This is a genomic window from Paenibacillus sp. FSL K6-1330 (assembly GCF_037976825.1).
Taxonomy (GTDB): Bacteria; Bacillota; Bacilli; order Paenibacillales; family Paenibacillaceae; genus Paenibacillus_AQ.
In genome coordinates, this window is sequence record NZ_CP150269.1 from 4708059 (window position 1) to 4765729 (window position 57671).

At 44.9% G+C, this 57671-nt stretch carries 47 protein-coding genes and 1 pseudogene (1 of these 48 only partly in view); 14 read left to right on the top strand and 34 right to left on the bottom strand.

Annotation, left to right across the window (positions count from 1 at the left end):
• Positions 1-597, bottom strand: the 5' portion of a protein-coding gene (locus NYE54_RS21260) for an NAD(P)/FAD-dependent oxidoreductase (protein ID WP_339266043.1). The gene continues 336 nt to the left of window position 1, outside the view; only the first 597 of its 933 coding nucleotides appear in the window; it begins with the start codon at positions 595-597; the stop codon falls past the left edge of the window.
• A gap of 167 nt (positions 598-764) precedes the next feature.
• The gene (locus tag NYE54_RS21265) at positions 765-1994 is read right to left on the bottom strand and encodes a chromate transporter (RefSeq protein ID WP_339266044.1); all 1230 of its coding nucleotides are present in this window, start codon (positions 1992-1994) and stop codon (positions 765-767) included.
• 409 nt (positions 1995-2403) lie between these two features.
• On the opposite strand from NYE54_RS21265, the gene NYE54_RS21270 reads away from it, so the two are divergent.
• A complete protein-coding gene (locus NYE54_RS21270) occupies positions 2404-3141 on the top strand; it encodes a YheC/YheD family protein (RefSeq protein WP_339266046.1) in 738 nt (245 codons plus the stop codon).
• Positions 3142-3307: 166 nt separating this feature from the next.
• Here NYE54_RS21270 and NYE54_RS21275 read toward each other — a convergent pair whose 3' ends face one another.
• The 14 genes from NYE54_RS21275 to NYE54_RS21340 all read right to left on the bottom strand — a co-directional run bounded on the left by NYE54_RS21275 (position 3308) and on the right by NYE54_RS21340 (position 21262).
• The gene (locus NYE54_RS21275; protein ID WP_339266048.1) at positions 3308-4537 is read right to left on the bottom strand and encodes an MFS transporter; all 1230 of its coding nucleotides are present in this window, start codon (positions 4535-4537) and stop codon (positions 3308-3310) included.
• A 167-nt stretch (positions 4538-4704) separates the two neighbouring features.
• The gene (locus NYE54_RS21280) at positions 4705-6063 is read right to left on the bottom strand and encodes a helix-turn-helix transcriptional regulator (RefSeq protein ID WP_339266050.1); all 1359 of its coding nucleotides are present in this window, start codon (positions 6061-6063) and stop codon (positions 4705-4707) included.
• 41 nt (positions 6064-6104) lie between these two features.
• Entirely contained in the window at positions 6105-7484 is a 1380-nt protein-coding gene (locus NYE54_RS21285; RefSeq protein WP_339266052.1) for a helix-turn-helix transcriptional regulator, read from the bottom strand.
• A 501-nt stretch (positions 7485-7985) separates the two neighbouring features.
• Positions 7986-9374 carry a helix-turn-helix transcriptional regulator gene (locus NYE54_RS21290; RefSeq protein ID WP_339266053.1) on the bottom strand — a complete coding sequence of 463 codons (1389 nt, stop codon included), beginning with the start codon at positions 9372-9374 and terminating at the stop codon, positions 7986-7988.
• Positions 9375-9665: 291 nt separating this feature from the next.
• A complete protein-coding gene (locus tag NYE54_RS21295; protein WP_339266055.1) occupies positions 9666-11099 on the bottom strand; it encodes a VanZ family protein in 1434 nt (477 codons plus the stop codon).
• Positions 11100-11182: 83 nt separating this feature from the next.
• Complete coding sequence (locus tag NYE54_RS21300; protein ID WP_339266057.1) at positions 11183-13774, bottom strand: FtsX-like permease family protein; 2592 nt, start codon at positions 13772-13774, stop codon at positions 11183-11185.
• A complete protein-coding gene (locus NYE54_RS21305) occupies positions 13771-14454 on the bottom strand; it encodes an ABC transporter ATP-binding protein (RefSeq protein WP_339266059.1) in 684 nt (227 codons plus the stop codon). Before NYE54_RS21305 ends, NYE54_RS21300 begins: the two co-directional genes overlap by 4 nt.
• A gap of 24 nt (positions 14455-14478) precedes the next feature.
• The gene (locus NYE54_RS21310) at positions 14479-15417 is read right to left on the bottom strand and encodes a VanZ family protein (protein WP_339266061.1); all 939 of its coding nucleotides are present in this window, start codon (positions 15415-15417) and stop codon (positions 14479-14481) included.
• Positions 15418-15518: 101 nt separating this feature from the next.
• On the bottom strand, positions 15519-16520 hold the full coding sequence (locus tag NYE54_RS21315) for a HAMP domain-containing sensor histidine kinase (protein ID WP_339266063.1): 1002 nt from the start codon (positions 16518-16520) through the stop codon (positions 15519-15521).
• Positions 16521-17204 (bottom strand): response regulator transcription factor, encoded by a 684-nt coding sequence (locus NYE54_RS21320; RefSeq protein ID WP_339273597.1) that lies wholly within the window; start codon positions 17202-17204, stop codon positions 16521-16523.
• A gap of 321 nt (positions 17205-17525) precedes the next feature.
• Positions 17526-18320, bottom strand: coding sequence for an ABC transporter ATP-binding protein (locus NYE54_RS21325; protein WP_339266065.1), 795 nt, complete (start codon positions 18318-18320; stop codon positions 17526-17528).
• On the bottom strand, positions 18320-19240 hold the full coding sequence (locus NYE54_RS21330; protein WP_339266067.1) for an ABC transporter permease: 921 nt from the start codon (positions 19238-19240) through the stop codon (positions 18320-18322). Before NYE54_RS21330 ends, NYE54_RS21325 begins: the two co-directional genes overlap by 1 nt.
• A gap of 61 nt (positions 19241-19301) precedes the next feature.
• Positions 19302-20342: an ABC transporter substrate-binding protein gene (locus NYE54_RS21335; protein ID WP_339273599.1), complete on the bottom strand. Its 1041-nt coding sequence runs from the start codon at positions 20340-20342 to the stop codon at positions 19302-19304.
• Between the two features lie 281 nt (positions 20343-20623).
• Positions 20624-21262 (bottom strand): SGNH/GDSL hydrolase family protein, encoded by a 639-nt coding sequence (locus NYE54_RS21340; RefSeq protein ID WP_076322084.1) that lies wholly within the window; start codon positions 21260-21262, stop codon positions 20624-20626.
• Between the two features lie 201 nt (positions 21263-21463).
• Here NYE54_RS21340 and NYE54_RS21345 point away from each other — a divergent pair, with 201 nt between their 5' ends.
• Positions 21464-22369: a rhodanese-related sulfurtransferase gene (locus tag NYE54_RS21345; RefSeq protein ID WP_339266069.1), complete on the top strand. Its 906-nt coding sequence runs from the start codon at positions 21464-21466 to the stop codon at positions 22367-22369.
• Between the two features lie 102 nt (positions 22370-22471).
• Here NYE54_RS21345 and NYE54_RS21350 read toward each other — a convergent pair whose 3' ends face one another.
• From NYE54_RS21350 to NYE54_RS21360, 3 genes are all read right to left on the bottom strand, one after another.
• Positions 22472-22720, bottom strand: coding sequence for a DUF1450 domain-containing protein (locus NYE54_RS21350; protein WP_015736210.1), 249 nt, complete (start codon positions 22718-22720; stop codon positions 22472-22474).
• A 91-nt stretch (positions 22721-22811) separates the two neighbouring features.
• Positions 22812-23603 (bottom strand): SDR family NAD(P)-dependent oxidoreductase, encoded by a 792-nt coding sequence (locus NYE54_RS21355; RefSeq protein ID WP_339266071.1) that lies wholly within the window; start codon positions 23601-23603, stop codon positions 22812-22814.
• A gap of 72 nt (positions 23604-23675) precedes the next feature.
• On the bottom strand, positions 23676-24758 hold the full coding sequence (locus NYE54_RS21360) for a lactonase family protein (protein WP_339266072.1): 1083 nt from the start codon (positions 24756-24758) through the stop codon (positions 23676-23678).
• Positions 24759-24931: 173 nt separating this feature from the next.
• Between NYE54_RS21360 and NYE54_RS21365 the strand changes: the two genes are divergently transcribed.
• From NYE54_RS21365 to NYE54_RS21375, 3 genes and pseudogenes are all read left to right on the top strand, one after another.
• The gene (locus NYE54_RS21365) at positions 24932-25099 is read left to right on the top strand and encodes a hypothetical protein (RefSeq protein WP_165789659.1); all 168 of its coding nucleotides are present in this window, start codon (positions 24932-24934) and stop codon (positions 25097-25099) included.
• 471 nt (positions 25100-25570) lie between these two features.
• The gene (locus NYE54_RS21370; RefSeq protein ID WP_339266074.1) at positions 25571-26329 is read left to right on the top strand and encodes a hypothetical protein; all 759 of its coding nucleotides are present in this window, start codon (positions 25571-25573) and stop codon (positions 26327-26329) included.
• 207 nt (positions 26330-26536) lie between these two features.
• A pseudogene (locus tag NYE54_RS21375) lies at positions 26537-26812 on the top strand (transposase); the annotation flags it as partial.
• 223 nt (positions 26813-27035) lie between these two features.
• On the opposite strand, the gene odhB reads toward NYE54_RS21375, so the two are convergent.
• The 4 genes from odhB to NYE54_RS21395 form a co-directional block, all read right to left on the bottom strand.
• Positions 27036-28307 carry a 2-oxoglutarate dehydrogenase complex dihydrolipoyllysine-residue succinyltransferase gene (gene odhB / locus NYE54_RS21380; RefSeq protein ID WP_339266076.1) on the bottom strand — a complete coding sequence of 424 codons (1272 nt, stop codon included), beginning with the start codon at positions 28305-28307 and terminating at the stop codon, positions 27036-27038.
• Positions 28308-28312: 5 nt separating this feature from the next.
• The gene (locus tag NYE54_RS21385) at positions 28313-31189 is read right to left on the bottom strand and encodes a 2-oxoglutarate dehydrogenase E1 component (RefSeq protein ID WP_339266078.1); all 2877 of its coding nucleotides are present in this window, start codon (positions 31187-31189) and stop codon (positions 28313-28315) included.
• 243 nt (positions 31190-31432) lie between these two features.
• Positions 31433-32335: a DUF72 domain-containing protein gene (locus tag NYE54_RS21390; protein ID WP_339266079.1), complete on the bottom strand. Its 903-nt coding sequence runs from the start codon at positions 32333-32335 to the stop codon at positions 31433-31435.
• 117 nt (positions 32336-32452) lie between these two features.
• Positions 32453-32962 carry a metallophosphoesterase family protein gene (locus NYE54_RS21395; protein ID WP_339266080.1) on the bottom strand — a complete coding sequence of 170 codons (510 nt, stop codon included), beginning with the start codon at positions 32960-32962 and terminating at the stop codon, positions 32453-32455.
• A gap of 257 nt (positions 32963-33219) precedes the next feature.
• On the opposite strand from NYE54_RS21395, the gene NYE54_RS21400 reads away from it, so the two are divergent.
• Positions 33220-33855: a LysE family transporter gene (locus NYE54_RS21400; RefSeq protein ID WP_339266082.1), complete on the top strand. Its 636-nt coding sequence runs from the start codon at positions 33220-33222 to the stop codon at positions 33853-33855.
• On the opposite strand, the gene NYE54_RS21405 is transcribed toward NYE54_RS21400, so the two are convergent.
• Positions 33852-35228, bottom strand: a complete 1377-nt coding sequence (locus NYE54_RS21405; protein ID WP_339266084.1) for an amino acid permease — start codon at positions 35226-35228, stop codon at positions 33852-33854. The genes NYE54_RS21400 and NYE54_RS21405 overlap by 4 nt on opposite strands.
• 224 nt (positions 35229-35452) lie before the next feature.
• Here NYE54_RS21405 and NYE54_RS21410 point away from each other — a divergent pair, with 224 nt between their 5' ends.
• From NYE54_RS21410 to NYE54_RS21435, 6 genes are all read left to right on the top strand, one after another.
• Positions 35453-36559, top strand: coding sequence for an endospore germination permease (locus tag NYE54_RS21410; RefSeq protein ID WP_339266086.1), 1107 nt, complete (start codon positions 35453-35455; stop codon positions 36557-36559).
• A complete protein-coding gene (locus NYE54_RS21415) occupies positions 36556-37968 on the top strand; it encodes a spore germination protein (protein WP_339266088.1) in 1413 nt (470 codons plus the stop codon). Before NYE54_RS21410 ends, NYE54_RS21415 begins: the two co-directional genes overlap by 4 nt.
• Positions 37965-39104, top strand: a complete 1140-nt coding sequence (locus tag NYE54_RS21420) for a Ger(x)C family spore germination protein (protein WP_339266090.1) — start codon at positions 37965-37967, stop codon at positions 39102-39104. The genes NYE54_RS21415 and NYE54_RS21420 overlap by 4 nt, the downstream gene beginning before the upstream one ends.
• A 528-nt stretch (positions 39105-39632) precedes the next feature.
• Positions 39633-41735, top strand: coding sequence for a peptidase domain-containing ABC transporter (locus tag NYE54_RS21425; RefSeq protein WP_339266092.1), 2103 nt, complete (start codon positions 39633-39635; stop codon positions 41733-41735).
• Positions 41732-42136, top strand: coding sequence for a thioredoxin family protein (locus NYE54_RS21430; protein WP_339266094.1), 405 nt, complete (start codon positions 41732-41734; stop codon positions 42134-42136). The genes NYE54_RS21425 and NYE54_RS21430 overlap by 4 nt, the downstream gene beginning before the upstream one ends.
• A gap of 50 nt (positions 42137-42186) precedes the next feature.
• Entirely contained in the window at positions 42187-43470 is a 1284-nt protein-coding gene (locus tag NYE54_RS21435) for a glycosyltransferase (protein WP_339266095.1), read from the top strand.
• Positions 43471-44027: 557 nt separating this feature from the next.
• On the opposite strand, the gene nagE is transcribed toward NYE54_RS21435, so the two are convergent.
• The 4 genes from nagE to NYE54_RS21455 all read right to left on the bottom strand — a co-directional run bounded on the left by nagE (position 44028) and on the right by NYE54_RS21455 (position 50161).
• The gene (nagE, locus tag NYE54_RS21440) at positions 44028-45491 is read right to left on the bottom strand and encodes an N-acetylglucosamine-specific PTS transporter subunit IIBC (protein WP_339266097.1); all 1464 of its coding nucleotides are present in this window, start codon (positions 45489-45491) and stop codon (positions 44028-44030) included.
• A gap of 326 nt (positions 45492-45817) precedes the next feature.
• Positions 45818-46315: a PTS glucose transporter subunit IIA gene (locus NYE54_RS21445; RefSeq protein WP_339266099.1), complete on the bottom strand. Its 498-nt coding sequence runs from the start codon at positions 46313-46315 to the stop codon at positions 45818-45820.
• A gap of 1 nt (position 46316) precedes the next feature.
• A complete protein-coding gene (locus NYE54_RS21450; protein ID WP_339266100.1) occupies positions 46317-47204 on the bottom strand; it encodes a PRD domain-containing protein in 888 nt (295 codons plus the stop codon).
• Positions 47205-47476: 272 nt separating this feature from the next.
• Positions 47477-50161 carry a CHASE3 domain-containing protein gene (locus NYE54_RS21455; RefSeq protein WP_339266102.1) on the bottom strand — a complete coding sequence of 895 codons (2685 nt, stop codon included), beginning with the start codon at positions 50159-50161 and terminating at the stop codon, positions 47477-47479.
• 250 nt (positions 50162-50411) lie between these two features.
• Here NYE54_RS21455 and NYE54_RS21460 point away from each other — a divergent pair, with 250 nt between their 5' ends.
• Positions 50412-50978: a cupin domain-containing protein gene (locus NYE54_RS21460; protein ID WP_339266103.1), complete on the top strand. Its 567-nt coding sequence runs from the start codon at positions 50412-50414 to the stop codon at positions 50976-50978.
• A 68-nt stretch (positions 50979-51046) separates the two neighbouring features.
• Here NYE54_RS21460 and NYE54_RS21465 read toward each other — a convergent pair whose 3' ends face one another.
• Positions 51047-51424, bottom strand: coding sequence for a DivIVA domain-containing protein (locus NYE54_RS21465; protein ID WP_098746829.1), 378 nt, complete (start codon positions 51422-51424; stop codon positions 51047-51049).
• Between the two features lie 237 nt (positions 51425-51661).
• On the opposite strand from NYE54_RS21465, the gene NYE54_RS21470 reads away from it, so the two are divergent.
• Complete coding sequence (locus NYE54_RS21470) at positions 51662-52225, top strand: TraR/DksA C4-type zinc finger protein (protein ID WP_339266105.1); 564 nt, start codon at positions 51662-51664, stop codon at positions 52223-52225.
• Between the two features lie 66 nt (positions 52226-52291).
• On the opposite strand, the gene NYE54_RS21475 is transcribed toward NYE54_RS21470, so the two are convergent.
• From NYE54_RS21475 to NYE54_RS21495, 5 genes are all read right to left on the bottom strand, one after another.
• Positions 52292-52852 carry a helix-turn-helix domain-containing protein gene (locus NYE54_RS21475; RefSeq protein WP_076322102.1) on the bottom strand — a complete coding sequence of 187 codons (561 nt, stop codon included), beginning with the start codon at positions 52850-52852 and terminating at the stop codon, positions 52292-52294.
• 81 nt (positions 52853-52933) lie between these two features.
• A complete protein-coding gene (locus tag NYE54_RS21480; RefSeq protein ID WP_339266107.1) occupies positions 52934-54211 on the bottom strand; it encodes an MFS transporter in 1278 nt (425 codons plus the stop codon).
• A 197-nt stretch (positions 54212-54408) separates the two neighbouring features.
• Positions 54409-55413, bottom strand: a complete 1005-nt coding sequence (locus NYE54_RS21485; RefSeq protein WP_339266109.1) for a Gfo/Idh/MocA family oxidoreductase — start codon at positions 55411-55413, stop codon at positions 54409-54411.
• Between the two features lie 42 nt (positions 55414-55455).
• Positions 55456-55815 (bottom strand): helix-turn-helix transcriptional regulator, encoded by a 360-nt coding sequence (locus NYE54_RS21490; protein WP_071220214.1) that lies wholly within the window; start codon positions 55813-55815, stop codon positions 55456-55458.
• A gap of 304 nt (positions 55816-56119) precedes the next feature.
• A complete protein-coding gene (locus NYE54_RS21495; RefSeq protein ID WP_339266111.1) occupies positions 56120-57316 on the bottom strand; it encodes an acyltransferase in 1197 nt (398 codons plus the stop codon).
• Positions 57317-57671 lie beyond the last annotated feature (355 nt).

Here is a 57671-nt window from a genome sequence, read left to right on the forward strand (position 1 = left end):
TATATACGGAATCCCGAGCTCCGCCAATTGGGACATATGCTCGGAAGAAGCTGGCTCCCCCTCATGATTGATGTAGATGATATCCTTGGTCCGCTCCGATAGCAGCACGGCCATACTGGCACCGGGATCACCCGATCCCATCACGACGGTCTTTCGATCCTGAATTTCATAACCATCGCAATCGGGGCATACAAAAACGGATGTGCCCAGCGTGGGCATCAGGCCTGGCAGCTTGGGAAAGCGGTCCATCACGCCTGTTGCGAGCAGCAAGGTTTTGGCCCTGTACTGAACTCCATCTTTACCGGTTAACACAAAATATTGAGCTTCATCACGCCCCGCCTTCCGGATATCATCAGCAGCAAACTTTACATCGACAGATTCCGCCTGCTGACGTCCGCGTCGCCTGAGCTCTTCACCAGGGACCCCATCCGGCCATCCGAGGATGTTGCGGTAGCTCTTGCATATGGTGGACCGCCCCATTCCCCGGTCGATCACCAGGACATTGTAGGCAGAATACCGCCCCAGCTGTATAGCCGCCTGCAGACCTGCAATTCCGCCGCCGATGATAATGCAATCTTTCACTTCGGTATCCGACATGTAGCTTTATCCACTCATTTCTATATCGAATTAAGAACTGGAACTCCTTGAATCAAAATATCCTTCAAGAAAAGAGGTACACCCTAAATATTTAACCAATCTGCCGTGATTTACTCCTGAAAAGTCAAATAGACCCCGGTACAAAGGCCGAGGTCTAAATCAATGAATCACAGGAGTAGCTGTCCGGCTAATGCACCGGTGATTACAACCAGCCACGGAGGGCTCTTCCAGAACATCAGCATTCCGAACAGACCCGCTCCGATCACAAATTCAAGCGGACTATGAATGGAGGATGTCCATATCGGATGATACAAAGCGGCCAGCAGAATCCCGACCACTGCCGCATTCATGCCTGTCAGCATGCCTTGCAGTTTAGGGTTTCTACGGATGCTGTTCCAGAACGGCATTGCCCCTACGATGAGCAGAAATCCAGGCAAAAAGATAGCGAGTGTAGCAACAATACCTCCAGGAATCCCCTGGATCAAGACCCCGAGGTAAGCGGCAAAAGTAAACAACGGACCGGGTACAGCCTGTGTCGCTCCGTAACCCGTTAGGAAATCCTCTTTAGACATCCATCCGTTCAGCACCGTCTCACTCTCCAGCAGCGGGAGAACGACGTGCCCTCCGCCGAATACAAGCGATCCAGCTCGGTAGAAGCTGTCCACAATGGCTACCCAACCATTATCGGTCAGCCCTTTAAGGATCGGCAGACCCACTAATAATACTACAAACATGCCCAAACAAAAGAGTCCGGCTCTCCGTCCGATCGGCATCTTGATCTCGGGTGCAGCCTCCTCGTTTGCTTGACGCTTGAACAACCACAGTCCCGATATGCCGGCCAGCGCGATGACCGTCACTTGAGAAACGGGACTCTGCCACAGCAGAACGACTGCCATGGCTATTAACGCTATGGCCGACCGTATGGGACCTGAGGCCAGCTTTCCTGCCATCCCAAGTACCGCTTGCGCTACGATGGCCACTGCGACAATTTTCAGTCCTTGAATCCAACCTGCCGAGCCGGGATCGAAAGTTTGCATCAAATAGGCGAAGATCATGAGCATGAGCACGGATGGTAACGTGAAGCCGAGCCAGGCGACGATACCGCCCCATAATCCCGCTCGCATCATCCCAACACCAATACCTACTTGGCTGCTAGCCGGTCCGGGAAGAAATTGGGCGAGGGCCACCAGATCCGCATAGCTTTTTTCGTCAAGCCATTGTTTGCGCCGCACATAAGTCTGGTGGAAGTATCCAAGATGTGCGATCGGTCCGCCAAATGAAGTGAGTCCCAACTGTAGAGCGGTCCACCAGGTTTCGCCGAGGGCACGCCACCTGCCAGAGGGCTGCCTATTGCCGACTTGAGCTTGTACTTGTTCTTTCTCTGTCTCCGGATTCAAAATCCATCGCTCCCCATATGCTTGATTAATGAAATGAAACGGTTAATTCGTGCATCCCAAGGTATAAAGAACATCATCAAATTTCAGATTATAACAAATACTCATTATCAATCTACCCATTTATGTAAACGCTATGTAAAATCTATATAGGATCTTGAATGCTACGATCTGAAGATCGGCACATAACCATGTAAAAAGAGCGCCCCACTTGACCACATTGTCCAAGGATCGCTCTTTTCTATTTACTTATTTCCCTTGCTGTTTGATCCATTATTGAGAGCACCATGTTGTGACCTCTGATATCACTCATTATGATTTTTGTTAGCTATTGGAGACCAGTCTATACAGCAGGGATGTTTGATGAATATGCTCTTTATACCTGGGATTCAACAAGAGGGGGGGGATTTCAATGACAATTGGAAAAATGAAGGATCAGTGGGGAATGTTACAGAATCATATCTTGCGTCCCCATTTGCCTGAAACTCGATGGATGACAGGTTCAAGGATCTTACGGATGCTGAAAACATATTCATCCGTCTTCATAAAACCCAATCTCGGAAGTGGCGGCAACGGAATCATCCGTGTCAATGAATTGAGTAGGGGATATGAAGTTCGCTGCGGCCCACGTCGGAAGATTGTTGGAGTTCACTCTGTCTTAAAAGCAATTGATTCATTTCGGAATTCAAAGCGTCGGTATTTGGTGCAGAAAGGCCTGCGAATGGCGGAGTACCATGGGGAAATCTTTGATATCCGTGTATACCTGCAGAAGCCAGAGGACAAATGGATCATTTCGGGTATGGTCGCCCGTGTAGCTGCACCTCATAAATTTGTGACCAACTATCATCAAGGAGGGCATGCAGAACCATTGCAAGAGGTTCTCTTAAAGCTCTTTCAGAATAACCAAACCAAAGTGGACGCCTGTTCTCGTAAAATAAAACAACTATCCATTACCATTGCCGAGACGGTTAATAAATGGAAATCGACTCGTGAATTTGGGGTTGATCTTGCCATAGACAAGAATGGCTACATTTGGATCCTTGAAGCTAATCCATATCCCGGCCATAGGTTGTTTACTCAACTCTCCGATAACACAATGTACAGAACCATTATAGAAAACAAACGGCGCATGGCAAAAAAAATACCATGATTGCAGAAGCTTTTATTACAGATGGGGAATGTTGGAAGGAATCCCCAACCTCCCAGGAGTTGAAGAGCTTCCTGAACGACAGCAGTGGTGGATTCCGCGCTTCCGCTTTCAGCAAGCCCTATTTACTCACAGGTATTCATCGTTGTCATGATGACCTCTATCGGTATTAAGCCTCAGGCTTCGCCTCTTTCGGTACGGAGAGATAACCTGGTTTCGCTGCACCAAAGCCGAAGATGAACAACACCACAACAATGGCAGACAAAACCGCCAGGGGCACCTTCCACCCTCCTGTCGCATCATGCAGGAACCCGATCAGCATCGGACCGACGGCAGCCAATAAATAACCCAGTGACTGAGCCATTCCAGATAACGCGGCAGCTTCTTGAGCCGTTTTGGTACGCAGGGTGAAGAACATCAGGGATAAACTGAAATTGGCCCCGCCTGAAATACCTACCAGCATCACCCATAGCAGATTCAAGGAAGACATGCCGGAAAATAAGCCTGCATATCCGGTCAGCATGGATAATGCAGAGATCGTCACCAGCAAACGCTGATTGGGATTCCGGCCAGCCAGAACAGGAATAATGAAAGAAAACGGCAAGCTGACAAATTGGAGAATCGAGAGCATCCATCCCGCCGCACTATAATCCATGCCTTGGCTTCTCAGAATCTCGGGCAGCCATGAGACGTTCACGTAGAACGTAAACGATTGAAGTCCCATAAATAAAGTAATGTACCAAGCAAGCGGTGACCTCAACACACTCTGTTGTTTGGTAGAAGTCGAACTGACCTCAGCTGTTTTTCCGGAACTGCGGCGCTGGATGATCCACACGATCAGAGCTAAGACGGACAATGAACCCCAAATGAGCAGGGACCCTTGCCAACCAAGCCCTGCTTGGGTAGCCAGCGGAATGCTAATCCCGGATGCGATCGCGGCGAGCAGATTCATCGAGGCAGAGTACGTGCCCGTCATCAATCCGATATGCCGCGGGAAATCCCGCTTGACCAGACTTGGAAGCAGCACGTTCCCTACGGCTATGGCCATTCCAAGAAATGCGGTACCTATTAACAGTGTATACGGTGATGATATCGAGCGTATGCCGATTCCGAATGTCAGCACCACCATACTCAGCAAAAGGGTATTCTCCAGTCCCCATTTTTTGGCCATGGCTGGTGCCATCGGCGATAATAGAGCAAAAGCCAACAGCGGCAGCGTCGTCAGCATGCCCGCCAATGTACTCGAAATTCCTATATCCTCTCGAATGATCCCGATCAGCGGACCTACCGAAGTAATCGCCGCTCTCAAGTTGATAGCAATAAGGATGATACCTGCAAAAATCATCCATGTGCGCCCTGCGGAATTTGTGTTTTGATCTATTGATGTTCTTGATGTCATGACATGGACTCCTTACTTTCATGCGATATGTAAAAATAAACTTATCCGAGTTTATCACAAACCCGGGCATTAGGCCATAGCCTCGGGAGGCTATCATGGCAGCTTTAAGGTCTAGTGTGTCGCCTATTCAGCGTTGTACATTAGCCTGTAGACGCACAGATAGAGCCCTACACAAGCGGGCTCCAAGCATACACGGATAATTTTTGGACTTCGCGAATCAATTCATTATACCGTTTTTGTATTTCCTCGGATGCGTACTGACGGAACTGCTCGAAGATTCCCATGCACCGCAGCATCCCGTTATCGCTTTTGATTCTTATCGAGTACGCGAGGCTGTCCAGGATGTGGGATAACCCGCGATCATACTGTTTAGCATTCAAATAGTATATCCCTAACTCGGCGAGGAGTCGGGTGTATTGGTTTAATGTGACGTGCACATTAATGTTGCTGATTTGGTTTTTCTGAGGTTTGTAATCGAGATACTTTTTAAAACGTTCAAGTATATAATCTACATTGAGCCGGTGTCGATTTGCTGCGAGTATAATATGACATAGTGCCACAAAGATTTCATCTTCTCTTGATTCAATGTATTTTACGTAATCAGACAAAACATTATAGTCTCCGGCCAATATAGAGTGCAAGTATCGGTTGGCTACAGCCCATTCATTAAACTGCTTTATGACTCTACATTCATCTTCGGTAGGGTCAATAATCCAATCAGGACTTTCGTAAATGCCCGTATAGGACAAAGCTTGTTCATAATCTCCACGTTCACTATAACTATTTTCTCGAGCTAAGTATGAATACAAGATATAAAAAACTAATGGATGATTACCTGAGTACTCAATTTTTTGATTCTGATATCTAGTCATGGCTTTAGATCCCATTTTTACAGCTAAATCATCCACTTTATCCCACTGACCCAATGAACCGCTGACATTTATTAACTCTACATATGCTGCAAGTTGATACTCTTCATCCAACCGTTCAATGTACGGCTCAAATAACACAACGGCCTGCCAATTAGATTCTTGATTGTCACTTAATCTTTGTAAAAAAAGACGGTAGTGACAAAGGGCGAGCCTTTCAGAGTGTTGGAACTTTTCACTTTCAGCAACACATTCATACAAAGCTGCCGCTGCGTTGTATTTTTTTTCGTTATAAAATGATTCTGCCAATTCAAATAACATCGGTGCGTAAGTAATGTTTTCCATTGCCATTCGTGCAGCTAAATGTAAACAATCCAACTCTGCACAGCGTTCAAGAAAAGCACCTAGTCGCCTCCAGTCAGGGGTAGCATGAAATATACATTCAAAAATATATTTATCGTAAAAGTGACCTTCCTTAAATCCAATACAGGAGGTGATCTGATCCAGTTGATTCATTGACATTGGACGGTTTCCATTAAGTATGCCGCTTAAAGTTCCACTGTTTATTTTTGATATTTTCGCAAACTGATTTATTGTCAAACCATGTTCTTGCAAATATCTAGCTATTTCTCCGCGAATCGTGGCTGTCGTCTCCAAGTAACAACCCCCCAGAAAAATCTATTAAATAGCATTTTCCTTTACACTTGAGGGCTCCAAGCGTACACGGATAATTTTTGAACATCGTTAATCAAATCATTGTATCGTTTCTGTATTTCTTTGGAAGAATACTGACGAAACTGCTCAAAGATCCCCATGCACCGCAGCATCCCTCTGTCGCTTTTGATTCTTATCGAATACTCCAAACTATCTATAATAAATGTTAAACCACGATCAAATTTTTTGGAGTTCAAATAGTATATCCCTAGCTCGGTAAGGAGACGAGCATATCGGTTCATCGTAACTTGTTCACTTATCTTGCCGAGACGGCTTCGTTGTGGTTTATATGCCTGATACTCTTTAAACTTCTCCAGAATATGATCTATGTTAAAGCGATGTCGATTTGCTGCTACGACAATATTGCATAAGGCAGTAAAAATCTCATCTGTTCTGGCTTCAACATAGTTTACATATTCAGATATAACGTCAAAGTCTCCAGACATTAACCTGTATAAGTATCGATTCGCTTTTGCCCATTCTTTAAACTGATTGATTATTATTTTTTCCTGATCGGAAGGTGCCTTTATCCAATCCGGGTCTTCATACATAGACAGATAACTTAATGCTTCCTCAAAATTTCCTGCTTCACGACGGACATTCGCTTGTATTAGAAATGAATAGAGTATGTAAAAGATTATGGGCTTTTCCTGTCCATCACTCATAATCGCGATTTTACAATTGTTCTTATATTGTAATCTAGCTTTATGACCCATTTTTCTAGCCAGCACTTCAATTGTGTCCCACCGCTGAAAAGAAATATTCACATTAATAAGCTTTCTATAAGCGTCTAATTGATATTCATCATCTAATCTATCAATATAATGCTCAAAAGATACTGCCAGCTTTAGATTAGCTTCCACATTGTCACTTAACTCCATTACAAAAAGCCGATATTGGCATAATGCAAGCCTTTCAGAATGCTGGAACTTTTCACTTTCAGCCACGCATTCATACAATAATGCGGCCGCTTTATACTTCTCCCTGTTGAAGAATTCCTCCGCCATTTCAAAAAGCATTGGCGCGTAATTGATGTTCTCCATCGTCATTCGTGCTGCTTTATGCAAACAATCCAGTTTATCCAGCTCCGCACATCGCCCCAGAAAAGGTCCAAGCCTCCGCCAGTCGGGAGTAGTATGGAAAATACTCTCCGTTATATAAAGTCCATAGAATTGTCCCTCTTCCAGCCCCATGCCTTCGGTAATCCGGTCTAACTGGTGCATAGACATGGGACGATTACCATTTATGATATTACTAAGTGTTCCGCTATTGATACCCGATATCTTTGCAAACTGGTTAATCGTCATACGATGATTCTGCAAATATTTAACTATCTCTCCGCGAATCGTGGCTGTCGTCTCCAAGTAACAACACCCCCAGATGGAAAACCAAATATTAGTATTATAAATATTTAATTACATGCTATTATTTTACATTCAGAAGGTCAATAATTTAATTAATTATTCAAATAAAGATGGCTCCACTATGTCTGGAACCATCTTTTGATTAAATCTATGAAGAAAATAAATTAGGTCGTTCCCGCACCATGAGACGAAGACGTCATATTTGTTCCTGCCCCATGACTATAAACAGCTGCTTTGGGAGTAGTAATAGGATCAGCACTTATAATCCCTGACGGAACTTCGAACAGCAAAACAAGACTACAGATTGTAAATAGATACGCAAGTTTTTTCTTCATATTATTTTTTGCACCTCTCTAACCAATATTTTCTTGAAAGTTGTTCTTCATTGATGAAACATAGTGAAATTTCCCATATTCCCCCTTACAGTATCATAAATCGATCTACTTGACATTACCAAAAAAAGAAAACTTTCCATGAACAAAGTATCATAGCGATACAATATCATCGGTAACCAATAGATGTTCCTATTTTTTTATTATTTAAAATCTGTACATCTTTCACTAAATATTTATACTTTAGTTGAAGATCGTTTGTGGAATAAGGACGAAATTGTTCGAAAACCCCCATACATCTAAGCATCCCCTTATCACTATTTATCTTAATCGAGTTTTCTAAACTATCTAAAATAAACTCAAGTCCACTCTCATAGCGATTAGTGTTCAGATAATAAATACCAAGTTCAGCGAGTAATCTTGTATATCGATCTGCTGTAACCTGCTGAATTATCTTTCCAATATGATTTCGTTGTTCCTTATGAACAATATATTTTTTAAACTTATCCAGAATATAGTCCACATCTAACTGATATCGATTAGCTGCAATCATGATGCTACAAAGCCCTAAAAATATCTCATCTTCTCTATCAGTAATAAAATCTACATAATCAACTAGTAAATCATCATCTCCTGCCATTAACTTGTATAGATATTTGTTTGCCTCAGCCCACTCTTTAAACTGCTCAATGACTCTGATTTCCTCATAATCAGGATCATCAATCCAGGTAGGATCTTCATATAAGGTTACAAATTCTAATGCCTTTTCATAATCACCACACTCATAACAAACAGTTGCTCGAATTAAATGCGAATATAGAATATAAAATATAAGTGGTTTATTTCGTCCTTCTTTCTTTTTGAAAATTTTACCAATATGTTGGTATTGAATTGTCGCTTTAGTACCCATTTTTAAAGCTATTGCATCAACCTTATCCCAACGATGCAAAGATAGATTTAAATTTACTAATTCTTTAAGCGCATCCAACTGGTACATCTCATCCAACCGATCCACGTATGGCTCAAAATAAACAGCTGCCTGCAAATTTGCATCCTGATCATCACCCAATTCCAACGTAAACAACCGATACTGACAAAGGGCTAATCTTTCCGAATGCTGAAATCGTTCACTCTCAGCCACGCTTTTATAGATCAAAACAGCCGCCTCATGTTTTCCCTCTTTGAAAAAAAGCTCAGCCGTTTCAAAGAGTAAGGGTGAATAAGAGATATTATCCATCGTCATCCGGACAGCCTTGTCCAGACAATTCAGCTTCCCAAGTTCCGCGCATCGGTGAAGAAACGGACCTAGCCGACGCCAATCCGGCGTAGCATGAAATATGCATTCATCGATATACAGCTCGTAAAAACAACCCTCTTCCAGACCCATACCTAACGTAATCCGGTCCAATTGCTGCATGGAAATCGGGCGGTTGCCATTCAGGATGTTGCTGAGTGTGCCGCTATTGACCCCCGATATCTCAGCAAACCGATTAATCGTCATTTCGTTCTTATGTAGAAACTCTTCCATTTGTTCGCGAATCGTGGCTGTCATTTCCAAGCTAACACCACCCTTTAGGATCAGAACCCAAATATTAGTATATTTCTCTATACAGTAATCATATTGATTAATATTCCAGCGGTCAATACTTATTTACGTCATTTTTTTACAAAAAATAACCAATACAATTTAAAAATGCCAAATTCAACACTTTTCTTTATGATTTATATATCGTCAGTTTGATCACTACGATGAGAAAAAGCGCTCCGAAATTTTCGGAAGCGCTTTGTTGGACAACAATAAGGGCCCTGACTTCAACCAAGTCAGGGCCCTTACTTACTATATCCTCTCCTAGCTCCTTCTTGCCTGAATTAATGTGAACCAATTCGAATCCCCATTAAATACACCGTATACTGTGTATACAGGCTGATAGAAGTTTTTCGTGTCATATATGAACGATAGCTCAATTCCTGTTATATCCAGTTGGTCACCCTTTTTAATAACGAGTTGATCATCCGTTAATATTGCATTTCTTTTGATTTGTGGAAATTCACCATTTTTGATACGATCATACACCTCTGCAGGAGACAATATATCTACTTCCTTAATAAATTGATTCTCTTGGAGCCCATTATTTATCGAATAGATACTGCCATCTTGTTTAAGACCGAGTAACAGCTCGCCAGTCCAATAACTCTCGTGTAGACCCGCTTTATCCGGGAGGGACCATTGAAATTCCCCGTCCTCCAATGCTGTAAAATCAGCGTCTTGAGGGAGTAGGCCAAGATCGGCCATTATGGTTTTGGCCTTCTGTGATAGCAGTTCTTGGTCATTGAATGAAGTTCGCTCCGGTGTATCATTGTTCTCGGTTAACGACCAGTTTCCCTCTTCGGATTGATAGAATGTATATGGTGTTCCTGATTTATCTTCCAATAGAACCTCTCGATCGCCATCCCAATCCTTAACCTTCAACTCAGATAATCCTAACTTCTGCTGCAGCAGGGCTTCTACTCCATCCGGCTGAGTGATTTTCTTGTAGACGGGGGCCACTGCAGGTGCCGAGCTTAACTGAAGGGATGTTGTTACATGAACATCTTTCATATTCCATTTGGTAAACGAGTTTATGGCCAGGTTTCCGAACTCCTGCTGGATGTAGACGATATTCATGCCGACAAAAAGCAAACCCATTAGTAGGGGTATCACCAGGTTTCCCAGAAGACTTTTCATTCTGACTTTTTTGTTATGAACAATGGAAGCGGCAAGTCTGTATAACTGATATCCAAAAATACCACCGAGCGTGTTGTTCAAGATATCAGCAAGCTCAAACAGTCCTGCTCCTGAAAGCGTCTGATAGGTTTCAATAAAGAGCGTAGAACTTACAACGACAAGAAGAAGCCACTTGAATGCTTTAAATTTTCGGCTGATGAAAGGCAGCAATATTCCCATCGGGATAAACATGATGATATTAAATATACCGTTCTGAAGATCACGTAAGGAATATTTGTTCCATGCTTCAACATAATCGCTGAATGGATGGAGATTCATCTGCAAGAAATGAGAATTGCCGCGGCCCAACATCGTTAGCTCAAGTACAAATACAACATATCCGATGAACAAGGCGCCAAGAAAAAGCTTGTTCATTTGAATCCGTGGCTTTCCCTCTGATTTTTGTTTTCTATAATAAAGATAATAATATAACATGATTAGAACGAATTCGATCCCGATAATTACGATGACCGGCAGCATTAAAAAACGTAGATTCGTATAGATTGCATCGATCCCCAAGACGAGGCCCCCCCCTTATGACTTTATTATAATGATGGTTGACACTGTCTTTCCTTGCAGCTTCAAGTCAGAGCCGGTCACTTTTATATACTCTCCTGCTTTAACGCGTCGATGATGTCTTCCTTTTTTACTTTCGCGCTGGAATATAGCATGGCAGAACCGACAATGACAAATACGGCGGCAATGACAGACAGAATACTCATCCAGGGAAGGACGAATCCGTAGCTAAATTTGTTCGCAAAGGCCATATAGATCAAATACATCACGACGAAGCTGATAGGAAGTCCGAACAGCAGTGATTTGGCTCCATAAAAAACACTTTCGTAGTTCATCATTTTCGCAAAGCCTTTTGGCGTCATTCCAACGGATTTCAGCATCGCAAATTCCCGCTTTCGAAGAGCGATGCTCGTTGAGATTGTATTAAAAATATTCGCAATCGAAATCACTGAAATTAATACGATAAAGCCATAAGTAAAGACGGACATCAATAGTATCATCTGTTCTTCCTGTTTTCTGGATTGGTACACATTGTACACATACAGATTAGGCTCTTTCATTTCTTCGATTTCCTGCTGCGTTTTCAGCGGGTCCGCACTTTTCAGATAGAGAAAGGTTTGAACGAACTCCCCGCTCTTATCGTCTGCCAGTTGATTTAGGACTCGTTCCGAGACGACGATATTTAACCCGCCTGTTCCGATTGAGTTCATCCCCATCGGAGATCGATCCGTCAACGCCGCAATGTACACTTCACTTACATCCGTCACTTTTTCCGTTTCCTCATCGAACGTAGTCAAATCGAGACTTTGCCCAACATTCGCATGAATAGCCTTCGTATGGACATATTTTCCCGTATCCATATCTTTATAATCGATGGTATCGATCACGATGGCGGAGAGATGTTCCGGATCCGTCAGTAGCTCGTAATCTGCGCCGACTGCTTTGGCATAAGCCCGCAGGTTCGAATCGTTTAATGCATTGATTTTAATATCGTAAGGATATTTTCCGTCCTTCAGCATACTCTTATCCTTCTTGACCGCCTCCTGCAATTCATCGGCGATGGACGCTTCCTCGATCCAAGCGTTCCTGTACAACTCATGAATCACGCTGTATTCCGATACATCCGAAAGGGATGCAATGGACTGAACCAACCGATCGTCTATTCTTTTTTCATTGCCGTAAGATAGTTCTATATCATAGTTGACGCCTTCCTGCGACATGGCCAAGGATTGTTTCAGATTACCGGTAAAAAATGATACCGTTAAAAACAAAGCGATGCTGATCACGAGCGAAAATACGGTAGCATGGTATCTCCGCTTGTTCCTTTTTAAGTTCTTCAATCCGATCTCCGCTTCGATTCCGAAGAGCTTTCGAATCCATTTCGGCGTTTCCACGCTTTTGCCCGAAAGCTTCACATCGGTAGTTTGACGAATCGCATCCATGGCTGAAATCCGGGATGCTTTGACGGCCGGGAGATACGTCGAAATGAAGATCGTCAACATGGAGACAGCGCAGGCAATCAAAATCGATAACGGCGTGACGATCACCGTTAGCTTTTCAGTAATTCCTAAAGCCCCTTGAATGATAGCGTTAATGAACTGAAAGGTAATACCGATCCCGGCAAGACCGCATAGGATTCCAACCGGAATGCTGATCAAGCCAATAATGACACCCTCAAAAAACACCGAATTTCTCTTCTGCCTTTTCGTAGCCCCCACGCTTGCAAGCATCCCTAAATGGCGGGAACGTTCCGAGACGGAAATTGCAAAAGCATTATAGATCAGCGAAACTGAGCCGATCATAATGACCGCCATCAGGATCACCGATAAGGAGACCATCGTGCTGTACGAGGCTTCGCTTTTGGAAACGCCATAATAATGAAGCAAATCGTGATGATATTGGACCGTTTCGATCTGGTTGTTCTCTGCCAGGTTTTCTGCATGTGCGAACAAGGACTGATTGACTTTTTGCAAGACTACCGCCGCATTGACTCGATCGTTTGCCCCGATGATGTTTTCATCGACATAGCTAATGGTCGTATACCCCGGGGCCCACGCCGGTTCCCATACGGGAGGTTTGATGAAGCCTACGATCGTGTAATCCCTTGTCATCGTATTATGCAGCGTTTCGTTCTTTTTGTTATCTACGATGCGCAGCGATTCGGTTTGGCCCAGCGGTTGATCATTCCCTTCCTCGAATCGTTCGCCGACGCGCAGAGTGAGACGATCCCCGATTTCATATTTCACCTTGGCGTTTGTCGCAGCGGCTTCAGAAATCACAACTTCCTTGTCGGTTTGCGGCAGACGCCCCTTGCTCACTTCAATCGGAAATTGCGCTAAACCTTGTGCATCATAAGCCTTGATGAACCAATATGGCTTATTTGGATTTTGTCCCCCTTCTAATGGGGCATAACCAAGATCGTTTGTGATCGCAAGGGTCTTGGTTGCGTCATCGTTTTTTATCGCTGCAAGCTGTTCCTTGTTTACATCTTGATATAGGACATGCCATTCCCCTTCATCTGCGATGGTTTGCCTTTTCATTAAATCCAAGTAAGAAAAACCAAGCGTTGCAACAGCCGTCACCATGGCAACTGACATGATGACACCTATGATGGTTACAAGCGTTCTTCTCTTGTTTTCCCGCAAATGTCTGACGGTGAGTTTATTGACAATATTCAAGGGCGAATCACCTCGTCTTTGGCAATCCTTCCGTCTTCAATCGAAATGACTCTGTCAGCTTGCAAAGCGATTCGTTCGTCATGCGTGATCACGATCAATGTCTGGTGATAGGTTTTATTCAACATTTGCAATAAGTCGATGATCTCGCTGCTATTCTTGCTGTCCAGATTCCCGGTCGGCTCGTCCGCCAGCATAATGGCAGGATTACTAATGAGTGCTCTGCCGATCGATACCCTTTGCTGCTGTCCGCCTGATAATTGATTAGGCAGATGGTTTAAGCGATGTTGCAGATTCAAAGTCTTCACGAGACCATCCAACTGCTGCTTATCTACCTTTTGGTTATCAAGCAAGAGCGGGAGCGTAATATTCTCTTCCACCGTCAAGACGGGAATCAGATTGAAAAACTGGTAGATCAGGCCGATTTGTCTGCGCCTGAAGATGGCCAGCTGTGTTTCGTCCAAGTTATACATGTCCGTATCCTCTACGAGGACTTTGCCGCTCGTCGGCAAATCCACACCGCCCAGCATATGCAGCAGCGTGGATTTCCCCGATCCTGACGGGCCAATGATGGCGACAAATTCACCTTTTCGGACCGAAAAGGAAACATCGTCAAGCGCCTTTACCGCCGATTCGCCCTTTCCGTATATTTTAGACAGATGATCTATTTTTAAAATTTCCATTGTCATATCTCCCTCCCTTCATGCTCAATTCCAGCTATATACCATCTCTTTATATCCAACATCCCACAGGGTTACATTTCCCTCAATGGTTATCGTAAGCTCATTGGCCTGAGGGAGATAAATGGAGCTCATATCCGGCTCATGGCGTCCGGCTTCTACAGATACAGTCAGTAACTCATGTCCATCGGCGGTAACCCTAATGCTGCCTCGAGAATCCTCCTGATCGGGAATTCCATAATTCAAAAAGAGGTACACCTCCTTCTTATTGCCTAACGTGTACCTGTACGTTTCCTTGTTTTTGCCTTCAATGCTGTACATATTATATTGGGGTTCCACGTCTTGACCGCCTATCTTAAGACGGTTCGGTTTCGTTCCCGTTGATGGATTGCCGTTACTGTCCTTCCATTCGTTTATCGCCACAAAGGGGCCCATCTCTTTGGTGAACACTTGATCAACCACCCCGAAGATGCCCCACACCCCGAGCATCAAAACAACGCTGGAAATACCCGCAGCAGCAATATTTCTCCAGATGTTTTTCGAGCGAAAGCCAAGTTTGTACGCCCCGAATCCGATGGCTGCGCCCGTTGAGTTCTGTATGACATCGTTCACGTCGAAGCTGCCGAGGAAAGTTAGCGCCTGAATCGTCTCCAGCAGAAGGATGGATAGGATGAACAATGTCATGAAGCGAACAAAGCTAGTCCGATATAACAACGGAATCAATATGCCAAAAGGGATAAAGGCTGCGATGTTTCCGAAACCCACAAAATCCATCAATGTAGGATGTAGAAGATCTGATAGACTTGGCACCCTGAAAAAACTGTCAGGTAAAAACATAAAGGTGTACTCGGAGATTTGATCTACCTTACCTACTCTGCCGAAAGCGAAAAACAAAAAATAAAGAATAAACAGGGTGTAGAATATCGTGATAGCAAAAATAATTTTACGTTGTTGTTTCAAATGCATGGTCGTACCTCCATCGTTCATCTGTTGAATATCATTGTATCTCTCTAAAATGACTTTTCAGTGACGATGGAGGTGACAATTCAGTCACTTACGGAGTGCCGCTAAATCACGTGCTTATAAAATTTAATCCGAAACTGCGTACCCTTGTCGCTGCTGCTCGTCACATCGATCACTCCGTTCTGACTTGCAATAATGCTGTAAGCCATCGCAAGACCAATGCCGATGCTCCCCTCGCTCGCATTTTTCCCTTTATAAAAACGTTTGAAAATATAAGGCAAATCTTCTTTTGGAATTCCTTTTCCGTTATCAGCGATGATAATTTCCGTAAATAGCGCATTTTCGGAAAAAGAAATGGCTATGAGTCCGCCTTCATGCGTGTGCTCAACGCCATTTTTCAAAATATTGATAATCGCTTCGGCCGTCCATTTGAAATCACCGACAAACGAAACGCTGTCATCGCCCTTGATGGAAACCGTTTGGTCCTTGATTTCCATCGGAATCAACACCGGTTCTAATGCCTTTTGTATAAGCTTATGAACGAATACTTGATCTCTTTTGAACTGGATTGTCTTTTCCTCGATTCTCGATAGCTTTAACAAAGAAGAAACAAGCCAATCGATTCGTTCAAGCTGAATACGGATATTGCGGGTGAACTCCGTTCTTTTCGTTGGAGGCAGGTCGGGTTTGCTTAGCAAATCTGCCATCACCGTCATGGAGGTAAGCGGCGTTTTAAGCTGATGCGAGATATCGGAAATGGCATCCGTCAGCCCCGTTTTGTCTCGCTGAAGAAGCGATCGCTGCTCCGATAGCATGAGTGTCACTTTATAAATATCATTTTTTAAAATGCTAAGCTCGCCTTCTTGATTATCACGAGCGTCAAGTGAATAATTGCCTCTGCTTATTTCACGCAAATAGACGGACAGCTGTTCAAGTTCGCGGTATCTCCATTTCGTGAATAACAGACTGCTTCCAATAAGTAATAAAGACATGATGAAAACGAGCGTCGCAGCTACAGACGAAATGAAAGCAGCGGCAACGCCCCCCACTAAACTGATGGAACCCATGATCAACAATAATATCTGAATCTCTCGATTTCGCAGCATCTAATCACCGACCTTATATCCTAAACCGCGTACCGTTTTGATCATCGTGGGGTGCTGCGGATCATCCTCCAGCTTTTCCCTTAGTCTTTTGATGTATACCGTTAGCGTATTGTCGTTCACGAAGTCGCCTGCCACGTCCCAAATCTGCTCCAAAAGCTGATTTCTTGACAGAACTTGTCCAATATGGTTACCAAAAATCAACAATAAGCGATACTCCAGAGCGGTCAATGAAATTTCAGCGCCGTTTTTATACACTTTTCCTTCCAGCGTATTCAAACGAACCTGGTCAATGTTAATGATCCCTTGGGTCTGAGACGACTTATGGTATCTCCGCAAGACGGACTTGATCCGCGAGAGAAGCTCGCGAATACGAAATGGTTTTGTAATATAATCATCCGCTCCCATGTCAAGCCCCATCACGACATTGACCTCATCGTCGATCGCCGTTAAGAAAATGACCGGAATATCTCGTTGCTCTTTCACCATTTTGCATAATTCATAACCGCTTCCATCCGGGAGCGATAAATCAAATAAGCATAAAGCGAATTGATCTATATCTTCAGCGAGCTCTTTTTTTGCAGAAACGACATCATGGCATAGAACGGTAGAAAAGCGATCTTGCTGCAGCGAATACTCCAGCCCGGACGCAATCGTTTTATCATCTTCCACTAACAATATTTTCATCTGTAGATCTTCTTTACGAACGACCATGGAAGAATAAGCCTCCTACATTCAAATGTCCGCTAGTTTAAGACTAGCGGTCGTCAGGCATTTTTAAAGCACACTCTTGATCTTTTTCCGGATTAAAGATGTGGCTCACCCAACATTAACACGTTATCAGGAATCCATGCAAAAAGCGATGGAATTGAAAACAGTCCTATCATTAAGCGACCTCAGTAGTTAACTGGCAGGAAGAAATTAGCGTATAGAAAAACGCTAAGCCTGTCAAGATTGAAGGCTTAGCGTTATATTCATTATCATGTTTCCCGTCTCAACGCAAGATGCTTACCCAAGAACCAAACGATCGTCCGACAACTTATGGCCGCTAATCTGCTCAAATTCCCCGAGCAGCTGCGCCACCGTCAGGGATTTCTTGCGCTCTTGGTCTACATCCAGAATGATGCGTCCCTTATCCATCATAATGAGGCGATTGCCAAGACGGATGGCTTGCTCCATGTTATGCGTGACCATGAGCGTGGTAAGCTTCATGTCGCGCACGATGTCATCGGTTATTCGGGTGATCAGCTCCGCACGCGCCGGATCGAGCGCTGCCGTATGCTCATCCAGCAGCAGGATTTGCGGCTGCGTAAAGGTTGCCATCAGCAAGCTTAGTGCTTGACGCTCCCCTCCCGACAGCATCCCGACTTTGGCTCGGAGCCGATCCTCGAGTCCAATGCCAAGCCGCTCTAAGTGCTTGCGGAAGCCCGCCCGCTTGGAGGCTGTAACGCCTATGCTGAGCCTGCGGGACTGGCCCCTACGATATGCCATCGCGAGATTCTCTTCAATGGTCATATGCGGCGCAGTGCCCGCCATCGGATCCTGGAATACCCGGCCGATCCAGCGACTGCGACGAAATTCCGGCAGATGGCCGATCGAAGTGCCGTCAATGCACACTTCGCCTGCATCCGGTCTCATTACCCCGGAAATGATATTCATCAGCGTGGATTTGCCTGCACCATTACTTCCGATAACCGTTACGAAATCCCCCGGATTCAAGTGAAGATTGACATCCATCAAGGCAATCTTCTCATCCACCGTTCCCGGATTAAACAGCTTGGACACATGGTTCATCTCCAGCATCAGAGCGCACCTCCTTTGGTCTTCCCTTGCGTAGCTAACAGTTCGGTTGAGCGCCTCCGTGCCTGTGAACGCTGCTTCATCGCCCGGTTGATGGTCGGAACCACGAGAGCGATAATGACGATGATCGCGGTGATCAGTTTTAAATCTGAAGCTTCAAGCCATGGAATCTCATAGGCAGCGGCAACAACAATCCGATAAATAATCGAACCGCAGACTACAGCCAGCGTCGTCCGGAATACCGAACCGGCCCCAAGCACGGCCTCGCCAATGATAACGGACGCCAAACCGATCACAATCATACCGATACCGGAGCTAATGTCGGCAAAACTGGATTGCTGGGCAACCACTGCGCCGGATAAGGCCACCAGACCGTTTGAAATGCTGAGCCCCAGAATGGTTGTGGTGTCCGTGTTCGCACCAAAGCTGCGGATCATCCGCTTGTTGTCCCCTGTCGCGCGCAGCGCTAGACCAAGATCCGTACGGAAGAATGCATCGAGCAGCAGCTTGCCGATGATCACAATCACTAACATAATATAAATCGGATCAATCGATCCGAAGATATTCGCTTCCTGGCTCAACGAAATATTAGGCTTACCCATAATCCTCATATTGATCGAATACAGGGCAATCATCATAATAATGCCTGAAAGCAAACCGTTGATCTTACCCTTGGTATGCAGCAGGCCTGTACAGATACCGGCTAACATACCTCCGGCAAACGCAGCCAGCGTAGCAAGCCATGGATTCACACCGTTGGTAATCAGAATCGCTGCAATCGCTGCGCCTGTCGTAAAACTTCCATCCACTGTTAAATCCGGAAAATCCAAAATTCGGAACGTGATATATACCCCGAGTGCCATCAGCGCATACAGCAGCCCCAATTCAATCGGACCATCCAGCCTCATCACGAAATCCAGCATGTCATTGACCTCCTTAAGGATTAAGAAGTAAGGCGCGGGCTGTTATCTCCGCGCCTTACAGTTACTCGATGATGTTGTTATCCGGGTCTTTGACTTCCTGTTTCATGGCGTCGGTCACTTCAATACCATAGTCAGCCGCAACCTTCGTGTTCAAGATCAGATCCAGCTTATCCGGCTTCGTCACTTCCATGTCCGCCGGATTTTTGCCGTTTTTCAGGATCTCTACAGCCATCTGTCCAACCTGATAGCCGTGGTCGTAATACTTAAATCCGACGGTTGCAAAAGCCCCCTTCTCCACCGTATCGCGGTCGCTGGAGAAGAACGGAATTTTATTCTTTTGTGCCGTTTGGATAATCGCGTCAACGCCGCTGACCACAACGTTATCCAACGTGATATAGTAAGCATCTACCTTGCCGACTAACGATTCCGCGGCCTGTTTCACTTCGGATGTGTTCGTTACAGCCGCCTTAACCAGCTCGATGCCATGCTCGGCGAGCGCCTCTTCAGCCGTCTTTGCCATAACCACTGCATTGGCTTCCCCTTCATTAATGACAAGGCCGATCTTCTTCACATTCGGGAAGTTGGTGCTGATGAAATCCATCAGCTGTTTAGCTGCCTCCGGGTTGGTATCCGATGCACCGGTGACGTTGCCACCTGGCTTCTGCAAGTCGCTTACCAGCTTTGCGTCAACCGGATCGGTCACCGCTGCGAACAGTACCGGCTTTTCCTTTACGTTCTCTGCCACTGCCTGCGCGGACGGGGTGGCGATAGCGACCACCAGATCCGATTTCGTATCCTTCAGCTTCTGGCCGATCGACAGGTTGTTCGCTTGATCGCCTTGCGCATTGTTGTAATCGATTTTAAGCGTGTTGTCTTCCTCGGAAATTCCGGCTTCCTTCAAAGCCGCCAGAATGCCTTCCCGCGTTGCATCCAAGGATGGATGCTCTACGATCTGCGAAATAGCGATGCTATAGGTTTTCTTCTCCGCTTCTCCGCCGCTGCCCGTTTGAGTCGTACCGCCGCCTTCCGGCTTGTCCCCGCATCCTACCGCTGTAACCAGCAGTGCGGAGAGTGTAAGTGATAACCACATTTTTCTCTTCATCATGATTCCCCTCTCATTTGTTAACCGCTTCAATAATTTTCTACATAAAGCGACAACGCTTCCCCGCTTTCATAGACGAAAGCATTAAAGTCAAAAAATAAGTCGTTCCTATTGAACAACGGTCTATTATGAACATTTTATATGTACCCAATTGTTTTCGTCAATCAAGATTTTATAAAGCATGTAATGGTTTACATAAAGAACATCCCCGGACGTTACAAGCTTCCGGGGATGTCAACTAAACGAAATATTATTTATATAGTAGAAAAAATCCGGAGCGTCTACAAAATGGACCGGCCCTGCATCGTCGCTAGCCACGCTTCTGCCATGAGCGCATGACCTGCGGGGGAAGGATGAACACCGTCAGATGCCCAATAACTCATCTCTATCTTGGAGCTGGCTGCAGCAAAAATGCCGTCGAGCGGAACGTACAGCGTCTCAAATTCTCGCGATAATTCGCGAACGGCCTGAATTTTGGGATCCAGATCCTCCCGCCATTCCTTCTTGGCTTCCGTAACAGGCAGCAAGAACGGCTCCATGAGAATAAAATTCGCGCCGGTTAACTCGCGGGTTTGGATAAGCAGCTCACGATACCCCTCATAGTAGGCTTCCACGGACGTTGCTTCACCACGGTTATACTTCCTGCCGGTCTCATTAATACCGACCAGGATGGATACCCATGTCGGATCCAGGTCAATACAGTCTTCCTCCCAGCGCCCCCGCAGATCGACAACCCGATTACCGCTGATTCCGCGGTTTACAAAACGCAGCCTTTTCAAAGGCAGCTCCATACCAAGCCGGGCAGCAGCCATCAGCGCATATCCATGCCCCAAACTGTCCGACTCCTCGTAATTTCGCCCGCAATCGGTAATACTGTCGCCTTGAAACAATACGAGTGCATTTTGCTCGATATGTACCATGCTGTTCAACGCCTCCAATAATTGAAAGTGTTCTCAAGCTCACCCCTTCATCATAACCGCTTTCCTGCAATCGTGAAACCCCTTAAATTCACATATCATGGGAAACTTTCTATACATTTAAGTTGACTATGTGGAGTGAATTCACTACAATTCTATAGGTACACGTATGGCTGAATATATAAAAGAACAGGTGATTAAATCATGTCAGAGCAACAGAAGTATCAGATCCTTCTCTATTATAAATTTGTTCAAATCCCGGACCCTGAAGCGTTCAAAGACGAGCATCTGCAATACTGCAAAGATCTTGGACTCAAAGGACGTATCCTGGTTGCCTCCGAAGGCATCAATGGTACGGTATCCGGTACGATTGAACAGACTGAACAATATATGCAGGATATGCACGCCAACCCGCTCTTTGCGGACATGGTGTTTAAGATTGACCCTTCCGAAGGGCACGCATTCAAGAAGATGTTTGTCCGTCACCGCGAGGAACTCGTTACCTTCCGGGTGGAGGATGAGCTCGACCCTAATGAGATCAGCGGAACCCGCTTAGCGCCTCAAGAATTCTATGAATACTTGCAGCGTGATGATGTAATCGTCATCGACGGACGGAATGACTACGAATACGATATTGGTCATTTCCGCAATGCGATACGTCCAGAGGTTCAATCCTTCCGTGAGTTTCCGGATTGGATTCGCGAGAACCTGAGCGAGCATAAGGACAAAACCATCCTGACTTACTGCACAGGGGGCATTCGATGCGAGAAGCTGACCGGCTTCATGCTTAAGGAAGGCTTTAAGGACGTTGCCCAGCTGGAGGGCGGCATTGTCACCTACGGTAAAGACCCTGAAGTAAAAGGCCGTCTGTTCGACGGGAAATGTTATGTATTTGATGAGCGTATTGCTGTACCGATCAATCAAACGGACGAGGATGTCATCGTTGGTAAATGCCACCATTGCGGAAAGCCCGAAGATCGGTATATCAACTGCGATAATGACGCTTGCCACCTGCAGCATGTATGCTGCGAAGAGTGCGAGGAGCTTCATCATGGCTGCTGCTCTGCAGAGTGTGAAGAGATTGTTGCTGCAAGCCACAATGCTTCCTGAGCGAAACCCAGCCATAAATAGTTATAACTAAAGGAAAGGGCAAGGTGCGATTCACTCGCACCTTGCCCTTTTACTATACGATCTCGTCTGCATTCAGACGTATTAAATATCATGGAAAACAGCCAGTTCAGCTTCGATAGCAGCTTTGATCTTCTCGACGCATTCTTCCGTCGTTGCCGCGAATACACGTTTACCATTCACCAGTGCATATGGCCGCAGCTTGCACAGACCGCAAAGATTCATGCAATCGGCCCGCAGGACAGCGATTTCGGGATACAATTCCTCAAGATGCTCAAGTTCCAAAGCACTCATCAAGTTGCTGTCGCATATTTCCACAACAACAATCCCCATCCCCATCTTCATCACCACTATTCCATTTGACAATACGTTCATTCATTATGAGGAAAATGCCCGGTTTTGTCAAATCGGTCTTTGTTGAAGGTTAGTGAATGAGGGATTCCGCTCCGTCGATATAAATTTCAGTGCCGGTGATATGGGAAGCATCATCGGATGCAAGAAATGCTACAAGCTGGGCAACCTGTGAAGGCTGTCCCGGTCCGTCCGCCAATGGCTGATCACCTTCCGGATATTCAATCGGGATCGTCACCTCGTCGAGCTCTGGCTTCTCGATGGTGCTCTCATCAATGTTGGTTGAAATCGCGCCGGGACAAATGGCATTTACCCGAATTTTATAACGTGCGAGCTCCAGAGCCGCCATCTTCATGAAAGCAACCTGTCCGGCCTTCGTGGTGCTGTATGCTGAGAACCCAAAGCCGGTAAACACCCGGTTACCGTTGATGGAGCTGGTAATGATGATGCTGCCTCCATGCTCCTTCAAATAGGGAATCGCGTATTTTACCGTGGCAAACGTTCCTCTTAAATTGGTATTGATCGTAGCATCCCATTCATCAAGCTCCATGATCTCGATCGGAGCCTTGGTCCCATTGATGCCGGCGTTGGCAAACACGATGTCCATCTTTCCCCACTTCTCGGCAGCTTGGCTGAAGCAATCCTTCAGCGATTCCGCTTTGGAAATATCACAGTTGCCGGTCAGCGCTTCGCCTCCGCCTTGCTCAATCGCTTGCTTCACCTTCTCCACGCGTTCACGATCAATATCGATCAACAGCAGTTTAGCTCCTTGCTCCGCCAAAAGAAGGGCTGCGGCCTGGCCGATTCCGGAACCAGCACCGGTAACGATGGCTACTTTACCATCCAAACGTTGATTTGTTGACATTGCCACAACCTCCTCGTTTAAGTTTTCCTGATTATAGATAACCCAACGAGTCGGTATCTGAATCTTGGCTGTCTAAAGCTGGAACACCGCTGGTTTTACACATACCGGTTTGGATTGCGAGACGGTATATCCCGTAAAGGCAAGCTTGCCGTCTTCCGGATTCACATCAAACAATACAAGATTATTGCCGTCTCTATTGGCGACAACCAGGAACTTGCCCCCAGGCATCAGCGTAAAATGACGCGGGTGTCCGCCTTCTGTCGAAATATATTGAACCGGACTTAAGCGACCGGTATCTTCATGCACGGAAAATACGAAAATGCTGTCATGTCCGCGGTTAGACCCGTATACCGTTTTTCCATCCGCCGACACGGCAATCTCGGCGCAGTAACTCTCCCCGTCAAAATCCGCAGGCAGTGTCGATATCGTCTCCAGTATTTCTAAACGCCCCTCGTTCGGGATGTAGCGAAGCACCGTGACACTGGAATTCAACTCGTTGATGACATAAGCGTATGCACCGCTTGGGTGGAACGCTAAATGACGGGGGCCTACGCCTGCTTCCAACTGGGTTTCGCCATGAAAGCTCAATTCTTGGGTATTCTCATTTACCGTGTAAGCGAGAATTTTGTCCAGTCCCAAGTCCTGTACGAACACGAATCTACCATCTGGACTGTAAAATGCCGAATGCGCTCTGGATTGCTGATCTTCCCGTACAGAAACGAGATCCGCGTGTTTCTTCTCATCCAGAAGTTCACCGGCTTGTCCATCCGTACCGATTGCATGAAGGCCTACCAAACCTCCATGATAACTCGAGACAATCAGATACTTGCTCGCTTCATCTCGCTGGATATGACAAGTCGAGCTGCTCACACTGCGAACACGGTTCCGTTCGGTCAGCTTGCCGGCCATAGGGTCAATCTCAAAGCTGATGACCTCGCCAGTCTTTCCGCCTTCCTCTGTAATTTCGCCAATGGCATATAAACGTCTAGCTTCCGGGTCTACGTTCAGAAAGGTCGGATTCTTAATGCCGGATACCTCATCAAGCAGCTTCAGTTCGCCGCTATCCCCGTTAAATTCATATACGCATACTCCGCTTTGGTTGTCTTCCGCATACGCACCTGTAAACAGCAGCGTACGCTGTGATGGATTCGCCATAATGTCTATCTCTCCTCTCATTTATCTATACTTATCATGTTTTATGTAGTGTACTTTCAGTTACCATGTTAACTTCAACCCCAATGAAAATCAAATGACTTGACGTCTGATGTCTGTTTGTCTTTTGTCATACCGGGTATGTATGTATTATATCGACTGAAGGAGGTATTCCCATGAAACAACCGAACAGCGAGGAAGTACGCAATCAGCAGGACACGGAGAATGACTCTCAGGAACAAAGGGACAAAGTGAAGAAACATCAGGATGTGGAGCCTCAGGCTGAGAATTGGAACCCTCGGGATCTTCCGGATCCAAACGATAACCATAAATCAAAATCATAATCGCTTATATAAGAAGGCCGCATGGCAATGTCCATGCGGCCTTCAGGCTGTCGAGACCCCCCTGTTTTTTGCAGGTGGTAAGTTTTTCCTTAATAGTCTCAAAACTAGGGGCCTCAGATCGTATTAAATCTATTATTGTATTAAAAGATGAGTTTCCCCCATATAAAAAATCAAGTGTCGAAAAGTCCCCTAGACTTTCTCGAAACTCTGAAGACAGTCACTAAAGACTGTCTTATTAGTCTATAAAACTTTCAGCCTAATTATATAGGATTAGCTAGCTGTGGCAAGAAAGTAGATAATAATAAACAAAGCAACAACTCCTAAGATAATCCACAAAGCTTTATTGTTCTTCATTTCACCCATCAACTCCTCCACGCAAAATATTAAAATGTTTGAATTCAACAAATCAAAGGTAATATATCCCATAAAGGCGCCAGCATATAACATATATACCCATAGGAGGACAGATTTATGAGACTTGGTTCAAAATTCATAAAAAATATATTGGCAGTAGTTGTTTTTTTATCTATAGGTTCATCATTAGCACACGCTGAATCTTATGAGGATAAAGACTTTCTTACGCCAGCGAGCTATGTCGAATTTTTAAACCAACAAATTGAGACCGGAGATACTGCTGCAAAAGAAGTCTTAGAAAAGTTTATGGATCTTGATGCAGCAAGTCAAGAGGCCTTCGTAAAATTTTTAACGAGTGATCAATATGGAGAGTCGCTTGAATTATCCGGAATTAATGGCGACGACGTAAAGAAAAGTTATGTGATTGATGGTGTTGTAGTGCCTGTAACGGTCGAAAACGAAGCTGTAGTTACGGCATCAGAGAATGGAAATGTAAGTACACTTGCTAATACACGAGCATCGGCAAGCCGTTCCACCAAACTTTCGGTATTTGGTATTGAGGTATCCACACTAACACTAACTGTTAGTTGGGAACATAATGGTAGTGTAGCAACTAAACCACTACAAGTGTCCTATGCACATGCAAATAGTAATCCAGCATGGATAATTACCGAGCAATCAAGTAATAACCCAGGTTATATAAGTGAAGGTTATTATTATGGATCAGGTACTTGGAGGATGAGTGCAACTGGTACCATTGGTGCTTTGAGTTCTACGCTTGGTTTAAATATTAAGGCATCTACTCCACTTCATAGATACTATAACTTCACCTCTTCTCATCCAAATATGAACAATGTACCTTGGACAAAGTTTTAACGGGTGCCACTTAGTCTGTTTCAAAGATCGAAATTGAGGCTGGCGCTCTACAACTTCTAGCGAAGGATATTTCCTGCATGTGTGTGCAAATACCCTTCGTCTTATAAAATAAAAGTAATCAAACTAATTAGATAAAACGAAATTAATGATTAACTAAGTCCATGGCTGTCGAGAAAGTCTCGACAGCTATTTTTTTGTTTGTGGTGCCGTGAAGGATACCGGCAATATACCTCGGATCCATAGCACTGTAAAACTTGCCCGATGCGAGAACAATGTACTCGTTCACGCAATCACCGCAATGTCATCACACGTCAAGTCTGGGAAGATAGCAAGGACTTCTGCGAAACAACCAGCTTAGCTGATCGGGTAAATGGCTGAACCGAAAACGAAAAGAAACGATTGAGCAAAGCTTTACGGATGCTAAAGAGCCATCATGGGGTTCGGGTTCGCTATTGCCGATTGCGCGGGCTGCAAAACGTCAAGTAACAAGCCTTGATGACAGCAGACGCGCAGAACATGGAGAAGATGGCGATTCACCTGGATCACCAGGAAAAACGGGGGACTCCCCTTCCTCTCATCGATTGATTTCTACCTGAATGCAAAAAGAAACCCATGGTCGTAAAATGACCTGGGTTTCTGGATACTTTGAAGGCCGCATGGTTTTATCCATGCGGCCTTCTTATTTATGCACATCTCTGGGCGGATATTAACCTTCCAATAGCAGCGACTCTGGATCTTCAAGGAGCTCTTTCACCGTAACCAGGAAGCGAACCGCTTCGGAACCATCAACGATCCGATGATCATAAGACAGTGCGATGTACATCATAGGACGATTCTCCATACGCTCTGCATCAATGGCTACCGGACGAAGCTGGATTTTGTGCATGCCGAGGATACCCACCTGCGGCGTATTCAGGATCGGCGTAGACAACAGTGAGCCGAAGACGCCGCCATTCGTGATCGTAAATGTACCGCCTTGCAGCTCAGACAAGGACAGGGCATTATTACGAGCTTTTGCAGCAAGATTGCCAATTTCCTTCTCAATCTCGGCAAAGCCAAGACGATCAGCATCGCGAACGACCGGAACGACAAGTCCTTCCTTCGCGGATACCGCAATACCGATATCATAGAATTTCTTCACGACGATGTCGTCGCCATCGATCTCGGCATTCAGATGCGGGAATCTCTTCAACGCACCCACAACCGCTTTGGTGAAGAAGGACATGAAGCCGAGGCCTACGTCATGCTTCTCTTGGAAAGCTTGTTTACGACGCTTACGTACATCCAGGATCGCTGTCATATCTACTTCATTGAAGGTAGTCAGCATCGCAGCCGTATGCTGCGCTTCGACCAAACGATTCGCAATCGTTTGACGACGGCGAGACATACGAGTGCGTTCTACTGGCTTTCCATACTCAGCAGCAGGAGCCTGTGCTGCCGGAGCAGCTGTGGCAGCAGCAGACTTGCTTGGTGCTGCAGGCTTGGCTTCATTATGATTCTTCACATCATCATGGTAAATCCGACCTATCGGGTCGCGGCCCTGTACCTGGTCCAGATCAATCCCGCGTTCACGAGCCAGTTTGCGTGCGGATGGCGATGCAGTCAGACCCGCTCCTTCCTCGTTCTGAGCCGGTACCGGAGCTTGCGGCTTCGATGCTTCTGCCGCGGGTGCCGGAGCAGTCTCCGTTTGCGCGGATACAGGAGCTTCAGCAGCCTTCGGTGCCGGTGCGCTTGCAACGCCTTCCTGTGGAGAAATTTGACCGAGCACTTCACCGATCGTTACATTCTCCCCTTCTTGACGAAGGATTTTTTCCACAACGCCTTCAGACTCTGCGCTAATTTCAAGATTAACCTTATCCGTTTCTAACTCGAGCAGCACATCACCGATGTTAACGCTATCCCCTTCTTTAACATGCCATTTGAATATCGTTCCTTCGGTGATGGATTCGCCCATAGCTGGTACAGTAATTTCGCTCACAGCCGCTACCTCCCCAATGAGATCTGTTGATTTATAGTTTTACGATTAAGGGCAAAAGAAATGATGGTCTGTTGCTCATAAGCATGAACATCCTGATAGCCGCTAGCAGGGCTCGAACGCTCAGGACGCCCGCTGTAACGGACCTCTGTGCCTTTAGGTGCAATTTCACGAATTCTTGGTTCCATGAAGCTCCAGCTGCCCATGTTCTGAGGTTCTTCCTGAACCCACAGAATTTCTTTCAGGTTCGGATACTTCTGCATCACACGGGAAATTTCTTCTTTCGGGAATGGATACAGCTGTTCCACACGAAGAATATGAAGCCAGGACTGATCCTGATCCTTCTGTTTATCCAGTGCGTCCTCCAAATCGATTGCAACTTTCCCCGAGCAAAGAACAAGGCGTTCCACCTTCTTCGGTGATTGGCCAAGACCCGGCTGCTCCATCACTTTCTGGAAACCGCCCTCGCTGAACGCATTCACAGGCGATGCCACGCGTGGATTACGAATCAAGCTCTTCGGAGCCATGATCACCAGCGGTCTGGCATCTTCGGTTTCGGTCAAGGAAGCTTGTTTGCGCAGCAGATGGAAATACTGGGCAGCGGAAGTCAGATTCGCAACCGTCCAGTTATCTTCACCACTCAGCTGGAGGAAGCGTTCCAGTCTTGCACTGGAGTGCTCAGGACCATTCCCTTCATAACCGTGAGGTAACAGCATAACCAAACTGGACTTCTGTCTCCACTTCGAGCGGCCGGCTGTGATGAACTGGTCAATGATAACCTGGGCACAGTTAACGAAATCGCCATACTGCGCTTCCCAGATAACCAAAGTCTCAGGAGAGTACACATTGTAGCCATATTCAAATCCAACAACGGCTGCTTCAGTCAACGGGCTGTTATGGATCGCGAACGAAGCCTTGGCTTGCGGCAACCGGTGCAGCGGACAGAAGGTCTCTCCATTAACCGCATCGTGAAGCACAAGGTTACGATGGGCAAATGTTGCACGTTCGGCATCCTGTCCCGTAATCCGGATCGGCTTGCCGTCTGCGAGAATCGTAGCGAAAGCCAGCGTTTCGGCATGGCCCCAGTCCACCTTCTCGCCTTCGTCGAGCGAATTGCTGCGGCGCTCGAGAATACGCTGAAGCTTCGGATATACCGTAAAGCCTTCCGGCCACTGCAGGAGCTCGCGATTAATCCCGCGCAGCACTTGTGCAGATACATTCGTAGCTACTTCCGTCTTGGATTTACCGTCGGTCGCGTTCAGTCCAAGCAGGATCTGATCAACAGGATCCTTCGACTTCACGCTCTCGTAAGAATTCTTCAAGACCTCCAGAACGCTATTCTTCAGACTGTCCACTTGTTCTTGTGTCAGAATGTTTCCATCCACCAGTTTCTTCATATAAATCGTGCTAACGGTTGGATGATTCTTCACCTTCTGATAAATAAGCGGCTGGGTAGTTTCCGGATCATCGGTTTCGTTATGGCCATATTTCCGGTAGCCAACAAGGTCAATCAGAATGCTCTTCTTGAACTTATTGCGATAATCACTCGCAAGACGAGCAACCGCGATACATGCCTCCGGATCATCGGCGTTCACGTGGATAATCGGAATCTCATATCCTTTCGCCAAATCACTCGCATAATGAGTTGATCTGGAATCCTTGCCTTCTGTTGTAAATCCGATACGGTTGTTCACGATAATGTGAATCGATCCGCCCGTACGGAACGCTGGCAGTTTATTAAAGTTCAGGGTTTCCGGCACGATCCCTTCGCCAGGGAACGCGGAATCACCATGAATCTGAATGCTCAGCGCTTTGTTTACATCCTGCTTCGGATATCCCGCTTCACTGCGATCCTCCTGAGCAGCACGAGCAAAGCCCTCTACCACCGGATTGACATATTCCAGGTGACTCGGATTGTTTGCAAGGGTAATCCGAACCTGTCGTGCTTCATCCTTCTTCAAATAACGGTCCGCACCCAAATGATACTTCACGTCACCTGTCCAGCCGTAGTTAATGCCCATGGAGCCTTCGGATGGAACGAGATGTTTATTCGGAGAGTGCATGAACTCCGAGAAAATCTTACTGTAATCCTTGCCCAGTACATGAGCCAGGACGTTCAAGCGCCCACGGTGTGCCATCCCTACGAGGATGGAGTTGACATCCACCTCGGCCATTTGGCGAACGATTTCGTCAAGCAGTGGTACGAGTGCTTCGTTGCCCTCAACCGAGAAGCGCTTCGCACCTACGAATGTGCGGTGCAGGAACTCCTCGAATTGCTCGGCCTCAAACAGCTTCTTCAAAAGCCCCCTGCGCTCTTCTACGCTCATGGCGGACAAATAACGTCCCGATTCGGCCTGCTCGTTGAGCCATTTGCGTTCTTCTTCATCGTGAACATGGCTAAATTCATAGGCAATGGAGCCTGTATATAATTGTAACAGCCGCTGGATTGCCTCTAAGCCATTCTTGATATCGCTAGGAGCCTCCTCCCAGACGATCTCTGCAGGCAGGGCTGCCAAATCCGCTTGGCTGAGTTGGTAGCTTTCTGATTGAAGCAGACGTGTGTCAGCTTCGTTTCCAATTCCAATTGGATCAATGTCGGCGGCCAGATGACCATAGGTTCTAATGTTCCATACCAGTTTGCCGGCAGCTACCCCTTTTTTCAGTAATTGCGGGTCATAGCTAACACCTTGTCCCTGCGAATCCGCTTTCTTTTCATTGTTTTCCAAAGATGGAGGCGGTCCCCAGCTGGCGAACAGCTCACGGTATCCTGGCTCCACAGATTGCGGGTCTTGCAAAAACTTCTCATACTGATCTTGAATGTACCCCAAGTTCGGACCATGATATTTCTGCCAAGGTCCCTCTGTCATTCTGTCAAGGGTCTTCATCGCTGACTCCCTCCGTCAGATTATTTTGATTGCTCAAGGACGGAATTTCTAATTTTACATTCTGCATACTACATTTTACATTAAATAAACGTTTTCTTACGATTACATTATAATACACTTGGCCTCAATACCGAAAATACCCTTTATATATAATAATGATCTCAGAAACAGATGAATTTGCGTCAATTTTTTGACGATTTGTCCGTGAAGCCACCAATTCTCTGTATAGGTTTCCAATTAAAGTCATTTATCTGAAAAAACATCCACTTCCAGCCAGTCCATCTGCCGCAGCGGTTCAGGTCCGGTATCCATCCCCAGCAGCTGAAGAAGCTGTTTGGCATTGTCGGAAGCATCTCCTCCCGAATTGTTATTGAATATAATCCAGCATTGCTTCGACTTCTCCAGCAATTGCTCTATCCATACCTTCCACTGCTCCAATTCCTCTAAGCTGTAACGGTATAAATACCGCACCTCGCGCCAGTTGGGCTGACCGCTGGAGTGCCACCCTTCGGCGTTACGGCCATGCATCCGGATCATCACAGCCTTTGTACCCGAAGTCTCAAGTACGACCGGGACGGATCCAATGCCCGCTTGCGGCTCGTCGGCGATGCTGTGAATCCAGCCCTCATTTCGCATAAACTCAAGTGTCTTCTCCCGAAACTCTGGCGCATACCAGCTCTGATGCCGAAATTCCAGAGCTACGGGTACATCCTTCATCCACTCCCGCGTACGCTTCAGAATGTCCACATGTTTGCGTTCGCACCCGAACCAGGGCGGGTATTGAAACAGAACGGTCCTTAATTTGTCCGCAGCCCGCAATTCCTCAACTGACGTGAGCAAATGATCAAACATCGCTTTGACGCTTGGGTATCTGTCCTTGCCCTGGCCGCGTGCATGGCCTGTCATGCCTTGATAAGCCTTTACAATAAAACCGAAATGTTCCGGAACAGCAGCTGCCCACTTATTCATTTGTTCCGGTGACGGTATGGCATAGAATGAATTGTCCATCTCCACGATGGGAAAATGTCGGCTGTACATTTCCAGCCTGTCGGCGGCCCTCGCCCCTTCATCATACAACTTGTTATGATCTCCCCATCCGGACAGACCTACCTGAATCACATGCTCATGCTTTTCTTCCGTTAACATAACAATCCTCTCATCCACATGATTTACCATATCGGGGACTTCTATTAATTAACCCCATACGGGAAATTTCAAAAGCAGGCAACCCCTTACTTTTTTTACCAACTGCTATCATCACATTCACTTCTGATCATAAAAAATATGATGCGCCTCCAGCATTCCGTTCACGATGTGTAGCCTTCCATAGGAGTACCGGGGCTGCCGTCTTTTGTCCGTGGCGGAACCGGGATTGAACAACAGCACCCCTTGCACATGTTCTTTAAACGGTATATGGGAGTGGCCAAACAAGATGCAATCCACCTCCGTGTCCGCAAAAGCTTTTCTTGCCCGGGAGGGCGTTGTTCCTCCCTGTCCGTGCCCATGCACAATACCGATGCGTTTGCCTTCGATTTCGACCAGCTTCTTGTAACCTAACCGTTCTATGATCCGCTCGTCATCAACATTTCCGGCTACTCCTTCCACCGGAGCATATTGACTAAGCTGTTCATAGAGCTCCCAATTAGACCAGTCACCAGCATGAAGAATAAGATCCGAATGCCTCACATCTTCAAGCAGTGCGGCTGGCAGCTCTTTCGCTTTTCTTGGCATATGGGTGTCTGACAATACCGTAATCCGAAATGGAAAACTCATCTTGATCGACCCCTTCTTCATCATATTAAATGCTGAGATACCTGCTGTCTGGCACTAACCTATATCCTACCAAATAAACGAACTCAAATAAACGAACTCAAATAAAACCGCGCAGGTGAGCTGCGCGGTTTGTTGGTCTGTTTCAGACAGAAAAAATTTCCAATCATAAGTTTTAGTTTGTTTGAGTGCTGAATAGAATGTACGAGCATGAAGGTACAAGCTTTCTTATCCATGTTCATGACGAGAGGTGGAAGTCAATGAGTATTTTTATTAGCTACATGATTCTGGGACTTTCTCTATCAGCCCCCGTAGGCCCGGTCAATGCAGCACAGCTCGATAAAGGGATTAAGAAAGGGTTTTGGCATGCATGGTTGTTCGGAATCGGTGCGGTCCTGGCAGATATCCTTTATATGATCCTGGTCTACCTGGGCGTTGTTCACTTCCTGAATACGCCGTTCATGCAGACCTTTCTGTGGCTGTTCGGTGCCTTTGTTCTTATCTATTCGGGGCTTGAAAGCATCCTGAATGCCAATAAAGTGACGATCAGTCAAGAAAACAATGAAGATTCGTTATTGAAAAGCATGCTCTCCGGGTTTCTCTTATCCGTATCCAATCCGATGACAATCCTGTTCTGGCTCGGAATCTACGGCTCTATTCTCGTTAAAACCGCAGCGGATGACGGCTCCGCCAATCTGTTTATCTACAGCGTGGCCGTCATCGCCGGGGTTGTACTATGGGATTTGTTCATGGCTGCGCTCGGCAGTGTATTCCGCCGATATTTGAGCAATAGAGCGCTCTCCCTGATCTCCATAATTTCCGGCATCTCGTTAATCGTCTTTGGCGTTTATTTTGGAATTCGGGCTCTTGCGCTGCTATATCCGCTCATATTCTAACGGGCCGGCTTCGGACGAAACTTGGGTTTATCCGCCTCCCTGGCGTGGCCTTGACCGGATTTCTTCCACACGGAGCGCATGCATAGGACAACCAGACCGATTACCACGATAAACCCAATACTGATCCAGAGCCCCGGGCGGCTCATAGGGTGGAGTGCGGTTCCACTGACGGCAGCCGCAATCAACAGCATCCCGATGTATCTTTTGATCTTGCCCCACACCGTAAGCTCTATGAGTCGGCCTGCCGATATGAGGATGAAGAACCAGTTATACAGCAGCATAAGTCCTGCACCCGTGGTCAAATACTCATAAATCTTGCCTGGCATGAGCAGAGACAACACAATAGATACAATCAATCCGATAGCTGTAAGGGAAAGTGCATATATGGGCGTATCCCGCTTAAACTTTTTCCTAGAAAACAGCTTGGGAGCGTCCTTATCTTCGGATAACGTAACCAGCATCGTGGTCACTGCATACAGCGAGGCAACCATGGTCGAGAAACCGGCTATAATCAATACAGCATTAAATATATGCGGGATAAAAGGAAGGTGGTAGGAGCTTAGTGCCACAACAAAGGGGCTTTTCGTCGTGGAGAATTGATTCCAGGCCACCATGATCACGGCCATGCCAATAGAAAGAACGTATACGATGGATAGCAGCAGAATCATCACTCTACCCGCTTTGGGCGCTTCCTTCGGATTCTTCAAGCGAATCGCCATGACCCCCATGACTTCAATTCCGCCGAAGGCATAGAACGCAAAAATCAGGGACGACCACATGCCCATGCCACCTGCCGGGAAAAATGCGTTTATGCTGCCTGGAACGTGCAACTTCGACCCTCCTTTTAACCACCCCATCAAGGCGGCAGCAGCAATGATGAGAAACATGACAATCGCGGCGACCTTAATGATAGCCAATACATTCTCCAGCCGGTCGAAGCCTTTGTTGCCGATCCAGATGACAAACAGTCCCAATACGGCATAACCTGACGCAAATATCCACATTGGAACGCCAGGGAACCAGAAGCGAGAGAAAATCGCCAGCGCCGTCATCTGGCTCCCCATGATCAACACTTCGGAGCACCAGTACATCCACCCCGTAGAGAAGCCTGCCCATCGGCCATAGGCTTTTTTGGCATAGGTTCGGAACGAGCCCTTCTGCGGGTCCTCGGCCGTCATCCGTGACAGCACATCAAACACAAAGAAGGTGGCTGTCGCCGCCAATATAATAGAAAGAAGAAAAGCCGGTCCTCCAAGCCGAATACCTAAAGCGGATCCGAGAAAATACCCTGTGCCGATCGTTGATGCAACCCCCAGCAGCGATAGCTGCCACCATCTCAAGTTCCCTGACTCCGCCTTCGCCCCTTTGTTCACGGTTCTGTCCTCCAGATTATTGTTATGGGTTCGTTCAAAACTTTCCTTATTATGAAGGGAACCTCCGTGATTTATGTACCGCGTATCTCAACCTAAAAATGCCTTTTGGCAAAAGAGAAGCCATGGAATTATGCCCATGTCCAGTCTATGGCTGGGTTCTCTCGCATATTTTGGGTGTTCCCCGAGAACTCTAAACGGAAGAAAGCTGTATTGGGGGATCACACATGTCAGGAACTCGCGGTATTCCAACGAATCAGGCGTTTATGATTATGATGCTTACGGCCGGCTTGACCAATCATGTCATGATCATACCTGTGCTTCTGGAGAAATCCGGACGGGATGCCTGGATCACCATTATCGTGTCGGCCGTATTATTCCTGCCCTGGGTTCTGCTTATTTACGGGATCATCCAAAAAATCGGCAATCGTTCCATCACGCAGGCACTTGACGAAAGCAGCGGCAAAGGGGCTCGAATATTGGTGATGAGTTTGTCCGCTTTATATTTTTTTACTTTTGCCTTTTATACCTTAAAAGAGGTCATCGATTGGACAAAATCGACCTATATGATCCAAACCCCTATCATTGCCACCGCATTGGTACTCTTAGTGTTATGTCTTGTCAGCGCAAATCACGGCATAAAGACCATTGGCGTTTCTGCCGGAATATTGCTTCCTTTTGTCGTTTTGCTGGGGATATTCGTATCCTTGGCCAATCTGAAAGTAAAGAACTACAATTATTTGCTGCCCGTCCTTGAAGATGGCTTCCAGCCGGTTCTAAGCGGAATCCCCGTCATGTTCGGAGGACTATCCCAATTTATATTGATTTTATTCTTACGCCCCCACCTTCAGAAAAAGCCCGGTTTTCTTACAATCCTGCTCATCCATCTGGTTCTGATCTTCCTGACGTTTGGACCCACCGTTGGCGGCATTGCCGAATTTGGACCTGAAGAAATGGGTCTCCAGCGATACCCGGCTTATGAACAGTGGCGTCTCGTAAAGCTGGGCAAATTCGTAGAGCATGTCGACTTTTTGTCGATTTTCCAATGGCTCAGCGGAGCTTATATCTCCATATCCATCTCGATTTTTTTGCTCTGTGAAACCCTTCTTCCCAAGTCCAAGCAAAGCGTAGGCATATTAGCCGTGTCAACGCTGCTTATTATTCTGTGCGCTTCACCGATCAGCAATCCCAAAATGTATTATGCAATGGCAGACTATTTTTTGCCCATATCCGCCGTTTATATTACCATCTTAAGCCTCCTGTTGTTCTTCTTGATCCATAAACCATCCCAACAACAGAACTCACATTCGTCGAAAGGAGAATCCCCGCAATGAATATGACGGAACAGCAGCTCCGAGATCGTTATGCCGATTCCGATGACATCTATATTACGTCTTATCCTGGTGCAGAAGGTGATATGCTGCCATGGGCCATTATGGTTTACAACCCGATGATGTGCGATTCTCAATTGATGTCCAAAATCTTTTTGCCTGTTATTAGCAAGGAATGGAATATATCCATTTCTCAGAAGCATCCGTTTGATCCCGAGCATCTGGAATATTATCTTACCCTTGACACATCCGAGGCTAATGTGGAATCGGTTGATGATATTGTATATTCAGGTTATGTTGCGTTGTATTTTCCTAAGGACAATAAGCTGTATTCTTATAGCGCATCCAAAAGCATTGGGCGTACCCCGGAGGAAAGTTCCGCAGAGACCTCGATCAAAGGTCCTCGTGACGGGTTCGTCGAGGAATTGGATATCAATGTATCGCTCATTCGCAAACGGCTGAAATCACCCGGACTCGTCTATTCCTCCTTTAAGCTGGGTGACAAGAGCAAAACTACTGTCGGCATCATGTACTTAAAAGACAAGGTGATCCCAGAGACCGTCACTGCCATCGTGGATAAGCTAAATGATTTCTCCGGCGACTCACCCGTAGGCATGGGCGAACTCGCTGAGCATCTAACTCCGTATCGATTCACGGTGCTTCCCATGTTCGATTATACGGGAAGGACCGATCTTGCTTATGACTCTTTAACTCGCGGTCGATTGGTCATTATTATGCAGGGAAGTCCCGTAGTATTGATTGCACCTGCCAGTTTTATGCAGCTCCTGTTTGCCGCAGAGGATCCGCAGATGCCGTTTTATTTCGTTATCCCATGGAGAATTCTCAGACTGGTTGGCTTCCTGATTTCCGTTTTCCTTCCGGGATTTTATATTACCTTGCTGTCCTTTCATCAGGATCAAATCCCTTTCCCGCTGCTCGCCACGGTCGCGAACACACGGCTTGGGCTTCCTATTCCGACCGGATTTGAAATGCTGATCATCTTGTTTCTACTTACCCTACTGCGGGAAGCCGGTATGCAGATGCCTTCACCAATCGCTTCAACCATTACGGTCGTTTCCGGTATCATCATCGGTGACGCCGCGATTCGGGGTGGTTTTTTCTCCCCAACGATGACGGTGATCGGCGCACTGGCTTTTGTTGCGGGGTCAACCCACTCCAATCAGGATTTTGTTGTTACCCAGACGATTTTCCGGTTTTTAGTCCTTACTCTTTCCTCGGTATTCGGGTTATTCGGTTTTTTCATATCGGTATTCTTGATCGTTCAGTATGCAGCCCATCATAATCCATTTGGACAGCCGTATCTTGCCCCCTTCTCGCCTTTTTCCTTATCCAAAATCATTGGCAATCTCATGCGATTTCCGGGCAAACGAAAAAAGGGTGGATCCCTATGAAGCGTGTATGGATACTCGCATGTATAGGATCTTTGCTGATCTCAGGCTGCTGGGATAACAAAGAAGTGCAGGATATCAACTACATCACGGCTTTGGGCGTCGATTATAAGAACGACAAGTATATCATCTATGTGCAGATGCTGGACTTCGCAACGATTGCCAAACAAGAAAGCAGCAAGCCAACTGAGAAAGCGCCGATTTGGGTCGGCCGAGGAACCGGCACCACTTTGGCTGAAGCCCTAATCGATTTGTATACATCGAATCAGCAGCGGGTCTCTTGGGGCCATGTCACGGCTTTGGTGCTTACGGAAGCGGTGTTAAAACCTAAGCAGTTGTCCCAAGTGTTCGACCTGACCAACCGTTCGCAGGAAATCCGTTATACGAAATGGATCTATGGCACCAAGGACAATATGGAGGACCTCTTTACGGTATCGCCGTTCTTTCAGCTCTCACCTCTGCACTCACTGCTTCATGAACCCAGAGAAAGCTATGTCCAATTCTCGTTTATACGTCCGATTCAATTCGTGAACTTTATTCGTCTCTACCGGGAGAAAGCCGCTACCGTCGTATTGCCCTCGCTCCATATTTCAAATCAGAACTGGTCGGAAAATCTGAAGCAGCACCCGATTTTAGAAGTGAACGGCGGTTTTCTGATCAAGAACAAGGAATTGATGGGTTGGCTCAAACGATCCGATCTGTTGGGTACACGCTGGCTAGCCTCGCCTCAAACCCATGCTGCCGTCATTGTTCAGGCGGACGGCGAAGCCGTCGGGAGCATACGGCTGGAGAAGCCCCAATCATCCATTGAAGTCATCCGTAAACCAAAGGATGCGTCATATCGAATCAAGCTTAACGTCATCGGGACAGTGCAGAATATGTATAAGAAGGTGGGAATTAAGGAGATGAAGCGCTTAACGGAAGATACCCTGCGAAAAGAAATGCATAATACCTTCCATAAAGCTGCATTGATCCACGCGGATCCCTACCAGCTATGTCTCCAATTGTACCGAACCGATCCGAAGCTCTGGAAGGAATTAGTGGAACAGAAAAAGGAAATCGACGATGAAACGTCACTTGAACTTGAGGTTGACGTCAACCTGCGATACTGGGGACAGCGCAGAAGTTTGAACCGATAAATGTACGTCATAAACAAACTGTATTTTCCCCGAAATTGTGAAAACAGCAAAAGAAGCAGACCTTTATCGGCCTGCTTCTTTTTGTTGTTCCTTTATTTTTTCATAATGTCCTTGATCTCGTCTTTAATGGATTCCGCCTGCGGTAACAAGGAGAAATTTAATTAGTAGATTTTCATAAATCTATTGGATGTAAATACGTTTGATTCTATTATTAACCAATAATAGGAATTGATTATATATTTGGCTTAGAGTATACTAACATTATTCCATGGAATATTCTCTCAAAAAAGGGGGTGTTTTCTTTGAATAATCAATCATATTCTGAAATTTTTGAAGAGATTGACCTTGATGAATTTGATGTAGCTGGCGCAGGAAAGCTTCCACCGGAGACATGTGCTTACCTATGGTCCATGTGCATATTATATCCCCAAGGTTGCACTAATCCATGTGTCCTTTTTTCTGAAGGGTGCACGTAAAAATGAAAGCGCCCCCAAAATAGGGGGCGTCTTTATCTTTGGAGGATTCTAAGTGAAACATTTTAACCATGTAAAACAATTGGATCAATCTGATTGCGGTGCGGCATGCGCTCTCAATGTCCTCAATTATTATGGTATTGATATGAATTTTGATTATCTGAGAGATTTGCTTAATACTACAAAAAAAGGTACAACTGCAAGTAATATTGTTAGGGGATTCATTAAACTTGATTTTGATTCTAAACTTATTAAAATTAAAAATTTGACTAATAACATTTTCGACAAAATTTCTTATCCAACAATAGCTCTTACCATGATTGAAAATTCAAACCACTATCAAGTACTACATGGTTTGTTTAGAAATAAATTAATAGTTAGTGATCCGTTAAATGATTCAATTAAAAAAGTACCTATCGAAAAGTTCATTGAATATTTTACTGGATATTTAATTTTGGTTGAGCCTAACTTTAAATATAATACACCTACTAAAATCAAAAAATATAAATTTTTGAATAAAACTCTAAAGATATGCTTCGAATATAAATTTATTCTTTTATCAGCTTTAATAGTATCAATTCTCGTTGCTGGTCTTTCCATTATAAACTCCTATTTCTACAGAATTGCTTTTGATATGGCAATACCTGAAAATAATGCTTATTTCCTTTCGCAACTTGTTTTGGTTTTCTTTATTTTTATTTTATTTAAAAATATATTTGAATATACTCGCACATCCTTGGTCTCGCTTTTGAGTAAAAGAATTGATCAATCTCTTTCAAGCAAATACTTGGAACACTTATTTCAATTACCCTTAAATTTTTTTAATAATAGAGAAAGTGGCGACATATTAACAAGATTCAATGATTCTTCTAATTTAAGGAATTTTATTAGTACTACATTTATATCAACAATAATTGACTTATTTATGATAATCATGACAAGCATTGTCCTTTTTTATGAAAATAAACAATTATTTATAATAACTATTTTACCGGTTATCATTTATATTGCGCTCTGGACTCTTTTTAATTCTAAACTTCAATCTATGGAAAAACAGTCATTAGAACAATATTCAAAATTATCAAGTGAAATTATCCAATCCTTAGGCGGTATTGAGGTTATTAATTGTTTAGAAAAGCAATCATTTATCAGCACTAAATTAAAATCCAGCTTTAAAAAATTTCTTATGAAAAGCTATGGTTTTGTTTATTTTACAAACCTAAACACCTTTTTATCTAGAACAGTCCAATCAATATTTAGTTTATTAGTACTATGGATTGGTGTGCAACAAATTATAAATGATGAGTCGAGTATTGGACAATTATTAACTTTTACAACATTATCAACTTATTTTATAACTGCTGTTGAACGAATAGTTACATCTCAACCTGAAATTATAAAATCAATTGTCGCAACAAAACGTTTTTTTCAATATCTAGACTATCCAGTAGAAGAAAAAAGTAATCAAAATTCATTAAATAACGTCAACAAAATAGAATTAAAGAACTTTACATTTTCTTATGAAATAAACAATGTAATTATCGATAATCTTAGTTTAACTATTAAAAGAAATGAAAAAATTGCATTTATTGGTGAAAGTGGGTCTGGCAAGACAACATTAGCAAAAATTTTAACAGGGCTAATACCATGTGAAAAAGGAAGAATATTTATAAACGATATAGATATTACTGAAATTGATAAAAAAGATTTATTAAAAAAAATATTATATATATCCCAAGAGCCGTTTCTATTTAAAGGAACAATTAAAGAAAACTTGTGCATGGGCCAAGAATTCTCAGATTATGACATCGAAAAATCCTGTTCTTTAGCTTCAATTCTTGAAGAAATCAATTCGTTTGAAAATGGATTTAACTACTATCTTCAAGAAAACGCTCAGAATCTATCTTTTGGACAAAGGCAAAGAATATCACTTGCAAGAGCACTCTTGCATAAAACTGATGTATTAATTTTTGATGAAGTAACAAGTAATTTAGATCATGCCACTAGTCATGCAATTATGAGTAACTTAAACGAAATAGATTGTACAAAGATATTCATAACTCATAAGTTAGAAGAAAATAATTATTACGATAAAATAATTGATATTAAAAACAGTATTTTAATTAATAATTCAGATAAGGAGCATGTTTTTATATGACAAAGAAGGTACTGTTTCTTATAACTTCCGTAGCTATAGTTTTATTAATCTCTTCTTACATTCTGAAAACCATAAAAGGAGATGAGCCCTTATACAATAATATAGATCTATCTGAACTCCAACAGAAAATCGAAAATAATGAAGATTTCATAATTTATATCTATGGGAATTCTTGCAGAGCATGTCAAAATTTCAAACCTATTATCAATCGCGTTATTACAACTCAGAAAATAAATCTTTTAGCTTTAAATGTTGATGAAGAGAAAAATAGAAATATAAATTTTTTAAAGGAAAATTCAATCTCCAAAACGCCAACTCTTCTTAATTATAAAAAAGGGGGAATCCACAAAAAAATGGAAGGTATAATTTCCGAGAAAGAATTTGAAGATTTCCTGAACTAAGATCTTTTTAAGAATCTTGAAAAATATATAAAGAAGGATTAGGAAAATTTATGACAATTGACGAATTATTATATCTTTTTAACAATAAAAAAGAGCTAACTCTAAAAGATAATTTCATCGGCAAAATCATTAAAGAGTTAGCTTATATTAATTGTAATATTAATTATGAATTTATTGATGAAATAAATAGGGAATTCTCACATCAGCAATATTATAAAAATACTGAACCGAAAATAAGTGCTTGTATTTTAACTTTAAATGAATCACGAACTATAGATCGATGCATTAATAGTATCAAGGAAGATGTTGATGAAATCATAGTTGTTGACTCAGGGTCAACTGATAACACTCTAAAAATAATTAATGAAAGATTCACCAATGCTATTGTAATAAAAGAGCAATGGAATGATGACTTTTCTTTACTAAGAAATAAAGCTGTTGAATATACAACAAACGATTGGATTTTCTTCATAGATGCAGATGAATATATAGATGATCAAAGTAAAGGGAAAATTAAAAAAATAGTTAATTTCTTACAACCCTTAGATTGTCAACCTTATTATATCAGTCCATACATCAAAGATCATAATGGCGATCAGTATACTAATACAAAAAGAATATTTAATAAAAAATTTAAATTGTATTATCGAGGAAGAGTCCATGAAGAACTTTTTCATGATAATTACGAATTTATAACGGATATTGGAATTAATGTGATAATGCATCATGATGGATATAAAAAAGAAGTGATGAAAAATAAAGATAAGATCCTTAGAAATCTTCAGCTCATTGAACTAATGCTAAAAGAAGAACCATTAAATATAAAATGGAAGTTCTATTTCGCTAAAAATCTATTAAATCAATCATCAGAAAGCAGCAAAATTAAAGCAGAAAAAATTCTAACTACTATAATAGATTCATCGAGAGTAGAAGATCCTTATTTCTTAAAATCGTTTATTTTGCTATGTCAAGTCTATATAAGCAAATCCGATTTATCTAAACTAAAAGAATCTATTCATTATATTAAATCAAATAAAGTACCTGTTCCTCAATTTGATCTTGCATATTTGGAAATGGTATTTACACTAATGGCATTTCAGTCAAAACTATCCTATATGTCAACGGCAATTGAACCTATGATCGCTGAAATAAACAATAGTTACATAAGTTCAAATAATAATCATATCAAAAATGTTATTTCGATAATTGGATTTTTCACAGGTGATTTCGATAAATATTTTAAATATCTCCCTGATACGGATAACTTATATGAGTTCAATTCTCGAATACTATTAGATAAATTAAATGACTCTTTAAGAAAAAATCATAAGTAGGAGCTTATCATGATTATGATAAAATTAAATACAAGATTATTCCTTTTATGGTTTGTATCACTCAGTGCTATATCCGGTAGTATAATTTTTCAGCTTATAGGTTTTTCGCCATGTTCTCTCTGTTGGATTCAGAGAATTTGTATGTTCTGTATCTTTATTTTATCTTCTTTTTTACACTTCAACTATAGGGAAATTATAATACGACTAACCAAAATTTTTACATTTGCAGGCCTCTTTTTTTCATCGGTTCATGTTATTTATGAGAAAACAAATATCAATTCTACTTTCTGTTTGATTGGAAATTCGTGCGCCGAAGGATACATCAATTTTCTAGGATTCATCAGTATTCCAGTTCTTTCATTTATGTCGTTTGTATTAATTCTTCTTTTATTGCCAAATATAAAAAAATAAAGAAGCCTTAGTTAAAGAGACCCTAACCTCTTTTTAGGGTTAAATAATAACCCTAACTCTAATGAGGTAATTCTCACCAATAATTTAAATATGAATACAACAAAAAGAAGCAGACCTTTATCGGCCTGCTTCTTTTTGTTGTTCCTTTATTTTTTCATAATGTCCTTGATCTCGTCCTTCAGCTGCTCGGACTGTGGTCCAAATACGATCTGGACCGCACCTTTGCCCAATCTCATGACTCCGGAAGCACCTAGCGTTTTGAGAGCAGCGTCATTTACTGCTTTATCGTCCTTAACAACCAGACGAAGGCGTGTGATACAAGCATCGACGCTGACAATGTTATCTTCTCCGCCGATGTTGGAGAGAACCTTCGCTGCTTTCGTATCACCGCTTGACGCTGGACCGTCAGCAACCTCATTAATTTCAGTCTCTTCGCTTTCGTCCTCACGGCCCGGTGTTTTCAGGTTCAGCTTCACGATCAGTATTCTGAACAACAGATAATACACCACCGCAAAAGCAAGACCAACTGGAATGAGCAGGAGCGGGTTCGTGGACAGCGGATAGTTAATCAAATAGTCGATCAGTCCCGCTGAGAAACCGAATCCGAGCTTCACGTCAAGCGCATACATGATAAACCCTGAGACACCTGCCAGGACGGCGTGAATAATGTAGAGTACAGGAGCTACGAACATGAATGCAAATTCGAGGGGTTCCGTGATCCCTGTCAGGAACGAAGCAACCGCCGTTCCGATAAAGATGGAAGCAACCATCTGGCGTTTTTCCTTTTTCGCTGTATGAATGATCGCCAGCGCGGCTGCTGGAAGCCCGAACATCATAATTGGGAAGAAGCCTGTCATGAACATGCCCGCTGTTTTATCACCGGCAAAGAATCGATACAAGTCACCGTGAATGACTTTGCCTGCAGCATCCGTGAAGTCCCCGATCTGGAACCAGACGATGGAGTTAATAATATGGTGAAGCCCGAATGGTACAATCAAACGGTTTGCAAGTATGTGGATCGCACTTCCTATGCCTCCGAGCCCAACGATCCAGCGGCCGAATGTATCCAGCACTTCCTGAACAGGACCCCAAATAATACCGAATACAATACCCAGTACAACCATGGTTATCGCGGTAACCATCGGAACAAAGCGTTTGCCGCCGAAGAAGCCTAGCCAATCCGGTAGCTTGATGTTATGGTACTTGTTGTAGAGGAATGCAGAGATCATACCAACAATGATACCGCCCAGTACGCCCATATTCAGTTCTGCATCCGGGCTCATGATGGTTGAGAAAGCTGTCGGTACTTTGCTCAATACATTCATCAGAATAATATGCCCGATGACGGCTGATAACGCCGCTACCGCGTCCCCTGCCAATCCAATGGCAACGCCCACCGCAAATATCAATGGCAGATTATCAAATATCGTGGTTCCCCCTGCATCCAGGAATGGAGCAATGTAATGATTCAGGAACCAGCCTACCTTATCACCCAGGTGGAAATCTTTGACATAATCGATGTTCCCGAATCTCATCAGGATGGCCGCTGCAGGCAATGTTGCTACAGGCAGCATGAGTGACTTACCGATTTTTTGTAAAAATGCCAACATGTGATTCAATCCCTTCAACTTCATTTTTTTTCGACTTGGAATCGTTTACATCTCCAGCCATTTTAATTGCACACCAGCAGTGCTACCCCTGAACCGAAACTAACTTCTCATCCTCACTTTCTTGAGGGAAAACGTAGCTGTGTACCGACGTGGACAAGCAAAAAAGCCAAGGACAATAGTCTACTTAATATAGACCAATTATCCTTGGCTCATGCCCACTAATGCGGTAACACGCCGTTCTCATATTCATTTATGCTGTTATCTTAATTCACGACTTCCTGTTTTGTCAATAACCAATAATTCAATCAATCGCCTATGGAATTGAATTATTTCAATTCTATGGTCAAGACAGGATCCTGGCCGGACACGACATTACCCGTCTGACCATCAACCTTGGAAGCTACCTCATCGGCATTGGTCACAATAACCGGGGTAATCGTCGGATAACCTGCGGCTTGGATTGCAGCCATGTCGAATTCGATGAGCGTCTGACCCGACTTCACCTGATCACCCGCTTGAACATGGCTTGTGAAACCTTCGCCTTTCAAGCCAACTGTATTAATCCCGATGTGGAATAAATATTGCAGACCAGTCGCCGGATCCTCCAGCATCACGGCATGTTTGGACTTGATGACATGCGCAACCGTCCCGTCAAATGGCGCAATTAATTTGCCCTCGGAAGGCTCGATGGCTATGCCTTTGCCCATATGACCAGCAGCAAATGCCTCATCGGGCACTTGCGATAAAGGCACAGCTGTACCTGACAAAGGTGCTGTGAGTTGAATAGCAGTAGCTGTTTTTTTCTTTTTCCAACGATCAAACATGTTAAGATTCCTCCCTGGGTTGATTCTTTTGTTGTAGTCGCCCTGTAAAAAGCCGATATAGATGCATCGCTAGAAAGCAAACCTCCGCTTCAGGTACTTTCTTGCCGAGTTCTTTCTCCATCATGCCTGCAAGGCGCGTAGCCAGACCATATTCATTCGTGAACTTGGAGCGGATCTGGTCCGCAAATGGATTATCCACATGGATTTCTTGATTCAACATACGGTCTACCGAGAACCTCAAATGCATCAGAAGACGGACGTAATCCATGCTTCCCCGGTCAAAAGCGACCTGTCGTTCCTCTTCTATATACCTTACCAGGTTTCCCACCACATTCGATGCCTTGACCAGATGGCCTACGGGCACATGGCTGACGGCCGAATACACATGGTAGGTTAAGAAGCCGATCTCATCCTCCGGAACATCGATATCGAAGGCCTGGCCGATCAAAACCGCTGCCTTGGCTGCGATATCATATTCTTTTGGGAAGCTGATCCGGGTTTCTTCAAGGAAAGGATTAATAATATCCATGTCTTTACGGATTCTGTATATCGTAAACTGGATATGGCTTGGAAGTGCCAGGTACACCTTGTCATTTAGTGTGCCCGGAAATTCCTGTCCAATGAGATTGAGTATCTGATCTGTAATCTCCATCACCAGTGGATCAAATTCTTCCAGCAGATGGTGAGCTTGACTCCACTGCTCCCGATCCTCCAGCCTGAAGAGTTTCTCAATCCGCTTGTCGTCCGAAGCGATCGTTCCGCCTGCTTTGGCGCCGAAGCCAATCCCTTTACCCAGGATGACGTATTCCGATTCTTTCTTACCGCCGGTAACCATCACGACATTGTTACCAATAACACGTACGACTGTAAACAACTCGATCCCGCTCATAAACTTCCCCCTTTCCTTTAAGTTTAATCAGAGAAACGGCGAAGGATTCATATCCGAAAAAATGCTCATATCAATCCCCAAAACATTAAAAAAGCCAAGAAAAGACCCCATGTGAAAGCTGTCTCTTCTTGGCTCATGCCCTCTTAAGGTAACACGCCGTCTTATGTTCCTGCTATGAGTCCATCATAAAACAATTGGCTCGCATTCGTCAACATACGACATTATGACAATATTCGAAGCTGCCGCCACAGGTAAATATACGATCGCTTCCCTTAATTCCCAATCCATTTCTGAAGCGTATGAATCACTTCTTGGATATGAATGGGTTTGTGCAAATATCCATTCGCGCCGTCTGCAAGAAACTGATCCGTATCCCTCATTGTGTTGGAGCTCATCACGATAATAGGAAGCTCCGCCCATTCCGGGTTCTCGCGAATCCGCTTCATCGTTTCGACTCCGTCCATTTCCGGCATGACCATATCCAGCAGCACCGCATCGATGGTTTGATGTTTGTATAACATCTCCAAGCATTCGAATCCGTTCTGGGCTGTATGCACGGTCATTTGGAGTTTCTCCAGCACATTGGTCAAACCGTACACATTCCGAATATCATCATCTACAATCAATACGGTTTTGTGCTCCAATCGGCTAGATACTTCCATGTCGAACGCCTCCATTCGGAGATCACTCCAACTGGCGTTGCTCGAAGTGGCAGCCGCTTCAGGGAGCATAAACAGACTTTCGCTGGTGCCATATTCCGTAACAAGCGGTAAATATAAAACAAACGTGCTCCCGATTCCTTCCTCGCTCTCCACGGTAATATACCCACCAAGCAATTTCGCCAAATGCAGCGATATGGATAAGCCGAGACCTGTCCCCCCAAACTTTCTGGCTGTAGCCTCTTCGCCTTGCTGGAACGCTTCGAAGATCGGTTGAAGATGCTCTGCTGCAATCCCGATGCCGGTATCTTCAACGAAAAAAGCAATGACGTCGCCACTGATCACAAAATCCGAGGTCACAATCGAATTCATCTTCTTCACCCGTAGTTTAACACTGCCGCTCTCGGTAAACTTAATTGCATTCGAGAGCAAATTACGCAAAATTTGATGGAGCCGCATCCCATCACTGTACATCAGATCAGGCAAGTCGTCGGCCATCTCAATATCAAATTCCAGATTTTTGGATTCTGCGCTTTTGGAGAAATAACCTTCCATCAGTTCTGGCAGCTCCGTCAAATTTACCAAGTCCATTTCGATTTGCATCTTTCCGGCCTCGACCTTGGACAGATCCAGAATATCATTGATTAAATTAAGCAATTCACTGCCTGAATTATGGATGACAGAAGCGTAATGCTGTTCTTCCTCCGTCAGGTTCCCCTGCTTGTTCTCAGCCAAAATCTGGGAAAGAATTAACATGCTGTTCAGTGGTGTCCGCAGCTCATGGGACATATTGGCCAGAAATTGAGACTTGTACTTCGAACTCTTCTCCAGCTCTTTCGCGTATTTTTCCAATTCGCTGGCTGCGATTAATGCGGCCTCCTTCTGGGCCCCCAATCGCTCGTTCAGCATATGCATTTCCACAGAATGGGTTTGCAGCTCCTCGGTCTGCGCCTGTAGTTCTTCGGTTTGACTCTGAAGCTCCTCATTCAGCGTTTGGGATTCATGATACAATTGCTGGATTTCCATTTTACTCTGGATCGAGTTCAATGTTACCCCAAGCTGAAAATTCAGTTGTTCGATCAACTGAACTTCCAGGTCATCGAAAGGCTTGAACTTGGCCAATTCAATGACACCAAGAACTTGTCCTTCAAACATAACGGGCGCTAGCAGCAGCGTGGTTGGCTCAGCATCACCCAGCCCCGATTCAATCCGCACATAGTTAGGTGGTATATCGTCCAGAATAATCATTCGCTGCTCCAGCATACATTGTCCCACCAAACCTTCGCCTGGCAGGAAACGATCTCTGACCTTGTTCCAAGGCTCACCATCCGGATCGGCAAAAGCAGCTGCCTTTACCAGTTCCGATCCACCCCGGTTAATAAAAACGGCACCGTACGGCAGTTTCATGATCAAAGCCAGCTTATGAATGAAAAACTGTACGGCCGTTTCCACACGATCTGACGATTGAAGAAGCGTCGACATAACCGAAATGTGATCCTTAGCCCAGTTCTGTCTGCCGACCTGTGCAAGGAGTTCGTTGGTTGTGTCCGCCAACTGGCGGACCTCATCATTGGATCGCACATGAATCCGTTGGGAGAGGTTACCACCTCTGACAATATCGGAGATGATATGAGTTACCTGCGTGATCGGCTTTACAATGCTCTTCGATATCACCCAAGCTCCACATATGGTAATCAGCGCTGCCCCAGCCCAAAGGAGATACATCGTATACAATAAATGGGTGTTGCTTTCTTTCATCTCTTCAATCCTGCTGGTTGTCAGCTCGCGTTCCTTGCTTCTAAACGAGAGGAACAGCTCATGAATGGAGTTCATGGCTTGCTGGCCGGGATCATTAATAAAGAAATGAAGGGCCTCCTCATCCTGCCCTAGCTGCTTCAATTGAACGGCAGGCTGACCGGCGTTGGTAATCCACTCCTTGATATTCTCCTTAATATTCTCCAGATGATTGGCTTGCTCCGAATTATCGCTAACAAGCTTGTACAGCTTGTTATAGTTAATCTGCCAAGACGACAGCGCTTGGTTGAAAGGTTCCAGGTAGGTATCATCCCCCGTTATCACATAACCCCTCTGACCCGTTTCCATTTCAAGTAAATTCTTCTCGATTTCGTGCGTGAGATTATGTACTTCGATATCATGCTTCTCTATAAAATCCGCCTCTTCCTGCAGAGAAGAGATGCGGTCTGATACAATCCAGAGAAAAGCTCCAAGACATAATAATATCATTAAATATCCAACTACAATCTTGCTGCGGATGTTGAATTTCAGGTTGTTAGACAAATGGCTAACCTCCCTTGTCATCTATCAGTCTAAGTCTGCTCCTATTCTCATAGTAATTGTTATGAAAATGGTTTACAAGCAAAACCAGTTTTGATGACATCAATGATTCTTTAGTCGTAGGCAGTCAGATTTATAAACGTATGAGCATATATTATAGAGGAACACGCTTGTACAACATAATAGGATCTCAATCTCAAAAAGGAGGAGTAACTCGTATGATAACCTTTAAAGCGCTTGCGGGGATCCTGCATTGACGAGGCATGTTTATCATTCCAGGCAACAGGCTGAGCGTATAACCGGCCTCGGAGTTGCGAATGTGTCGTCACTGGGGCTGCCCCTTCTGCAAGGTATGATGATGTCAGAAATTCACCTTGAACGAGGTAAGGGCCTCTCTCCCCATAGCCACCCGGACACGGACGAATTGTGCTATGTCATTCAGGGAGAAATCAGCTATTCCCTGATTGATCCGGATACTCATCAGAAACTCGTATATCAGATCGTACCCGGTCAGGTGGTACACGCCCCTATTGATTGGTGTCACTGGATAACAGCGCTAACCCCTGGAACGATCTTGCTATTGGTCTATAACACTGAGCGTCCACACCAAATGGACATTGCACCGGTCTGGGCTTATACGCTCATGGGAGCAGAAGCGTTGCCATGCGATGATACGAACAAGAAACCTCTCTCGGAGGCGCTCATTACACCCGTCCCGCTAAATAAAAAGATGGAGAGTCACGCCTCGGATAAGCCTCTGCCTGCGCCACCCTTACTCATAATCGGGCACCCAAACAACAAAACCACACGCAGCCGGTGATCGGCCAAGTGTGGTTATTGTTATTGGGACGCTTCTTATGTAATGATTTCGCTCGCAACGATATTGCATCAATCAATATAAAATCTTTGTTCAGGGCGAATCTGCTTCTTAAGGGTATGCAAGTCGGCCTCCAGCTTCGCCACCGTCTCTTCAATCTCTTCCGGGTTCAGTGCCGGGCGTTCTGCCTCTGGCTTAACGCCAGCCCTGAGATCGCGAATGGTGATTTGCTGCTCCTGCCATTTATCCATAAGATCGGAGATGGTGGCATAAAACCGCTCATAATCTTGAATCACTTCGTCCAGAAAGGAATCCACTTCCTCCTGATCATAACCCCGTAGTTTATTCGAAAAATTCTTTTCATGGATAGACAAAGCGTCCAGTTGAATGCCTAGTTGCTTAAATAGCTTTTTCTGTTTATCCAATCGGCGTTTCATGTGTTCATCCATAATGATTTACCTCCAAATATTGGCGCAGCCCTACTTTTTTAGCCTTCTCTCTCTATCTTTGTTTATATCACATTAAGCACTGGGATTAAAACACTCCAGGGCTTTTTTGGAGAATGTTCCAAAAACGATGGGCTGCCATTCCCACAATTCATGTGATTGTTACCAATCCATTTCGGGTATTGATTTTACATAAGAAGCTTTATTGTGTACTTAGCGAAAGAGAGGAGCGACTTATCTATGACAACGATGACAAAACAACAATACAGTGAACTTAAACGACGGTTGCTCAGTGATAAAGAACGATTGGAAGAGCAATTGGAGTCCCGCGATGAAACCAATAGGGATCATTCCCTTCGGGACTCTACGGGAGAGCTGAGCTCAGCCGATAATCATCCCGCAGACATAGGGACCGAGGTTTTCGAACGCGGACGGGACCTGGCCATTCAGGAAACGCTCGATCATGAATTGGAGCAGATTATGTCTGCCTTGCAGCGAATGGACCAGGGCGAATACGGGACCTGTGCCGAGTGCGGCCTAGAAATTCCATACGAGCGGCTTGAAGCGTTGCCTTATACGGCCTATTGTCTCGAACATACGCCGCGGAAAGAGATCAACGACAACCGGCCGGTTGAAGAGGATGTCATGACCCCGCCCCCTTCCGGAGCTGGCGTCAACCGCCAAGCGGCCGACGGTAAATTTGATGACGCCGGCGCGTGGGACGCCGTGGAAGATTACGGAACGTCCACCTCTCCCGGCATGTCCATTAAACCTGGACAAGACGATTATAAGAAAAAGGTATGAACCGATCCAGTTAAATAGAAGGGAAAGCTGGTACCTGTACGTTAGGTACCAGCTTGTTTTCCGTGATCAAGTTTCTTTATGAGTCCGAACATTCGAAGCAAAAAACTCATATTCGTCGTAACCTTCACCGCGTTTCTTTTTATAGGGGGTCAACATTTTATCCAGTTCAACAAAAAATTCACGCGCTTCTTCCTCGCTCATATACAAGGTTGTATTGGTCAACATGGACGTCGTTTCGCCCTCTTGACTCATATTTTTGAAGAAACGGTCTCTATTCTGGTCAAACAACTCCGATAATAGTTTGTTCGTCTCGGTTCGAATTAATTCCTTGATCACCGGCTCCTCGGAATTTGCTCCGCGTTTGATCTTTACCGTCCCGACAAAAGGTTCATAATACTTAGCAATGATGCCGTTGATCTCTTTCGTGGAAACGATCTTGACCATTCCGATTCGCTCCAGTTTCTTCATATGATAATGAACTTTAGCAGGCACATCCCCGATATTGTCCGCGACTTCCTTTACTGTTGCCGGACGGTCCATCTTATTCAATACATTCAAAATCTGGAGCCGATATGGATCTGAATATATTTTGATCTCTTCCAGTGTAGTCAGTTCCTTCGTTTCCACACCGTACACCTCAGCTTCATGTTATTTTTCACTTCTTTTCATTATAGGCCGAGAGTATCGAAATTACAAAATGCGAAGGATTTAAATGGCACGGAAACTCTTCTTCCGAATGAGGAATATGACGGGCAGTATCATGACAATTCCCATGATCGAATACAGAATGGGAGGAGAGTAATGCTCCGCTACAACTCCGGTAATCAAGCTTCCCACAGGAATGGCAGCCGTGCACGCCACCGCCATAAGGGCACCTATTCTGCCGAGCATATGCCGAGGCGTTACTTCCATCAGATACGTCGAGATAGGGGCACTAAGTAAAGAGACGGCAAATCCGGCAACAAACATGCAGACCGCCGCAGACTCCACGCGCCATGCCGGCAGATGCCCTGGAATCCCTAACGCAAAATAACCGATTCCGAGCATGATAGACCCTGACATGATCAACGTGCTCTTTTTGAAGCTCTTCCCATAACGTCCAATCCATAACCCGCTGCAAATCATACCGATCAGGAGGCCCGTTCCTAAAACGCTCAGACCTCCGGGTCCTGCACCCAAGGTCTCTTTGACGTAGACCGGCTGCAGTACGTTCAGGGGGGCCAAACAGAAATTATTGATCATGGCAAGCACGGTTGTTATAAGGAGCAGCGTATGCTGCTTCACAAAAAGAAGAGCCTCTTTAATATCGCCGAACACCGTTTTATTCATCTCTGTCTCTGGCCGTGCGGAGGTTTCCTTGGCTTCAGCCTGTTCGGCTGCCTCCGGATTCGGCATAAAAGCGATAATAGCTGCTGCAATTAGAAACGTTATAGCATCAATCAAGATTGTCCCCGAAATTCCGATCAGAGCAATAAGGGCACCGGCGATGGATAAACCGATTAATTCAGCGCTCCGACTTACGGAAGTTGAGAAAGAATTGCCTGCCAGCAGTTTATCCTTGGGAAGCAGCCGGGGGACGATGGAGGTCTCGGCGGGTCTGGAGAAGCATTCCAGAGTTGAATTTAGAAACGTGAACAGGAACAAATGCCAGACTTCAAGAGAACCTACAGCGTACAGTAAGGCCGTTAGCGAAACCACAATACCGCGACTGAGATAGGTTAGTGCCAGGACGAGTTTCTTCGGCCAGCGATCGACATAGGTGCCGGTAAACAAACTGAAAAACAACCCGGGCAGAAAATTAAAGGCGAACAATGTACCCATTAACAGTTCGGAACCTGTGAGCATATAGACCATCCAGCTGTAAGCGATGGAATCCAGGGAATCTCCGAATCGGGTAATAGCCTGGGCAGATAAATAAATCAAGTACGGGCGAATTTTCAAGAGCTGACCAAAGCCTTGCTTTTCCAGAACAGCGGCATTTTGCATGGTTTCTTTCTCCTCTTCGTTAAATGGATAATTACATTAAACTTTTTCAGTCCATTAAAATAATATTTACGTTAAAATTATTTTATCGTTAAGCTTATTTTAATGATTTTGAAGAGGAATGCAATAGGTAAAAAAAAATAAATCGCCATCACGGCGATTTATTGAGTCTAACGATTATTTTGACAGCGTTATCTTCTTTATTTAATAACCACTCGCGATGAGGATCTGGCTGCTTTAAGGCACGCTTCAATGGCTCTGATATTGCTGATGGCATCTTCCGGACCATAAGGGAGCGGCGTTCCGTCCATCACGGCCGCTGCCATCGCATCCGCTTGCAATGCAAAGTGGTTGTAAATCCCTACCTTCTCCTCACGGGATCCCTTGGCCGTATGAACGCAGATCTGGGCCATGTCCTCCATGCGCTCCCATCCAAAGGCAGAAGGAAGCTCAATCCTGCCCTCCGTTCCTGCGATCTCTAAAGAGCATCTGGAATATGTCCACATCCCGCACTCAAATGTAAGTCCCAGTCCATCGTCAAATTCCACCATCCCGTGGACCATCATGTCCACACCGTCATGCTCCTCAGAGAAAAAAGCATGGGCCGTTACAGCCTTGGGTTCCTGACCATAAATCATGCGCGCCGCTGAGATGGGATAGCATCCCACGTCATAGATTGAACCTCCGCCCATATCCTTGCTGTAACGAACATTGCTTTTATCCTCCGCATTGTTGAAGGTAAACGATCCGTGAATTCCGCGCAGCTGGCCGATTTCGCCGCTTTCGATGATTTCGCGAACACGCGCGTGTTTCGGATGATATCGGTACATAAAGGCTTCCGCGAACAGCACGTTGTGTGCTTTAGCAGCCTCAGCCATCTCACGGACATCCGCTTCGGTCAGGGCTGCCGGTTTCTCGCATAAGATGTGCTTGCCGGCCTGCGCCGCTTTGATGGTCCAAGGTTTATGAAGGTGATTCGGTAAAGGAATATATACCGCATCAATGTCGGGGTCTTCCAGGAGCTCGTCATAAGATCCGTAGTATTTCCCGATATGATATCGATCCGCGAGCTCACTTGCTTTGTCTGCATTGCGGCTAGCGACCGCCCCGACTTCACAGCGTTCCGATTTCAATATGCCTGGTATCATTGAATTTCTTGCAATCCGAGCAGTGCTCATAATTCCAAAGCGCAATTTCTTGCTCACGAGGTCATTCCTCCTTTGGCTGCATTCCGTTCAGATGTTTTTTTAAAAATTATCGTTGACCGCTTTATGAAGAATCCCCAAACACCGATCCAAATCTGTTTTAACCTGTTTTTTGTAGAGTTTAGCTTTCTCGGCACCGTCATCAGTAAAATGATAAAGAACGATTTCTTGAAAATCGACCCGCGGATCATTCCCTTTCAGCTGCTTGGTACGGTATAATACACCTTCTTGCACCAACTCATGCAGAGCCCGGTAAATTTCGCTTTGCGGCGGTGAATATCCATGGCTCTTGAATTCTTGCCGCAGTTCTTCCAGCATCTGATATCCATATCCGCGCTGCTGCTCCACCATGGTAATGAGATATACTTTGATAAAAGCACGCTGGGCGATCATAAATGCCATCTGGACGCCTCCTCCTTCACGAGCTACTTGTCCCATAATATACCTAATTATAACCCACAGTTTCCCAGTTTGCACAATAGGAAGCATCCCCCTCTTTTTAAACCAAGAAGGCATAGATTGAAACGTGGTTGGGTCTTGGATGAAGAAGAATGATGCAAGAGAGTCAGTGTTTATACTATTGTGAATTTTTCATATAATGAAATTATATAGTGTTTGGTTTTTCATCTGCTGTTTTTTGGGTGGTTGGTGGATCGAAGGATTGGTTTCATGAAAAAACCCACCCTCGGAGGGTGGGTTTAATTCTTCACATCCCGGTGGATGTGCCGGTGTTTGGACGCGATTTGCCGTATGGGCGAACCCCGCGATTTTTTCTTGCTCCAGCGATTCCGACAAGCCACTTCCCGAACGGCAGCTTGGCTAGCAGGCGAGTGGCACCATAAGCCACGCCCACGCTGATGATCCATGAAGAGAGTATACGAACCAGAGGGTGCATGCTGATCAGCATAGATTCGTCGACTGCATAGCTCATACGTAGTGTTAATAGATGGATCAGGTAAGCACCATACGAATAGAGCCCAATGGAGGTCAGAAGCGCATTCGCTCCCGCTCCGGCATGACGACATATCCAACCAGCCACATCGTACATGACCAATATAGAGCTAATCAGAAAAAGTGCCATCATCGGGCGAAGCAGCGATAAGGAATAGAATGTGATCGCGCCATTCGCGGCGGAACGGATTTCATTAACGGCCTGGATGAGCATCCATCCGAACAAAAATGCGAAGGCGAGCCATATCGCCGGCCGTGCCTTTTGCAGCCATTTTTTCCAAGCGTCATGGTATAATCCGGCCGCCGCCCCCAGCGCAAAATAGAAGAAATAATAGAGTGCATTTCGATCTGCGTAGGTTGTGAACAGCTCACTCCATACCGGGATATTCAGGCTTCCCATCCATTGGCCAATATCATTGATAATTCCTGTTAAACCCACGTACAATAACCCGGATACAATCAATATCGTAAGCTGCGTCTGCCAGCCCCATAGCTTCTTTATTCCTAATATAGCGGAGCGGAACAGCGGGTACAGCAAATAGAATTGAAACAGCATAATGATGTACCAAAAATGCGAGCTCGATTTCCCGGTTAACCATACTTCCCCAAGATACTTCCAATCCTCAATTACAGTGGGATTAAACTTATGATTGATCAATAAAGTAATCAAGGTCCATACCGCAAACGGAACGTAGATATCACCAAAACGCCTCTTGATGAACTTTCCGTAATACAGTTGACCTTTATCGTTATAAAACAGCACCATGCCAGTAATAAAAATAAAGACGGGCACAGCAAATTTCGTCACCATCAGAAGAACTGCCATCATCAAACCATCGCCTGTCGTCATTCCCGGCGCGACAGAATAGTGCGCGATGGAGTGCTGTAAGACTACAGCCAGGAAAGAAATTCCCCGCAAGCGCTCAATTTCCGGTATTCTTTCTTTGGGCATACTGCTCCCCCTTCGTCTGACTTCGTGTGAACACTCCTCATTGTAAGGGACACTGCCCTGAATCGGGTAATCCAATTATTTACTGATCCTGAGGTTAAGGACCCTCGAAGAAGGTCCCCTTGTTATTTACTTCTGCAACTCAGCCACTTGGACTTCTAGATGAACAAGTTTAGCTTTGGGGTACTCCAGACTTTTCTTTGCTTCATCAATCTCTATCTTGACTGTCGTGTGAGACCCACGCCTATGATGATTCCTGCCAATAATGTCGACGCACTGCGTTTGTTCGCATGTGATAATCCGTCATGAGTTTATGTATTATAAAAAGGTTTTCAGATATCAAAAAGAAATACGTCTG

Coding starts and splice junctions, on each gene's coding strand:
- NYE54_RS21270 (WP_339266046.1), top strand. CDS start 2,404: ATGACAATTGGAAAAATGAAGGATCAGTGGGGAATGTTACAGAATCAT.
- NYE54_RS21275 (WP_339266048.1), bottom strand. CDS start 4,537: ATGACATCAAGAACATCAATAGATCAAAACACAAATTCCGCAGGGCGC.
- NYE54_RS21305 (WP_339266059.1), bottom strand. CDS start 14,454: ATGGAAATTTTAAAAATAGATCATCTGTCTAAAATATACGGAAAGGGC.
- NYE54_RS21310 (WP_339266061.1), bottom strand. CDS start 15,417: ATGCATTTGAAACAACAACGTAAAATTATTTTTGCTATCACGATATTC.
- NYE54_RS21315 (WP_339266063.1), bottom strand. CDS start 16,520: ATGCTGCGAAATCGAGAGATTCAGATATTATTGTTGATCATGGGTTCC.
- NYE54_RS21320 (WP_339273597.1), bottom strand. CDS start 17,204: ATGAAAATATTGTTAGTGGAAGATGATAAAACGATTGCGTCCGGGCTG.
- NYE54_RS21325 (WP_339266065.1), bottom strand. CDS start 18,320: ATGCTGGAGATGAACCATGTGTCCAAGCTGTTTAATCCGGGAACGGTG.
- NYE54_RS21330 (WP_339266067.1), bottom strand. CDS start 19,240: ATGCTGGATTTCGTGATGAGGCTGGATGGTCCGATTGAATTGGGGCTG.
- NYE54_RS21335 (WP_339273599.1), bottom strand. CDS start 20,342: ATGAAGAGAAAAATGTGGTTATCACTTACACTCTCCGCACTGCTGGTT.
- NYE54_RS21340 (WP_076322084.1), bottom strand. CDS start 21,262: ATGGTACATATCGAGCAAAATGCACTCGTATTGTTTCAAGGCGACAGT.
- NYE54_RS21345 (WP_339266069.1), top strand. CDS start 21,464: ATGTCAGAGCAACAGAAGTATCAGATCCTTCTCTATTATAAATTTGTT.
- NYE54_RS21350 (WP_015736210.1), bottom strand. CDS start 22,720: ATGGGGATTGTTGTTGTGGAAATATGCGACAGCAACTTGATGAGTGCT.
- NYE54_RS21355 (WP_339266071.1), bottom strand. CDS start 23,603: ATGTCAACAAATCAACGTTTGGATGGTAAAGTAGCCATCGTTACCGGT.
- NYE54_RS21360 (WP_339266072.1), bottom strand. CDS start 24,758: ATGGCGAATCCATCACAGCGTACGCTGCTGTTTACAGGTGCGTATGCG.
- NYE54_RS21365 (WP_165789659.1), top strand. CDS start 24,932: ATGAAACAACCGAACAGCGAGGAAGTACGCAATCAGCAGGACACGGAG.
- NYE54_RS21370 (WP_339266074.1), top strand. CDS start 25,571: ATGAGACTTGGTTCAAAATTCATAAAAAATATATTGGCAGTAGTTGTT.
- NYE54_RS21385 (WP_339266078.1), bottom strand. CDS start 31,189: ATGAAGACCCTTGACAGAATGACAGAGGGACCTTGGCAGAAATATCAT.
- NYE54_RS21390 (WP_339266079.1), bottom strand. CDS start 32,335: ATGTTAACGGAAGAAAAGCATGAGCATGTGATTCAGGTAGGTCTGTCC.
- NYE54_RS21395 (WP_339266080.1), bottom strand. CDS start 32,962: ATGAGTTTTCCATTTCGGATTACGGTATTGTCAGACACCCATATGCCA.
- NYE54_RS21400 (WP_339266082.1), top strand. CDS start 33,220: ATGAGTATTTTTATTAGCTACATGATTCTGGGACTTTCTCTATCAGCC.
- NYE54_RS21410 (WP_339266086.1), top strand. CDS start 35,453: ATGTCAGGAACTCGCGGTATTCCAACGAATCAGGCGTTTATGATTATG.
- NYE54_RS21415 (WP_339266088.1), top strand. CDS start 36,556: ATGAATATGACGGAACAGCAGCTCCGAGATCGTTATGCCGATTCCGAT.
- NYE54_RS21420 (WP_339266090.1), top strand. CDS start 37,965: ATGAAGCGTGTATGGATACTCGCATGTATAGGATCTTTGCTGATCTCA.
- NYE54_RS21430 (WP_339266094.1), top strand. CDS start 41,732: ATGACAAAGAAGGTACTGTTTCTTATAACTTCCGTAGCTATAGTTTTA.
- NYE54_RS21435 (WP_339266095.1), top strand. CDS start 42,187: ATGACAATTGACGAATTATTATATCTTTTTAACAATAAAAAAGAGCTA.
- nagE (WP_339266097.1), bottom strand. CDS start 45,491: ATGTTGGCATTTTTACAAAAAATCGGTAAGTCACTCATGCTGCCTGTA.
- NYE54_RS21445 (WP_339266099.1), bottom strand. CDS start 46,315: ATGTTTGATCGTTGGAAAAAGAAAAAAACAGCTACTGCTATTCAACTC.
- NYE54_RS21450 (WP_339266100.1), bottom strand. CDS start 47,204: ATGAGCGGGATCGAGTTGTTTACAGTCGTACGTGTTATTGGTAACAAT.
- NYE54_RS21465 (WP_098746829.1), bottom strand. CDS start 51,424: ATGGATGAACACATGAAACGCCGATTGGATAAACAGAAAAAGCTATTT.
- NYE54_RS21470 (WP_339266105.1), top strand. CDS start 51,662: ATGACAACGATGACAAAACAACAATACAGTGAACTTAAACGACGGTTG.
- NYE54_RS21480 (WP_339266107.1), bottom strand. CDS start 54,211: ATGCAAAATGCCGCTGTTCTGGAAAAGCAAGGCTTTGGTCAGCTCTTG.
- NYE54_RS21490 (WP_071220214.1), bottom strand. CDS start 55,815: ATGGCATTTATGATCGCCCAGCGTGCTTTTATCAAAGTATATCTCATT.
- NYE54_RS21495 (WP_339266111.1), bottom strand. CDS start 57,316: ATGCCCAAAGAAAGAATACCGGAAATTGAGCGCTTGCGGGGAATTTCT.